Origin of the sequence: Serratia sp. CC22-02, from assembly GCF_900182895.1 — a bacterium.
Classification (GTDB): domain Bacteria; phylum Pseudomonadota; class Gammaproteobacteria; order Enterobacterales; family Enterobacteriaceae; genus Serratia; species Serratia nevei.
The window spans coordinates 1-56,942 of the sequence record NZ_FXUD01000011.1 but is presented as its reverse complement, the minus strand read 5'-3'; the positions used below and the strand labels follow the sequence as shown (position 1 = coordinate 56,942).

The following is a 56,942-nucleotide window of genomic DNA, read 5'->3' as shown; positions in this document are numbered from 1 at the left end:
GAATTTGTATTCGTGCACAGTATGGAACGCGAGCTTACGCAGACGTTTCATATCCTGCTCATGAGAACACCATTGGGTCAGGCTGGTGAACTGCATCGATGCCAGGTTTAGGCCAAACTCACGTTGCAGATCCATCATGGACTGCACGGTATGCTCGGCCGCCAGGATGTATTGCGATGGCTTCATAGTCCATTTACGCATCGCCTGGTTAATTACCGGGATCAGGTCAGGAGCATTCTCAACGTCCAGCTCGGCCTGCATTGCAATGTGAGTGCCCGCTGGTGGAGCTTCGTCAAACTTCAGCTTCACGATGCCCTTTGTATAGTCGACTGTTCCAGTCACCTGGAAGCTATTGCCTTTGGCGTCTTTTTCGTTGAAGTTGATGTTGCTATCACCATCATCGTAGTGTTTACCGAGCCGGCGGTTCACGATGATACGAACACGAGAACGACGAATTGGCATATTTCGGCCTTCGTAGTCGTAAATCGAGATGGTGAACTCTTTGGCAGTGCCGTCGACGCCACCCTTCAGCATGAAGATACGGCCCATCTGCGAGAATACGCCGGCGCTGAGGTGATCCATTTGCTCACCGCGCTCAAACGACCCCATCTTCACGCCTGCAACGTTGTAGACCTCATAGAAGTCAGACTCATCGCGAGTAGCCGGCATGAAAGTGCACATATCGCTGGTTGCGGCGCCCAGGGCGGACGGCAAGATCATTGCCATGAAAATAGCTTGGCGCATTACACCTTCTGATGTACTCATGTCACTGGAAACTGATTCCAGCATTGCCGCGCCTTCACCGCTACGTTTAGCGGTTGGGGAAGATTCCAGGATCAGGTTTTCACATGCATGTTGAGCATTTGCCAGCAGATCGGCTGGTGGATTACAGCCATTAATGCGGCGGTAATCAGCCACACTGGCCGCCCAAGCTGTAGAAATCTGGCGGACGGCCTTCGGGTCTACGCCTTCAAACATTGGATCTTTGGCTGCTGCCTGAGAAATGGCTTCCGCTTGCTCTTCAACGCTCATAGAGGCGTTGATAGGGGCATTGCTGGTAAACGCCAGCACTCGGCCAGCGCGACAATTTACGTCTCTCTGACGTTCATGAAATGCTTTGGTATCAGACACTTTTTCGTCCTATCTATTTGCACAGACAGGGGTTTGCTTCTCGACATTCGAGATATTAACGAAAGTGAGTTATTGGGGATCACGATAAAACAGTAGGGTTGTTAATGGAGGTTTGTTAGACTAATTCTATTAAACTAATACAGGATTAGTAATGCGTTATACTGTTTATGTGGAATATCGAAACGGCGCGACCAACACGCCAGCGCACTCTGGGGTCAAAGAAGTTGCGTATCGAAACTTTGTTGAATTAGTTGCTGATAAAGATCTACAGCTCACAGCAGAAGCTTGCATTATCAAGTGCTCAACAAGTGAGATACTTCGCTTTGACCTGCGCACCCCTCAACCTCTCCCTGAATTTAAAGAGATCCAATGGCCTCGTCGAGGTGCTCAGCGCCAGGTGAAGAATGGAAAAACAGTCTCAGCTTTTTTAGCGTCAAATGAAGAGGACTTCTTAAAGTCGTTAGGGGGAGGGAGTCTCACGCACGGTATTCGTAAGGCAGTAACAATGCTTAGCATTCTTGAGCAGGAGAAGTTGAGGGATCTCAAGGAAAAAGCCACCAGCGTATCAGCGTAAGCCTAGTGTTTTCTTCGATGCCCCTCTATGGGGCTTTTCGTGCCTTGTCGTGTTCAGAACGCTTGTGGAAAAGTTCTAACACCTCCTCAGCAAACTGATCGTCTACGATGTAGAAGTAGCACTCTGGTACATTCAGAACTTTTCCGAATAGGCACATCGTTTCGAATACTGGTCGATATGCACCCGTTTCATACGATGAGATACGCCCACGAGCGGTGCTTTCGTCAATGCCTGCTAAGACGCCAAGTTGCTCTTGCGTAAGACCTGCGCGGATGCGAGCAGATTTCAGCCGTTTTGTGATCATATTTTTGCCGTCATATTAATTGACGACATGTGTAACATTGCATAACATCAACGTTGTTCAGAATCACAGAACATCATAAAGACCACAAAGCAACACCAGGGAAAGGCCGATCACTTGATCGGCCATTTTTTTTTAATGGATTTTTAATTTTTGCGCTCGGTAAAGTTAAACCTTGACCGTTGTGTGTTTAGAAACGGGGAAAAAACCATGTTTTTACACTGTCAAAAAAGGGTTAATCTTTTGAATAATAACCAATTACTAAGCTTAGATATAGCAGGGCGTAAATCAAAACACTCTATCACTCAATCGGGCGCCTTGAAGCGTGAATATGGCATATCGAAGCAGCTTAGTGATCATGATGTTCTATCGGTAATTCATAGGCATTTCATTAACCCCAGATCAGGGGATAGCGTGTTGACACTCTCAGTTCTGCTTACTACTGAGCACCCAAGTATAAGACGCGCTGATTTTAGGAAAACTGTAGAGGTGATCACGAGGGTGGTTAATCAACTGAATTTGCAGGCAGCAAATTAATTGGACGAAAAACCCGCAAGTAGTGGTAACCGGTCATCTTAATGCGTGACATAGAAGTGAAAGTTATCCACATATCAACTGGCTAGATCCAATAATTTAACCTTTAGATCCATAAATGACCTAAAAGATCCCGGAACCCTTTAGACCAGGTATGACGCGGCCTGCGGGCCTGTTTGTGTGTTTATAAACTGGAATAATGTGTTTATAAACTGGATATCTGTGTTTGTAAATGGGATAAATGTGTTTGCAAACTGGATTAAGTGTGTTTATAAACTGGGAAAAGGATCTTTTTTTCCACATTACTCAGACCATCACAAGAAACTATTTATGACTATGAAAAACAACGTGTTAAGTCTTATTGATGTGCTGGCCTCGAAGGGTGAAAAAAAACTTACCCCCAATTCTAATAGTACCGTTCAACCTGTTGCGCTGATGCGTCTTGGTCTTTTTGTACCAAGCTTGAAGCGCAAGGGGAAGAACGTTGAGAGTGTCACCATAGATGCGTCTGAGGAGCTATCCAAGCTCGAAATAGCCCAAGCCGAGGGCTATTCGAACATTACGATAAGTGGCCCTAGGCTGTCTATGGAGACAGATTTCAAGGTTTGGGTGGCTGTAATTTTATCGTTCTCAAAGTATGGCCGAGACTCCAATACGATCGAACTGCCTTTTTCCGAGTTTGCGAGCTTTGCTGGCTATCCTGACAAGGAAAAAACACGTGTTTTGCGTGAACGCATCTCTGGCTCCCTCACTCGAATTCGTAGCACTACGTTGAGTTTGTCCTCAAAGAACAAGGACAAACATAGCGTTACTGGCTTGCTCCAGAAGGGTAATTGGGATGTAAAAGCAGATGTAATTAAGCTGACTGCTGACGAGTCACTCTGGGAGTTGTATCAGGTTGATAACCAAGTGCTGCTCCAGATGTTCGTACTCCGCAAGCTGGCGAACAAAGGGACTGCGCAAGCGCTTTACACTTTCATTGAAAGCCTTCCGCGTAAGCCCATACCGTTGTCCTTCGAGCGTATTAAGCAACGCCTGGTGCTTACATCCCCGCAGAACCAACAAAACCGAATCATCAAGAAAGCCGTCGAGGAACTGATCGAAACAGGATACCTCGATGCGACCATTCAAAAGCGCGATAAAGACTGGCACGTATTGATCCACGGGCGGAATCCTAAATGCCACCTACCGGCCGGCGCCAGCCTCATCGAGGGATTGGACGACGATTAGATTTGTGTTTATAAACTGGATTCCCGCTTGTGGGAGTGTGTTTATAAACTGGATGCTGCGACATCCATCGCGTTATATCGCCTGATCTGGCTCTTCAGCTCGTGATTTTTCCCGTTTGTAAACACACCGGGTGCATTTCTTGGCCGTGATTCGTTGGTTCCATCCAGTTTATAAACACTCCTGGCGTACTGGCGCTATAGTCTGCCAGTTTATATACACACAGTGCTTGCCCTGCTGATCCTCATCCAGTTTATAAACACTTCCCAGCCCCACCTTATTCATACATGGTATGATTTGACGTTCAACAACCACCATAAGTCAATCACATGCGATTATCAGCAATTCAAAAAGATACCTTGTTTATCCTGCATGCGTTCCGTTTAAAAGGGCGTTCAGCAGGCATACGTCAAACTGCATTGTTCAACATTGTTAGAGCCAATCGCTCCGTTGAACTTTTCCCTAACAACTACAGCCTGTCCTGCCGAACGCTGGCAAAGAATGGCCTGATCCTCCTTGAGAGGGATGAGAGTTTAAGGTTGTATCTCACGTTGACGGAGAGTGGCGCCAAGACCGCAGAGAGTATCTATGAGGAGAGGGCGGTATACGGATAATAGCCGTATGAATTGACAATTACATAGACCGTAGGTAATCTTACATCGTAGTACGGCTATCATCCGTACTAGGTTTGATGATGAATCTTAATTTAGAAGATACATATACTGAAAAAAACGTAATCAGGAGTTAATAATGGCAAATCATAATTTTAGTAATTTCAATAATTTAAGACGAAGGCCTTTTACTGGAAAAAGGTAACGTCGCCTGTCAGAAGGAGAGTTTAGAGGAATATAGAGAGGTTCAATATGGCAACCACAACTGTCTCGCAGATGCCTGTGGATGTAGCTAAAGGTTTAAAGAACGCAAGAGTCGAGTTGAAGACTTCTGTGAGTTTAAAAGATGTACTTCGTGAAGCGGCGGCTGTCGCTGGTTTGGATTTGACGTCGTTCATACTGAATGCCGCCCTGGAAAGAGCTGAAAGCGTGTTGGATAACCAACGGCGCCGTGAGCTATCTGAAGGGGCTTGGCATCAGTTGAATCAACTTATGTCTGAACCTGCCGCACCAACGCTTGCCCTGAAAGCCTTGATGAGGAGGAAGAAACACAATGGGGAACCAGACCACAAATGATGTAAGTAACGCGGACGTATTGGCCTGTACGTATCAGGCGGATATCACATACCCCGGTCAGAAGAAGTTTGATTGTGGGAAAGATGCAGTGAATACCTTTGTTCGCGGTTCACTCAAAAAAAACGTTGCCGATGGGAATTGTGCTGCAAAGTCGCTGATCGATAAGAACACTGGTGAGTTGATCGGGATATGCAGTTTTACAGCGTTTAGCCTGGAAAAAACGGCATTGAGCGGGGTAGTTACCGGCTCTCTTCCTCGTGAGGTTGGTGTTGTTCGACTAGTAATGCTTGGTGTAGCCACTAAGTATCAAAAGCAAGGCTACGGTTTGGATCTGCTGTGTGAGTTCTTTGAGCAGATTAAAATCATCCACAAGGCATTGCCTGTAAAAGGCGTCTATCTAGACGCTGACCCAGAAGCGATTGGTTTTTACGCTCGTTATGGGTTCGTCCAGCTGAACTTGCCGCCGAACAGTTTGGGTGCTGTGCCGATGTTCTTGGGCATTCAGCATATACTGGCGGCTTGATTCGCTAAAATTAGAAGCCCCGTCAATCTATGACGGGGCTTTGCTCAGCATTATTCACTTCATTGGTTGCTTGTTTTCAACAGCGGCAGCCTTGTGTGACCGTGTCACGTGTGCCTGTTTACTCTTCCAGCTGTAACACCCCATGCTCTTCTGATTCCGAATATGCGATCAGACCGTTGTATTCAGGAATCTGCTCACCATTCTCCGCTTCCCACGCCGGAATTGTGCTGGTTGTAATTGTGTAGGCCGGCTGGCCGTCTTCGGCAGCGAATCGGGCCAGTTCTTTAATTTGTTCTTGTGTCAGTACAACGCTCATTTTTTTCTCTCTTCATCAAGCTGGCGGATAGCCAGGAGTTGGTTGTTAGCTTTGTCGATCGCCGCAAGAAGCGGATCAATCCACAAAACTGCTTGGCAATATGTCAGTTCGCCGGCGGCAGAGGTACGAGCACTGGCTGTGTCAGTAATGGCGGGATTGGCTGGCATTGCGCTGGAACGTAAACTGTTCGTGTAGTCGAACAACCCACGAGCAATAGAGTCAGGCACGCGCAAATTACATGTTGGTAGGTCTTTAAGGATCGTTCTGTATTCAATCTCTTTCTCCCGAGAGGTCGAGTCGGCATTGATGCCATATCGATTAGCTGCATAGCTGATCTCGTTTGCTCGTTGGAATTGAAAAGCCTGCGTCGCGATGACGACCGATTGCTGATCAACAGTTCTTGTCTGTTCTTCCAGCCGTGTTTGGAGGAGCCGCAGATCTTTCCGATATCCCCAGTTACTGACGGCCAGCCATGCGATGAAGCCAAAAATAGCGATCACCCTTACTGCTTTACCGGTCGGCACTGCGATGGCGTTCATCGATCCCCCCAAAGAGCGCGTTAGTAACGCTGGCGGGAGTGATCGCTTCAATGGCCCCTTGCATAGGTGAACTCGTGCCCATTGAGTCCAACGCTGCAATGCCTACAGCGTTTTTGAATGCCTTGGCCGCCAGGGCGACAGAAGCCACGCCATCGGACGTTAATTGACTAACGGCGCTAAAAGCCTCCGTAAGCCCGCTGGTGGCCTTTAGCATTTCATCGCATACAGCCACCAGCCTCTTAACTAGTTCATTGCTTAGCGTTGGCGCTGGTGGGCCTGAAGGTGGCTCGCCCCCACCAGCAGGCGGTGCAATGTTCAGGATCTTGTTAATTTCATGCATTACAGCGATCACTTGCTGTGGGTTAACTTTCGCCACTGCGTCAGCCATTGACCTTACCGTTACCGTGTCGGCCAATGCTTGCACTAAGGCTGGCGCCGTACCGACCTGTTTGCCTTCGCCTTTGAGATGACAATCCCACCCAATGCTCACGGTAAGCAGCGACGACGGTGACTGGTAGGTTGTGAATGCGGCGGTAAATTCCCGGCCCGTTGATTCGGCAGACTCTAGTGAAGTAGCTACCTCGTTAATTTGGTTGATCGGTACTGAAATACTTGTGGGGTATGCGATGCCAGGAAGTAGCGAAGCTAAAAGCGAGGTGTGTTTAGCCTTCGCCTGTTCGCTGGCTGCTAACGCTTGGGTTACTGAAGTGGCCGGCGTGAAGCCAGTCTTATTTAGTTCTCGGAACGCATTGACTTGGCGAGGATTATCTAACATCACGCAACCTCCACCAGCGGGTCACCGGATGCGACGATAGAACCGCAGGAAACAGGGTCATCTTTGCAGACGATCCCTTTGCCGTTGACGGTTATCCAGGGCCGAGTTGATATCGCCGTACCGCTGTGCACGCTGTTCCCGTCGGAGTGTTCGCTAAAGGCACTACCGTTAACCATGACTGCAACGCCATTGATTGTGACGAGTGGATCTCCCTCTACGCATGGGCGAGGCGGAAAACCTTCATGCCCAGAGCAAATAGCCCCTTTGATAGAGATGCTTGCCATTAGGCGAAGATTCCTTTTAGCCGAGCCTGAAAATCCTCTTCACTTTCTTCCGGCTTACGTAGCGAATTGACGTTGAAATGTGGCTTTACTAACGGGGATTCTAACGTCGAGTGATGAATTACTTGGTATTGTCCGCTGGTGGATAGTTCATAGCACTGGGGCTTTTCCCCATCCATTACCAACGGCTCATCGCATACGAGAATGGTTTCAGGGGTGCACGCTGAGGCTGACAGTTGCCAATTCTGATTTGGCGCGAATAGCTCCAATCCCTCGATGATGATATCGATCGGTAATTCCGCTCTAAGTGCCGCAAATTCAGGCGTGAAGGCGCTGTGCTCAACGAATTCAACAAACGTGCGTGCTTCATGGCGTTGATAAATGCGGTTACCAGTGATGACCAATGGCTGGTCACGGGGGAGCGTTTGGTTAACCGCTGATATTACGAAAGGGGCGTACTTCGCTGCATTTTGACTAACGACGAGTGTTGGACGACGCTTGTCGATCAGGTTTGCCACTGCAATGTTAGTTACGTTGTTCGTTAAGCCACACACTGGCCCGGACAAAAGCATTAATCGCTTATCTTTGCCCTGAGCAAAGAAGGCCTCAAGCGTTTCTTGTTGCTGAACGGTAAGTTTCACCATGAGATGCGGATTTGAAAAAATACCGGTACTGATAGCCATCGTTGCTTCCTCTTAGCTAAAGCGTGAAATGCGCTTGTTTAGGATCGCCAGGTAATCGCTCATGACCTCTGCTTGCAAATTCAGCAGCGTCTTGTCGTATTGCGCCAGAGACTTAAATGCTGGCCCTGTGATGAAACCCTTCAGGTTTTGCAGCTTTTCAGCAAGCTGGTTACGTTCGTCGGTAACACGTAGCTGGTATGGCTCTTGAGGTGGTATTGGGGTCACGTAGGCCTCTGCTAGTGGATGAATGGAGTGCTAACCGTACCTGAACTGAGTTTTCAATCTTTAGTGGAAGATTGGGTGATGTTTGGGCTAATGAATGGGCGGGCCTTTATGCTAGGTAAATTAGGCACGTACAATGGTATCGCCGGCGGCATATGGCCGCCTTAATTGATGGGAAAAGGGAATTGGTTTGAAACTAAAACGGTTGCTGGTATCGGCATCGATCGCTTTGTTTACGCTTCCGGCTTTTGCTCACGAAAAAGCAATGTCGTACAAATGCGATCAGCTAAATATTCTGGTTTTCAAGCAGGTTGACGCAGAAGGCCGCAGGGTTGTAACTCTGAACGGGACAAGACAGGATAACGTTAAAACGTCGTTATCCACCCGTTCAGGAAAGAAGGTAAGCACTGTTTCGTTTACACAGCGCGCGGCGGCTGGTGGGTCTTATGGATTGTATAATCTGTATATCATTAGGGCTGAAGGTATTTACTTAACAGATGATTGGCTGGACGCTGATGATCGACCGAAGCGGAAAGCCAAGGTCTACCAGTGCGATTATAAGGGGGAGGTTGATACAGGGATGCCGGGCGGTCTTACAGCCGGATAAGAACGCCGGAATGCCGACAAAATTGGTGCCCGTGCGGGGGGCTTATCGCACCTTAAATTTGGGCAAATCTGACCAGCGCGTTGTGTAGGCTGGCGATAACCATTGCCTCTTCATTTGGAAGCCTGTATTGATGCCTTGGCCTGCTAGAAATAACGTGCCTCGAGCATCTTTGTTCAGCCTATCCATAACGGCCATCAATTTTTCGCTGTTTGGCCGTGGGGGTGCCTCGTCAAATAACGCGAGTTGTGCCTCCCGGCCGCTAAAATCCGCCAGCATGATACCCGCTTTGGCGTAACGTATCCCAGGGCGCCAGATTCGGAGTAAAGCGCGCTGAGCAGCCTCTACGATATCGCGAGTATCTTGCGTTGGTGTTATGCGCGTTTCGCAAAATTGATTACTGTACTGTGCATCATGCGAGAACGGGCTGGTGCGAATAAACACAGAGATTGCCTTGCAATACTGCTTCTCCTGCCTCAGCTTGCTGGCCGCTATTGAAGCGTGACCGCAGATAGCCTGCTGCATATCCACCAGCTCGGTCACCCGCCGGCTGAAAGATCTGGAGCTGATGATTTGTTGTTTGGTCGGGGGATGTTCCTCTAGCGATAAGCATGGTTCGCCACGCAACTCCCGAACGGTTCGCTCTAACACAACGCCAAAGTTTTTCCGAATGAACTTTGTATCGGCGAGGGCCAGATCAAGCGCCGTTTTGTAGCCCATCACGGTTAATTTTTTTGTTAGTTGTCGGCCGACGCCCCACACCTCACTAACTGGCAGCAAAGACAATAATTTATAACGGCGCGCGGCATCATCCAAAACAACCACGCCGCCGGTTTTACTCCATGTTTTTGCAGCGTAATTTGCGATTTTAGCTAGCGTTTTTGAGGGGCCAAACCCCACACCTATCGTTAGTCCTGTAGCCCTATACACGGTGTCGCGCAGCTGGTGGCCGAACTCATCATAACTCATGGCCTTACCCATCCCTGCGCACTCAATGAATAGCTCATCAATACTGTATTGCTCCACGCGCGCGGAGAGGGATTCTACTGTTGCGACAAAACGCGCGGACATGTCCGCGTAAAGCGAATAATTTGAAGAAAACACAACAACTTCATGTTGTTTTATGAGGTGCTGAACTTTAAAAATCGGCTCCCCCATCTTCAAGCCTGCCTGTTTCGCGAGACGGTTTCTGGCGACGATATTTCCATCATTATTTGAGGTCACCACAACCGCTCGATTGTCGAGGTCAGGTCTGAAGATCTGCTCACATGAAGCGTACATAGAGTTTACGTCAGCGAGAGCGAACATCATCTCACTGCCTGGTGCAGCCAAAATGTGACAACCCCCCACACCTCGAAGGTGTCAGGATCTGGATAAATTGGGCTGTACGCAGCATTCATTGGCATAAGGCAAAGGCGAGGGCGCGTATGGAGCATCTTCACTGTAAATTCACTGTCGACTTTGGCAATGATGATAGAACCATGCTTTGCGCGCAGATCTCGATCAACGATTAGCAAATCGCCATCATGTATACCAGCTTCGATCATCGAGTCACCTTCAGCCCAGCCAAAGAACGTTGAGTGTTTTTTGGCGATGCAATACTCGTTGAGATCCAGGGTCGCGTCTTCGTACCCTTGCGCTGGCGATGGGAAGCCAGCAGGTATGCGTTCAGCGAAAAGCGGCGTTTGTAATTGTGGTGCGCTGGTGTCTGGGCGCAGGAGATAGCGGGGCGGGTCTATTAGTTTCATGATTGCTTCCGTGGTGCTGTATGCATATACAGTATATATTGCCGAAAGCAGATTATACAAATGCTGCGGATAGAGACAAAAAAGGCCTTCAGTAATGAAGGCCTTAGCTGATGCTTAGCGGAGTTGAGAAGGCTTGCAGCTGTAGATCTTTGCCAGTTTGCCTAGAGTTGCGGCCTGTGGGCGTTTAGAGCCTTCCAGCTGTGAGACTGAAGCCTGGGAAACGCCCAGTTTCGCCGCAACATCGGCTTGGGATAAGTTGCGATAGATGCGCCATGCGGCCAGCAGGCTCACGTTTTCTTTCACCTTGATGCTGACGACAGCATGAGGGATAACTACGGAATCGTCATCTGCATCTGTTGAAGGAGAGTATGGGACGTCTTCATACGCATCATCATCACTGTCGGCCGCAGCAAGCAGGCGATTGTAGTCGTCGATCGGTACAACGGCGTAAGCAACGTTATTGTTACCATCTTTGATAAATTGAACGGACATAACGCAAATTCCTCGACAAGTAGGTTATTCCATAGATATAAATTAATAAATCATACTTCATACTTGTTGTGTGTGAAGTTTTACGGTGTTGAGGGGGGTATCCCCCCCTCTCACTTAGCTGTATGTGGTACTTGTCCGGCGCTTCACAGTCATTATCTTTATGACCGTTGGCACCCCGTCGATAACTTGAAACAACACCCGGTAATCACCAACCCGCATCCTGTATTCGTTGTCACCGTCTTTCATCTTCTTTATGTCGAGGTTTACGCTGGGAAAACCTGCTAACTGATCGACCTTATCGAAGATTTTCCGTCTATACCGCACATCGATGCTATCCAACTGCTTCTCAGCGCGGCGTGACCAAACAATTTCCATACGCCTTTCCCGTTTCTAAAGAGCATCGCATTGCGATATGTGACTAATATAAGGTTTTATATAAGGTAATGCAAGCGTTATCTTATTGTTGTCTTATATAAAGCTTATATCCAGACAGGGTGGATTGGTTGCCCTAAGAATGAAGATAGCGACAGAACACCCATAAATGTGGGTGTTCTGTGGATGAAAGGGTTATTGCTGCGGCCGCCGACCAATCTCATGCCAAAAATATGATGAACTGCTAATAGTGCCCTGACAGTGTTGGCACCGGTACTTTTTCCTTTCCGACTCATTGGTTGCCGGCTCTTCACGGAACTCATGGTATAGGCATGAGTTGAGGCGATCCTGGTTAGCTTTCACCTCAGTGGCGATTTTTCGCATCTCAGAGCCAGATAGGCCAACTGCTTTACCAATAATGTCCAGTCCGTTCATGATTCTTCTCCATACGGCTTTGTTGGGGGCATTTGAGTGACATAGGTTGCCAAAACGAAACCGGGGGCGAGCGTGAGGCCCATAATCGATATGCAGGTAAGATAGAAAGTAATATCACTGAACATGCCAGATCCTTTGTCAAAATGCAGCGAGAATGTCGTTAGCGTTATGCCTCGTGCCCCCCTTACAGCTCAGAGTACGAGGCGCATCCAGCTGGTGGATGGTCATGCCATGTTTGACGTAAAGCTCTACGACATTCGGTGCCCGACTGTTAGTAATAATTACGTCAGCCCCGCGCTGATAGGCTGCTGAGAGGTGATCCATCAGGGCCTCTTGGTCAGAGAATCTGAAACCGCCCGAGGAGTAAGTTGTGAATCCCTCCTTGCCGGGGAGAGGTTCATAAGGTGGATCGCAAAAGACCACATCGCCGGCGCCGGCCTCGGCTATTGTTTCTTGGAAGTGCTGGTGCGTGAATATGCAGCGCGCGGCAACGGAGTGGCATTCCTTGATCTCGTTAACCGGCAGATATGGAGCTTTGTACTTGCCATAACTCGTATTGATTGCACCTGCGAGGTTGTAACGCATCAGGCCATTAAAACAATGGCGATTAATGAATACAAAGCAAGCTGCGCGGGCCACCAGCGGCATGTTGTGCTTTTCCAAATTGAACTGCTTGCGAACTCCAGCATAACCGTCAGCGGTGTTTTTGGTGTCGAATAGCTCCACGAGCGCCGCAATTAACGCATCTGGAGAAGACTGGATTACTTGATAGGTTACGATTAGGTCATTGTTTATGTCGCCGCAAAGATATTCAGGGAACTTGAAGTTCATAAACAACGATCCACCACCAACGAACGGTTCTATCAGGCGTTTCCCGGCGGGCAGGTGTTGGGCGATGGTTGTCAATACTGAACCCTTGCCACCAGCCCATTTAAACACGGAGCGTATAGGCTTCTCGCGAAGTTTAGCGCGCGCAGGCGAGATAACGTCTGGGGTGCTGGCTACTTCCATTCTGATTCGCCCCCAAACGCCACCAGGGTGTCGTTAATGACCTCTGAGACTGTCTCAGCCATAAGCAGGAAGTCAGCGCGTTTGCGAACGTCGGAGCCGTTCTCGTCTTCTTCCTGCATGTCATCGTTTGTTTCAAGGAATAGATCGGAGAACTTCAGACGCTTAAATGAGCAGTCATCGGTCATCATAAAGTCAACGTGGAACTTAGTGGCGTGGAACATACTAAGATTGGTTACAAGCTTCCCACTCGAAACGGTGGACTCGATGGTGTCACTACCCAATGGCTCATTTCGAAAAGAAGTAGTACCGCCTTCAGAGAGGATGCTAACCATTCGGGCATCGCATTCTACGTGCATGTGAAGTGGGGCCGGTGCTTCGCCAGCTTTCATCCATTCGGTCATTACCAGCTCGATCGGTTCTTTTGTTGTGACCGGAACAACTGGCAAAGAGCCTAGAGTTTTCCGCAATAGTGCGAGTACGTCTTCAGCACGTTTGGCGTTAGTGGTGTCAACGATGATTCGACCTTTGTCCTGGTCGATCCAAAGCTGGGTTTCTGTCGTCCGGGTGAAGGCTCGGGGAAGTAGATTTTGGAGCACTTCATCTTTGATAGTCGCGCGTTCTGCGTGCTTCAGTCGGCGGTGTTGTTCATTCTCAAGCTGTTTAACCCTGTCATTTACCTCTGATTTGAGGAAGTCTGGAGGGATGACCTTTTTCTCGGTCTGCATGGTGATCAGGATGTGGTTTTTCACCTGAAGAACGAATTGTTCTTTGCCATCGAGAGCCTTCCATCCGCTACGACTCATGTCATGTGAGCCACAAGGTTTGAATGCAAAAGCTTTCAGCTGCTCATTGAGATTTTCTGGAGCGATCTCGCCAGAACGATGAAGGTACACCACCGCATTTTTGAACAGGGTAAACAAACGGTTCTCCTTGGTGTTTTGTAAAACTAATAATTAATTAGTTTAACAGGTTTGAGGTGTATTCACGTCAACTTTTATGTGAGCGCTGCTGGAGAGGAGCCGGGAAAATTTAGATAGCCATATCGGGAGGTAAGGAAACTGCCACTATTTGCTGTGGCATATCCGATCGCTATTTAGGGGGGGCGTCTTTGTAGATGTAGATTTGTGCTCGTTTGTAACTGACCTCAGCCTGTAGTCATAATGTCGTCAATTCTTTGATTGAGCGTTTTCGGCAAGAAATTTGATTTTATTAAGGAAACCGACAGTTGTTTCACCCCATAGTTCGGGCGCAACATCATTACCCCAGCGGGACATGAATTCATCATCAAGTGTGTCAGGGTATGCAGCTTCAAATTCAGCCACATCTGCTATCAGCGTCTTGATCTGTGTTGGTGGGTTGTCCCGAAGATAGAAGCCCATGACTCCTGCAAGTGTCGTTGCTCCAGTTATTTCGTAGCTATCCTGACCGAAGTAAATTTGTATCAGATGTTCTAGAGCGGAAAAATTACCCATAATTTTCATGGTATTATCTCAGGTGGTGGGATAGGCAGTGAGAATGTAATATGGTTTACCGTGGAAGACTTCAAAGCGTATTACTACCCTGAGGTTGGATAATTTGGTCGTAGTCTGCTCGCCACGCAGTAAGCCATATCCAATGACTCGTCCGGCTGAATAGTTCGCGACGAGTGGTGACGCAGGGCGCGTTGAACTTCCTGCCCAAACTTTTATCCATTCCTGGTTATGTTTCACCGCTTCAGAGATAGCCTCTTCGGCAATACGCATGTTTGTGAATGACGTTGCTGCCCGCATTGTAGGGTTTTTAGCAAGTCGTTGAGCCAATTCATCCTGCGACTTGGCTACATGCTGTGCAATCGTATGACCACCAGGCTTAATGCCGGTCATCGATTCATGCTCAATCAATCTCACTCTCCCCACTCTAACTGAAGCAACACGAGCAGCCCCTATCGCGACAGCAAACACTAGGGGAACCGCTATATCCACGGTTAGGCCTACGTTGTAGGCTGTCTCTTCATCGGCTCCCAGCGAGCGGGCCAGTGAAACAGCAGATTGGTATGTGTCAGTTGTTGTGGGTTGGCCTGTGATAATCTGATTAGAAGCGGCCTTTATGCTATCAAGACTGTGCGTACCGACAATGACGCAACCGACTTTGGTTAAAAATGTTGGATCAGGCGCATAACACATCACGCCAGCGCCCATTAGTTCGACAACACCACCAGCCAAGCCCAATCCACCAAACAGGCGATTACTGAGAGTTTCACCCTCAGTGACGCTCTTGTTTGACATTACCGCCGCCAGTTGCACGGGAGAGAAAGCAACCTTTAATCCTTCTTCTATAGCCATAACAATTCCATTCGCTAGGTCGATTTTATGATTCTATAGTGTACATAAATAACACAACAATAATTCTCTGGTAAGCAGGAAATCGAATGGCATCGCTCGTGGCAGCTCTACCTAAAGCGAAGAACTTATCCCCAATTTCTGTGGATAACCGCCGGTAGCCGGCGGCTATTCTAGGTTATGCTTTGTCAAAGGAGAATTGTGCACCTGTGAAGCTCATTTTACCACCAGCAGTAAAAGCCATATTGCCAGCTGCTTTCACGTCCAGATCACTACCGGCAACCACAGTGGCCTTGCCTCCTGTATGGATGAACGTATCACCGGCACTGATCACGTAGATCTGACCGGCCTCATTCATGCCTATGGTCGTACCATCTCCAGTGCGTGTAATGGCATAACCGCCACCAGCCGAGCGCACTTCAAGTAGTCCGTTGCGCTTCAGCACACTGTCAGTGGTAGGATTCAGCTTTGGTGCTGGTGGTGCCCCTTCGACCTCTGGTGGCGTATATTGCCCACCTTGACCCGATGCTTCAGGTGGCACATTGGGGACACCACCAGGCCAATCTTGAGCGGCGCCTACGATAATCGGCCGGCGACTGTCACCGTCATACGGAAACTCAACCCATACTTGATCGCCGGCAATGGTCGGAACGAAACCACCCCCTATGGGCAACAGGTATTCAGCCCACGGCAGTGTCGCGTCTGGCATTTCATCCCATTCATGCATCAGGCGGATCTGCGCCTTCATCATGCCGCCCTGGTGCACGGTATTGACGACTTTAGCGCGGCGTTTACCAACGATTTTGTTAGGCACTTTTCACCACCCCTAGGATCATCCTACACACGTAGGAGCGACGATCTTCATAATGTGTCACCCCCATGATAACCATGCTGCTTTCAACTGATTCATCGAGTGAGCTATCAGTGTCATAGCGCTGAATAAGCACGGTAATCTGTTGGCCTACAGCTAAGCTTGCATTGCCTTCACATTCAACATCGAGCTTTGGGATAATTGTCAGAGACAAATTCATCAATACTTCGCGGTTCGCGTCTGAGAGCATCTTGATCGGGTACTCTTTTTTCCCAATCGAGATATACCCCTCAGTTTCGTTGTATGCCGAGAATCGATACCGAACTTTGTCCAGATAGGCCTCCTCCTGGGTAAGATGCCGTGCTTTGGTGAAAAGATTCTGCGCAGAAGGGTTGTTGGTTTCGTACTTGGCTATTGGCTTCAGCTTTTGAAGCGCCGTTAATGTCCTAACGTGAAGAGAACCGCGAGCTATCCAGGCGCGGGCACCGTGGTCACGGGCTATTTTATTGATCAGTGCCGCTGGCTTATCACCTGGCCCAAGGTGGTACGTAGTGACCCGGTTGAAAGGGTCGCTGACCAAACCCAATTTCCCACCAGTACCAGATAGAGCACTCAGCATATCTTTAGGGTTTTGGTCGACAAAGAACCTGGGTAATGCCGTTTTCTGGTGGAGTTGGTGCAGAGCTTTCGGAACCGCCACTATGCGTACCGTGTCGTTTGCATAGGGGCATGAGACGATCGTCATGTCATCGCTCCAGCTTGTACCCCCATCGCTATCACCCATGACCGCCACCAGCCGAGATCCCTCTCTCATATTTCTTTCATTCATCAGCTGATTGTTAACATCACGAACATGCAATTCGAGAGCTGGCGCCTGAATGTTCATGTGCTCTATATACGCCGAAGTTGTGACCATTTCTCGCGGCACTTCCACGCCATCAATGACGACGGATTGGAGGAAAAACTGATTAAGCTGGCCGGCCATTAATTCTCCTTAACGGCGGTAAAGACTTCAGTACGAGTGCGGTGAGGGACAACGGCGAGTGCGTGCAATACGTCGACAGAGGCTGTCAATGTTGTCTGCACTGCAAAAATTCTGTCATCACCAATCGGCGCCGAAATATCAGTAAAAGAAACGTCACGGCTATCAGTCAAAGTCACATCCTGGACTACATCAGCCAACGCAATTACAGTTGGGGCCGCTAATGACCGGTGCCCAGCGAAGCGCAGCTGTACGCCTATAGCGTTAATCAACAGGGATAACGTTTCCTTCTCAGCCGCAAGTATTGTAACTGTGTACGTTAGCGAGGCGTTTGTGGTGTTGACCGCTGCGTAAGGCCGGCCATCCTTATCCTCAATGATGTTAAATCTTCCGAATGAGTTGGAGAGATCTCGCTTGTTCTCTATAGGCATAAAAGCCGTATCGAACGAGCGTGAGACATTGATTACAGGCAGGGCTTGCTTATTCACCGCCGGCTTGCTTGGGGCCGCTTTCCAGTTGTCGGCCCTTCGTAGTGCTCGCAGGAATTCGACAATATCGTCAAATTTACCGAGAACCACCCGATCAGCTGGTGGGCTTTTTATGAACCGTTGAAAAGCCGCGTTTTCACGTGTAGGTGTGTTTATTTTGGCACCGTCAAACATACGGCTGATTAGGGTTGATATAGCCTCATCAGCAGCTTGGAAGCCTGACACCTCATATTCGCCGGTTGGTTCCAAATCCAGCTCGTGAAAGCGAGAGATCAGCTCTTCCATCATTGGGCCACCTCCGGCGAACCATCAAAGCTGCGAGCGGGGATGCAGTAATACAAAGACCCCACAGCGGCTGTTCCATAGGTGAAGATACGATGGACATACCACCAGCAACGTACTGTAGACCCTTCGGAGAGAGACTCATTCCACTCGAGAATAGATCCCACTGGCACAAAAGCGCGGGCCGCAGGGTGGGGATTGCCGTTTTCATCCTCACCGGAATCGATCATTTCCATTTGCGGTGCTATTCGGAGGAGTAGCACATCATCGACACCACCATCTTGCTCGCCATCGTTATCAACTGCATTCAAACCGGCACGTTCGTCAGGGCAATCCAAAACGGACACTGCCACTGGATCGGCATAGCTGAGGGTTTTTTGGTTGTTGTTGAGTTCAGTAAAACTTGGCTCACACGGTTGCCCCTCATCGTCAACCTCAACAGCTTCCGCATCACTTGGGATGAACAAAAGAGCATCAAAGGCATATGGATCAGCTGCGATAGCTCGTTGCCAGTCACGGCGAACCATATCGTTAAACGAGGTGTGGCCTGAATAGCGACTTTTTAAAGCCTGAGCCGGGCGGATAGAAATGCTATGGGGTATAGTTGTGGCGGGAGTCGAATTAGCTCCTCCAGGAGCCTCTGCGCCCTCATTGCCTTCTATGGGTAATGAGATATTACTCATGTCGGTAAAAGCCTGCTGTGGCGGTTCTGCTGCGCGAGCAGGGGCGTCGAAAGCCGGACTTACCTCAATTGGTAGGTTTTCTGGTAATTCTTCATCATTTTCGGGTTCAAAAAACTCATTAAAACGACTCATGGCTTATTTCCCCAGTGTGGTCTTGATATGGTGTTCAAAGGCTTTTGCTGCGTCCTCAGGTGACTTACCAGCCATAACCTGAGCGTCGATAAAGATCTGTCGCTGCATCTTCAGTAGGTCAGTCACTTGACGCTTGTAATCCTCCAGTTGCTCAGCACGCTGTCTGGCTTTTGCTTCAGCTGATTTTCTGCGAGCACGTTCTTGGGCTGTTACTTGTCGTGCGCGCGCCAACTTGGCCCTGGCGTTAGTGAGCGTGGCTTTGTCCTTCTCGGTTAATTTGCTTTGCAACGCATTGATGCGTTTTTGGTAACGTTGGTACTCGGTGCGGATAGCGGATTGATTAGTTTTCCCCTTCCTGTTGCGGTTGAGGTGCTTAATTTCGCTTTCGCTAAAGTATTCGTGGGTTTTCTTACGATCGTCACCAAAGTGATGGCCTTTTGAAGCCCGGAGCAGTGACTCGATAATCCGGGCCAGCCAGCCAGCGCCCTGCATGCGAGTGAAGGCGTGAATTATGTGCTTACAAGCCACGCCGCGCAGATTCGGGTTTTTTATCTTGGGAAAGACATACTCTTTAGGTGGGGCAATTGTGAAGTTGCCAGCAGTAGCGATGTAGCGATACCAATACATGTAACGGCCGCAGTCGCAGTTGACGGAAGTTCGGCCTACCACCAGCTTCCTGACTAAGCGCATCAATGCCGCACGATCGTTTGTAACGTTTTCGAGCGCATCCTCCCACTCCTCAAATCTGAGTTGTACCAGGTGGCTGGAGTCTAATGACCGGTTGGATGCTGTAACGCGGATCTGGGCGACATTGTGCTTCAGGCCAATGAATGAGGCTGATGAAATGCCAGAACCGTCGTCTACATTATTGTTGGCCCTTTTAACGTCGATCGACTGCGAATGGGCGACCAACTGCGCGTATGTAATCCCTGGCTGAGTATTGGTGAACTTCTTCTTAGTGGCATCGCGGCTGGCCTCAAACCCCTTTAGGTCATCGAGGCTAAAAAAAGTACCGTCTCTCTTCTTGCCAAGAGCAATTACGTCTTCAAGATGCTTGTTTTTCAGCAATGATGGCGTGAGATGTTTGCTTCCACTTTTCCGCCGGCGTGCCTGCGCCCGTTCTCGTTGGATCTGGTCGAAAAGGCGGGTGAATTGCTTCGGCGATAAGCCGTCCGTGATGTATCGACCATTGCTGTCTTTGTTGAACTCGGTCACTGCAACCTCTTTTCACTAGTAATACTTATTAACTCACAGGTATGAATTATGAAATATTAATTATTAATTATGCGATGTGGGGAGTTCGCCTCTGTCGACGTAATGGCGAATTCGATCTCGTAGCCAGGCAATCGACGGAACAGCAAGCGTGGTTCCGACCGGGAGAGGATCATATTCGGCTTCCGTGCCGGCCAGCAGTCTGACGCACCAACGAAGTTCATGAGTGCCCCAAATCCGGTGGGCTGAAAGGTCTGGCCGATATTCCTCATCGGGTTTAATGTCGTAGCGCTGTAAATCGATATCTTGACTGGTGGATTTGCGGATAACTTCGTTGTGAAGATACGCCCGGATAATAGGGTCTTCGATGCATCGATCATCTAAACGGTTATAAGCGCTCATAAGAATACTGTGCCTTCATCGTCTGCCTTATCGCCGGCAAGGCTCGCTGTCGGCTCATGACTTTCAATCGCTGCTGTGGTGATCCACGCGGGGATTTGAGTGGCATCCTTTCTGTCAGGATAAAGTGCGCTCATCATGCGCTTGAAGTAGCCGGCACTTCCGACTGGTTGATAGAACGTTCCATAACAACAGAGGATCGTTAGGATATGTTCGGGGCGAAGCTCTGCCCATGCGATGTTATAAACCGGCTCTCCGTTTGAGTTGTACGAAACATCGATGATGGAAGGGGGGATATCGAAACGGCTTCCTCCGTCTTTGGGGGTAATGATGGCGTTAGTGCGCTTAAGCTCGTTATAGCGATCCAGGGCGACAGAAATGACGGGATGCCCATTAGTATGCTTATCGCTGAGACGGACTCTATTAGCTCCTGTAGCCTTAGATACATCGCCAGAAACCTCATCAACAAGGGATACCATGCCCTTATTAACGTAGCCTAATAGAGCAGGGACAAGTTGGCTGTTGATATCACTAAGGTTTGGCGGATACTTGATAGCACTCCCCATTACCAGCACATTATCCTTGTAAATTGCCCGGAGCATCTGAGCGTTTGGGCCGGAGAGGGTGGTGACACAGATCGGTAAAACCATAATTCACCTTTAGCAGAAAGAAAAAAACCGCCCGTAGGCGGCTCATTTCTGCATGGGCATTCGGCTGTCGCGCTGAAATTGTGGTTTCGTGTCGAAAAGCAAAACCCCAAAACCGAACCGCCCGTAGCGACTACCATATTAGTTTTACGCAACACTGATGTAAAGCTTTTATAGTATCAGCTGCCCTGATTCAATTTTGTTCACTAAGGACATTGCCAATTCCAGGAGAAACTCTTGTGTGTTATTCCGTCGTTCAAAGTCGGATTTACCACCAACACTTCCACAAGCATGCACCGGAATTAGCCAGGGGTAACGCAGGCGAAAATCACGTGGCGCCGCATGCTGGTGGTGCCAAACACATAGAGGGAGTACCCGCATATGGGCGCCAGGCTTCACGCGGCCGTCAATGTGATGAAGACTAATCTCGTAAGATTTCTGTCCATGAAGTAAGCAGGCGATGCAAGGCAACTTTCCCATTCTATCCATAAACCGACGTTCTTCGGCGGTAGGATTTCGACCGTAATTTTTCAATTTATATTAAATAATTAGTTTATTAGATGGACGATAACCAGCGCAAGCCATCGCCCACCGTTGGTGCTTACTCGGTTAAAGCCGGGCTAGGCAGATCATTCGATTCGGCTGTATCAACACCAGCAGAAGCAGGGACATCAGCTGACGCGAGAGCCTCTTCAATTCTTGATGCTGCACTCTCAGGGCTGATACCAATAACGGCATACTCATCAAGTTCAGGAACATGAACAACGTCGTCACCCATATCAGTATTAGCTAACATCCATGCATAGATCTGGTCACTCATCCATTGAAGGGTTGGCATTTCCCCTTCAACATCAGAACGGAGAAGGTATGCTTTCCGGCCGATACCGGCGATTCGTAATGCAGCGAAACAGACAGCTGACAGCAATGAGGTGGACACTTCTGAAACAGGTTCCATAGAGCCAACCTTCAAACCTGTATTTGCCATGTCATTGGCGCCATAGGTTGTATTTAGTTCCACCCGCCACTGACCAACCAGGTTGCCATTTTCAAAGATGATCGGCGTAACAACCAGGCCAAGAGAGCGAATTAAGCTCTGGCAAAATGCGTGGTTTTCAAAGGGATTTAGCTCAGGCATGTGTTCAAAAGCAGAGTAGTCTGGTTCAGCACCATCAATTTGCTTACGAATCCAGGCGCGCGAGCCGTCTTCAGCGACGAAAACGTTAGCAGGGCCTTGGCTGGCAACATGATCATGCTTCAGTCCCGCGATTAGCGCTAATGCGTTGCTGGCTTCGATTGGATCGATGCCGTTGTTGGTTAAAGTCAGAGATAAATGCTCGCTCAATCGGTATTTCATTGATATTCCTTATATAAATTGATTCTTGAGGAGGTTGGGCGCTGGTGGCGATCAGTGAAAGCGAGGGATATTGCCTCAATAGCACCTCCAAACTTCGCGTCACAATCAGCCATACCTCGAGCTGCAACGTCTTCAGTCGCTTGCTCGACGAATGAAATAGCGCGGCCGATGTTTGGCATAGCGTAATCCACAGCTATGTCTCGAATGGCGGGGTGATTAAGAATCTCCACGCCTAAGACTACAACGGGATTTCCTGCTTTTATGCCGGCAGCTAGCGATACCCGCCTACCGTTAAGAGCAAAAATCTTGCTAGCCTGGATTTGGGACACAAAACATCACCTGTTAATCTAATGAATAATTAGTTTAACACAACTCGACGTAAATCAGATCCATCGGGGAGGTCACTTGTTATTCAATCGGCGTTGGCTCGTTAAGCAATACAGTGGGGCGTGCTAAGCGTTGTTCGTGATATGGTAATGCAATCCTTAGCCCTTTGTTTTAGCGCCGTATTCCATCAGATCCAGCATAGCGCCTTTTTGGGCTTCTATGTGGCGAATATACCCCATTAAGGTTTCTGTTTTCGTCCATGTTCCTTCCTGCATGATCTGAGGAACGCTGTAGCCGGCTGCGGCCATATCTTGCGCCGCACCAACTCGTGCACTATGCCCAGTCCAGCAGGCATATCTATCTTTGTTCGCATTAACATCGGCTTTGCCAAGCGATGCCCAAGCGTCAGAAAAAATCTTCTCAATCGCTGGCGCACTCAACGGTGTGGATGTGTTAACGATCGCTTTGTTGGTTCTGTGCGTTCGGCAAAATAGATAGGCATCGGGATGATCTGACAGACCCGCAGTCTTTATCCAGGCTGTTAGCCTTTCACTTGATAGTGCGCTGAGTGACTTGGTCACCGCTCCCGCCTTGAGGATGGTCTTCGTGTACGAGACATTTAGAATGATCCTGCCGTCGGGCGCCCTTTCAATGTCCCGAATACGAAGGCGGCCAATCTCACTCATACGCAGCAACGTGCTATATGCAACATGGAGAAATGCTAGGTTTCTGACGATCGCAACGCGGTCTGAGTCTACCCAAGCTGCATCTATCTCGAGCAGGTCATCACGGCGAAATGGGACTGCTTGACCTGTCCGCTCACCAGAAATTAGAGCTGAGCGGCGGGTTAGCTTCATGGCGCGTGCAATGGCCGGCGATGTGGTTGGGGAGACTACCTGTGCATGCCGGTGTAGCATCGAAATCAGTGAGACGTGGACTTCGATAGTGCCAACAGACAGGCCGTTATCTTCTAAATGTGAAATATAGTCCCTCAGATCCGCACTTTTCATAGGAAAAAAAGTCCGGCCTTCTTTCGCAGCCCAGGCAGCGACTATACGCATGACGCTTATTAACTGCGACCACGTATTCGTGGAAAATGCCCCTTTATCACGGACAAACTCGCGTAGCCGCTGTGAAATATCATCCTGGGCACCCACAGCCACCAACGAATTCAGATCTGTCACATTGTTCATAATTCTATAGCCCTTCGATTTACAGTTGGTTGCGCTACGTGAAAAATATTAAGTGAGCAAGGGGTTTCCTCGTCAGATTTTTTGTAGCGTCGTCAAAATATAGCTGCTTCAATTTCGCTCTGATATGCAAGTCTTTTAGGGCGCATGCATTCCGTCGCGCTCGGAACGTCTCTAATCCTGCCAGTGATTGGGACGTCACTTTTCGTCGATTCATGTCACGCTGATTGGAGTGTGCAAAATTCCGCCGCCGCAATGGTGGGTGAAGAAAAGCGCCTAGGTCAGTGACACTGAAAAATTTTTCTAATCCGACGTCAAGACGATCGCCCTACGACCGATCCCCGCAAAGCATCTAACTTTATATAAGTCCTATTATATAAAGTTAATGCGAGGGAGTACAGATCCGACTCAAATTTGCCGGATAAGGCATCTTTTGGGGGGTAAGCTCAATTTGAGTTATGGGTCGCTTATAACTCAGTCTAATTGTCAAAAACGCCAAATGATGACAAGGTTTTTAATGCGTAAAATTTCCGTTTTGATTCGTTATAATTTGTAATGGACAGCGATCTAAAACCAGATAAAATAGCGCCGATGTGAAAAACTAACTGACTATTATTGTAAAGGGAGTTTCGTGAGTTCTTTAACCTCGCCAGACGATGCGCAAATATTGCAGTCGGCTAAGCACAACTTTATTAGCAGTAGGTCTTCTTCTTTCATCGCGGAAATGATGTGCATATTGAGTGCTGAGTTTCCGAGCACTTGTGTGCAGGAGGCACATCGTAGGATCAAAGCCCTTACCAACATTCATAATGCGCATCCGAATAGTTTTAGTGATTAATTTTTAAAATTTATTTGGCATCTATGACCCCTTGCAGGGGTCGCTACGCCCACCAGTAACACCAACCCATCCGACCACTCCCGTAGCGTTTCCCGGCCCTCTATGGGGGTGTGTAGGTGCGGAATTCTCTTAAATCGTCACCTATCTCAACGATCCGACAAAAAACATTCTCAATTCACGTTGAAACGTATTAAAATAAAACGTGTGTCTGTTTATCTAATAGATAATTAGAATTTTTAGATGTATCCAGAATGGATTGTGCAGCGTTAATTAACGTATGGGAATGAATAATAGAATGAATACTGCCCTGTTCGATACCGCGTTTAAAGCCTTTACGGAAGTACGGAGGGAGTGGATTCAGATTTTACAGCGCTATGCGGTGTACATTAACGACACCGGTGATGGTGTGCAACGGCCTGTGGCGGTGATCAACGATCCCGAGATAATGGCGCAGCTGCGTCATTTGCAGCTTGAATGGGAGCGCTTTTACCTCCTGGCTGAATCTCGCCGCCTTAAGAAGCTGTCGCCGCTCCCGGTTTCGTTGTATTCGCCGGTGCCGGTCATCGCAGGTAGCGGTGATCTGGCGGCTGTCATTGTCACCCAGGCGGCCAATACCATGAAGTGGCATCGAGACAAGGTGATCATGTCGCTGGAGAAAAAGCTGGCTCAGCATGTCAAAATGCGCCGGCTGGTGGAGTCAGGCGCCTTGCCGCAGAACGAACTGCCGCTAATTACTGCAAATATCGCTGTATTCGAGGCCGATCTAAAACGATTCAATGCCATGCCTGAAGGCACAATGCTGGTGCGCCGGCAAAGTGGGTACACTGACGTCATCGTGAAGATGAAGAATGAGGCCTCACAAGATGAAGTGTCCACCTTAAGCTCCATATTCGATGGCTTCGTGGAAACCGAGGTTATACGCGTTGGCGCCTATGGCTGCGTAATTGATGGCTCCAAGCTGAAGTATGAGCCAGTCATTGACGATAAAACCACCTTGGAGACTCGTCGCAACGTATACGCTAGTATTACGCCAGTGCCCTGTGCGCTGATGAGTTCCAATGCTTCTCTATACCTGCTTGAAGACGTTAACCGTGCCAAAGCCGAGGCTAAGCAAGCCGTCTTGGAAGAACGGCGCAAGGCAAGCCGCCAGGTGATGAGGGCCGCACGCGGCCATGCTGATGATGGCGCCGACGAAAAGAAGCCATTGCGCGCGCGAATTTCAAGCAAAGCTGTTCCGAAAAATTGACGCCGCTTATCTGTGAGGAAGGAGGCTACGCTGCTCCTTCCTCTGCATCATCAAAGTCGTCCAGGTATTTCAGCGCATCTACTCGCACACTCTCTTTGTCAAAACCAACGTCATCATTTGCAGCTACGTAATCCACCAGCATTGAGAAGCAATATGTATCCCATAAATCAGGTGACTTAATGTTAAGCTTCTGACGCATAACAATTTTTTTCATGATGACATTTTGCCCCATTTCATTGATATCGACCGGGATCTTGCTGGCTTGCTCCGCTGTCTTGGGGTTAGAGTCAAGGCGCATACGGCCAGACTTTATTGCGTCCCGCGCCATTATGTTTGCAAAGGCACGCTGGTTTGCGAATCGCTGCTTATCATCACGTGAGTGCATAGGTTTACCCCAGTTGATGCGGACAACCGCAACACCGAGGGACTCCAGCTCCCGCACTGTCGCATCCCCAATACCGTCAGCATCAACGGCAATGGTTATGTTCGGATACTTCTCTTGAGTACACTCCTGGAAGATGTAATGAGCAAACTTCACAGGGTGGCAGTCGCCGGCCATTTCCATGACCAAGAAGGGCACTACGCGCCTGGTATGGCGTCGGCCGGACACACGGAAAATGCTCAAAACCGATTTATCACGGCCATTACCAACGTCACAGCAAGCAACCCAACCCCAGCCTTTATGAAGTCTAACTTTGCGTCGTGCAGCCCTCTCACACTCATCTCGGCCAAGCAGGAAGCCATGAGCGTTCTTAGGGAACAGACCGAGCACCTTGATCTGATACTCGGGGTTATCTCGGCCGCCATATTCCAGTAGTTTGCTGCGTATGAATTTTTCATTTACCCACGGTGACTCCTCAGAGTTGAGTGTAATTGCGGTGAAGTCACCTCGCGGGTTGTCTTTAGAGCGCGCTAGCTTGTGATGTGAGTCATAAAAATATCCACTTGGCCTTGTTGGCTGAGAGATCAGCAAGAGGCGGTTGTCGTCTTCCGTTAGGGCGCCAGTTATAATCCCGAAGGCCTTATCGTTAACACCGGAAGCCTCATCGATGATGTAAAACAGATGCTTGGCGTGTTCGCCGGCTAGTGCCTCTTCGTTACCCCTTCTGAAGCCCTTGGGTATGACCGTCCAACTTCCCTTGTTAGCGATCTCATAGAACGACGTATCAGTGATCACAAAGTAGTTTTGCAACCAGGGTTGCCGGCGTACACACTCGTTCCAGTTTTGTTTTATGTACTTGAAAATGCCGGTCATAACCTGCTGGATTTTGTTCGCAACAATAATGACGCGGGCTCCTGGGTAGAACATCAGGTAGCAGAGGATCATAATGGAGGTCATATCAGACTTGCCGGTACCGTGGCCGGACGCAACAGTTGTGCGGCTGCCCGTGTCCTGGGCGGCGTTGATAATCTCTTCTTGTTGCCAGCTTGGTATCTTCCCGAAGAGTTCTACCGCCGCCAGGCTCCAGTCATAGCGATAGCGGATTACCATATCCCGCCAGCGGGGATCGGTGATGACCGAACGTATCCTTTTACGCGCCATCTCTTGCCCCTCCCGGCCCATACAACTCTTCGTCGGTTAGTTCGTTATCAAACTCCTCGTCAGACTCAAATTCGCTGCTGACAAATTCGCCTTCACGACCCTCGCCATCGGCATTGATATCCCCGTATTTACCCTCATCAACGATTTGAGCAACAATCGCACGACGCTCCGCGATAAATTGCTCTTTACCGTCCCTCATTGCCTTGTGTTTTCTTGCCTCCGCATCGATCTGCTCATCGTCAACTGTGCTCGTCTCATCGTCCGGTTCTGGCGGTCTGGTGGCCTCTATTCTGGCCTGCTGCATGAGGTGAGGAGGAACTACGCCCCCATTCGATTCGATGAATTCCGCTGTCTCCTGGTAGTTCCAGCCATGTTCTCTCTGCTGCTCATAAGCCAACGAGATCAGGTTCAGCGTTTCCATTTTTATGCTGTGGGCCTCCTCATCTCTTCGCGACTTCAGCATCACTGAACGCAGTGCACTCATTGACTTTGCGGTTTCACCGATTCCAACACTGGCATTGAGAAGCATCTGTAGGGCCTTGTGTTCGGGGTGCGTTCCTCCTTCGTCTTTTTTGTAGCCTTCTACCTCTTCTTCTAAACGATCCAGGCTGCGGTTCCGAGCGCGCTCCATTAATTTGAGGTGGGAGTAGACGATCGCTATTGAACGTGCTTCCAGAGTATTGAGGAAGTTGGGATCTCTCATTTCCTCCAAGGTTTCTTCTACGTCTTGCGGACGGGGAGATGCATAACGCCCATGAATAATGCAGTCCTCGTTCATGTGCCCAAAGCGCCTTCCTCCCCGCGCTCTAGGCACATGAAACAGGGCCGTATCGTCCACCCCATTCGCCGCAGGGAAAGTGATCATTTTGTCGCTTCCATGATCACGTGTAGTACGCGATCGTTTGTGGTCTGCTGACTCAGCGCTAAAGCTCGCCCTTCCAGATGTGGCGCGGGTTTTACGCCCCTTGGGCGGAGGTGTGATCACGTGATCATTTGAGCTACCAGAGAGATGATCACGTGTTTGATCACTCCTTGTGACCTTCTTAGGAGGCGATTTTTTGCTTTGCTTCTTTGGCGTAGGCGTAGCCTTGTCGGCAACCTTTTTTTTAAGCTCTCTACGGGCTGTATTCGCGTTTAATCCGTGAGCTTCAGCATATTCCTTGACTGTGATCCCTCGCTCATTTTGGAGCGCGGCAAATCTTTCTCTGTGCTCATCCCAGGTCATTCGAAGCTACTCAGTGGCCTATTTTCAGTACGTGCCACGCGGTATATCAAAAGTGAGTAATGAAGCTGTGGTTTTTCGATAAATCATGTTTTTGAATTCATTTATTAACCATTCGAATGCAAATTTCATCTAATTGCTTGAATGGTAGATCGCAGTGAGATAATCTCGAACCGTGTATTACCTAACAGTGAAAAAGGCGAAAAAAAATGAGCAAAAACAATCCGGTCTATGTGGCACTTGACTGTGGTTCAGGCAATGTGGCTAGCGTTATGGAAAGCAATGGCGCCGTGCAGATTCGCGTTACCCCGTCATTTGTCGCGAGGGTTTTGGGACGGGCGAAGGAAAGCGATTCGAAAACCAATTGGGTGACAACTGGTGCCAGCGGCGAACTGGAAACCTATGCTGTGATGAATAAGGCGATTGGTGCCATCGATACCCGGACGCCAGATTATCAGCTAAGTGCAGCTTGCCGCGTCCTTGTGGTGAATGCCCTAGCCCAACTCAAACTTGGCGGTCGTAAAGTGGTAATAGCTGATACCTTGCCAGCCGATCAGTATTACGATGACAACAACGCGATTAACCGCCAGCAAATCGAACTGAAGAGACAATCGCTGATGACGGCGGTAACCAATGCAAGCAATGGAATCGCAACGCCTGATATCGTATGCGTTGAGATTATGCCTGAAGCCGTGACTGCATATAACGCAGCACTGTACACCCAGGATGGACAGGATAACCCGTACCTGGTTGGCGCTAAGGACGTGGCGATTATCGATATCGGCCGTTATACGTGCGATATAGCTCACCTGGACTGTGACAATCACACTCTGTTCTCACGTGGCACTACTCCTCGCGGCGTACACATCATGCTGGAGGCAGTAAAAATGCAGATGATTGACCAGGCGGGAGAGATTGGAATACCGGTTGAAAAAATTCGCCTCATGACCTTGGACGACATTGACTCAATCGTGCGTAAAGGGTACTACGGCTCGAGCATCGAAGCCTTGAAAGATAAGCGGATTTACCTGGATCATATCATCTCAGCGGCTGCGGCAAGCTTCGCGAGCGAAATCAACTATGCTCTGAAGACGATCGTGAAATCTCTTGGCAGTATCGACGCCCTGATCATTGTGGGTGGTGGCGCCTACTACATTGGTGGTTTGCTTCGCGAAATGCCTAACTTTGTTGCAGACTGGCATGATAACGTTGTTATTCCCCACCAGCCAGAAACTGCGGTAGCTCGCGGTGCGTACCTCGCCCTGCTGGCGCGCCATGACGTTGAAGAACAAACATCCGAAATTGAGGCTTAACAATGGCTGAAACCAAACGCCGGCTGCTTCAGCTGAATCTTGATAAAGTTGCTGCCCATAGCTATTTCGGCAAGCGCTTTGTCGACAAGCACCAAAAAACTGAGGCCTTAGCGTCCCGCCAGGCGCTGCTGTTCAACTCGATAAGCATTGGCAATATGATTATTGAAAGTGGCTTGGATAGCGCCTTTAAAGCGTTGGACAATGCATCTTTTGCCAACGCCAATAAGGCCGACCGTGCTGAAATGATACTTCGGGCACTTGAACTTTTTAGCGGGGTTAAAGCCACCAGCTCTAAAACCTCAGCGCCAACTCCTGAGCCGGTAGAGCAAAAACACGCTGAAGGCACACCACCAGCGCAACAAACTAACGACACCCCACCTCAACGACCTGAAGCGCCGGCGGCTGATTTAGACAATGCCGATGGCGCCGAAACATCAAGTATGGCGTTACCGTTGAAGCGAGATAAGGCCAGAACGTTTAGCTAACAAGCTGTGAAACAACTCTCTACCAAAAGCCATCGCACTCAGCATGGCTTTTTCTTTTGCGTCTCCCCGGAGCGTTTCTTTAATGATCGTTGTTGATAAATCGGTTCGCCGGCCGTTTCGAAACTTGAAATAGTGGCTACTGATAGCCTTCAAATGGAACGTGCGCGGGCGGATCTCGTCATACAGCACGCAATCTGCCTGATTTGACCGAGAGAACCCCTTCAATCGTATGTAAATGTCGTTTTTTTCTATGAGTAGAGCCGGGTAGGCTTTTTGGAGAAGAATGGTTAGCTCAGGGGCTGAAACTGGCCTATTTAGTCTCAGCATGAAATCTGCGACTTCGGCACTATTAATGCGTGGGCGATTTTCCTGCATAGCGTCCATGACCTCGATGTGTTGCGTAAAACTAATTGACAAATCTCGGCGATGATAACGGCTCATTAGCGACCTTTCAATCGCGCTGTTGAGCCGGATAACTCACAAATGCTAAGGAGGCAGGTTTTTGTCTCGTTAACGCATAACTAATCGACTAATTATTTTATCAGTTCACTGAGCGGCTCTTCATTTTTCAGTTAATTATTCTGTTTTAAGCCTCTTCTTGAACCGCCACCCCAAACCAGATGAAACTATAATTCCCTTTATCTAACATAGATTTGTGTTGTTCCGTAGGCAACTAATTAACCGCTTAAAAAAGCCGCATCTGGCCGGCGCCAACTATAGGCCCCTCCACCAGCAAAAGCGCTCTTCGTATTTTTGCCCTGTGTGCTCTTCTCGCAGCATCAGCATCCTCTTTAGTGGCAAAGATCGCCGGAGGGTTGATGACGCGGCGTACTGCCCCAGTGGACGCGTCAGTATGCCGCTCAACGCAAACAGGGCAATAATCTGTAGAGTCCCAGAATCCTGTTCGCCCCATCCTGAAGTGAATAACCCCTTTACGCGTTGCGCATGAATTACAGATTTCAGTGTCACACGTCAGTCGCTGGTGGATATCAATGCACAGGCGAGGCTCTCGGCTAAACTCCATCATTCCCATATACCCTATCTCTCCATCACACAGCAGCTCTGCTTGCTTACCGCAAAATACGCAAGGTTGCCCTTTACTCATTTCTTTCCCTGTCCCTTACCCCGTCTCTTGGCTGAACGGTACTCCGCAGTGCCGTAAATGAACCCCAGTGCACCGAACACAAACGTTATCTTGCCGGCCAGCGCCGTCCCCCACTCAGCCCCCCATGCAATCCCGACGATACCCCCCCAAGTTATGAATGCAGCACCAACTAGAAGGGAGCGCAATATTGCAATAATGGTGCTACTCATCATTCTTCTTTCTGGCGCCTCTATATTTCGGTTCAGGTTCGTTTGCCGGCGCGCGGATTACATGCCTCAATATTTCAAGCCAGTTTTTTCGAGTATTCGCAACCCATCGACCATGATCATCATCGAAGAATCCGGGTTCCACAGGTTTAGCCACCCCCTCCATCAACTTGCACGGAACAGCTACAGCATCATCACCATTGTTGTAATACCCCAAGTTGCCTAAGATATCGCCCTCCGTATAGCGCCCAGCCGTCTCAACTCTTCCCCTGTACCCTGAATTACCACCTCCCCAGAGCATGATGTATGGGGTATGCCTCTGGGTATGGGTGACGCTTAATACAAAACATTCTCTATCTGAGTTCTTGCTCATTCCATACACCATTTTCATATTTCATAATTATTACTTGATGCAATATAACTTCCAGTACTAGTCCCATTGCAGAACCGATGCGAAGTACGAACCCCGACAAGGCGTATCGCGAGGATGGTGCCAATTTCCGTAACCGTCTGCGCCACCAATTGGGGAGATCTTGTAATGCGTCTGGTAGTAGTTTGCCATCTGCCAGTCAACGCTATCTTCCTGCCCTATTTCGCCCTGCTCAACTGCCGCCGCAATAATCTGCTCTGCTGTATAATTTCCTCTCATGACCAAGAATTGAGCGTCATCGCTGCGCATAAATTCACACTCGCCGTCCTTACGTTTTTTATGTTTAGTCATTACGCTGCCTTATCCCTTACCTGCCCCATATACCGGATTATTTCCGTTCCCACCCACTCACCTACATGCTTGCTAACACCATTTCCAACCTGCCGATAGCCAGCTGTATCTGACACGGGAAATGTGAACCAATCGGGAACCCCCTGGAGCCGCGCATACTCGCGCAGCGAATATGGCCTAACTCCCATTGGGAAACGTCCATCAACAACCAGCCGAGTGGACTTATCCTTGGCGTAATGAGCCACGCACGTCGGGGCAATATCTCTCCTAGCCGGATCGCTAACAATCGGGCGGTCACGATATGCACCGCTCATTCGTGCTTTAATCGCTGCCGGGAGGGTCACGCGAGGGTTTTCCTCAAGGATTGCAGACAGAGGAACGGGTTTAGTATTTTCTGGCGGGCGCATGTCAAACGGCCGACGAGTACCAACGATGATCAGCCGATTCCGACGCTGAGGGAGCCAAAGCTCTGATTTAACAGGGCAGAAAACCTGTATATAGTAATCTGGCATCCGTGTCATAGCTTCCATGACGACAGGGAACGCGCGCATACCGGGAACATTTTCAACGATGTAAAATTCTGGGCGAGCAAGTGAAAAATGCCGTAACGCGTGCAGAAACAGGTCATCGCCTGTTCGGGTGCCGTGGATATCTCCAATCGTCGAGTATTTTGTACATGGATACGTGAAGACCATTCCGTGACAGCTGTCCTGTTCAAAAACTAGCTCTTTTGAGATATCGCATTGCTTAATATGATCCCCAAGGTTGGCGCGGTAGGTCTTACATGCGTCTGCATCTAGTTCAAACGCCTGGTTAATTCGAATGCCGGCATCCATGAGGCCAATATCCATTAATCCAGCACCGCAGAAATATGAATTAACCGTAACGTCACTATGCTTCATGAATCCCCCCAGCTTCGGCCCCGTAGTTGCCATACCACCAGCCATCGGCCGCTTTCGTCAGAAACATCTGCTTTGAGTCAATCCCCCCCCTTAAAATCTGCTCCCGTGCCTCCTTTGGAACCCCAAATGTCATGCCAACTTTGCCACTTAGGTTACGGTTAAAGTCGACTCCGGTTTTCAGTCGGATCTGCTTTGCTTCTGCGTCTAACTCAAACTCAATCGTCGGTTGCTTTGGGCCTTCAAATACAGCGATCGTAATATGGCCGACCCCATTACTTCTTACGGTGACGGCGGGTAGTTTGTTCGGGCGAGCGCGCCCTGTCATTTCATTGATTGATACAAAAGCCACTGGATCTCCATCCAGGAAATACCTGGTTGTTGTTGTGCAACATTCCTACGGGCGTGCCGGCCCGAAAACTCGACCAGGCTTTTAGCCTGGTGAGTTGAGGAATTTATTTTCGTTTGGGTTAACCGTGCGACTGACTAATCGTAATCCTTTGATTCTGGGCGTTTTCTATACTCTTTATCCGATGAGAATCCAACCCAGAATAGTGCACCAACACCCAGCAATATGAATGGAAGTGCTTGATAAAGAGATTCCAAAGTAAACATCGTCAAACCCTTGGCACGGTAATTTTCTTCCAAATGGCCGACACGTATTTGACCTGGTGGATAGCATCATCGAGAGCGTTATGCATCTCACCCACAAACGGCATTTCTTTCTTCGGATTGAACCCGATCTCTAGCCCCGCCTTAACAGTTGTTCGAACATCACAATCATTCCAGAAGCACCAGAACGGTTCGATTCCACACCGTTGATAAGCAGAACGGAGGATAGTGTTATCAAACGTTGCTCCATTTCCCCACACCTGTACCCGGCCTAAGTCACTACAGTGGGTCTTGATGAATCCCCCCAACCTTTTCAAGACGTCAACGTTTTTACCCCGTGGTTTTGCCGTAATTGCCGCTCGAGCAGCCTCACTTTGCGCCAACCACCAATAGATAGTGTCAGCATCGGGCTTTGCGCCAAGTTCAAGCTCGCTTGCCAGGTCGACGATCGCATAGAAGCTTGGCCCAACCTCGCCTGTTTTGAGATCGAAAAACACTGCGGCGATCGCGAGAATCGGCGCAAGTGGGCCTTTACCGAGGGACTCAATATCAACCATTACGTTGTGCATGTTTAACCTTGCTCATTGATTTTTGGGGGGATTAGCTTGGAACCGGCCGCACTGTAGGGCATTTGAAACAGCTCTATTTAGCTCCTCTATTCCGGCGCTACATTCCCACGGCCGGAGTGGTGTCTCTTCAATCCATCCGATCAGCTGATCGTGGAAGAAGATTTCCATCCTTCCTATCGTGCATTTCATTGAGATGCCGGCCTTTTGCTGAGGCCAGGCGCTGACATGTGGTTTAATGATGAAGGCCAGGTGATCATCACGCTGGCGCTTCAGTTCGGCCATAACATCCACTACTTATCGACTCCGGCCGCATGCCCAGCGTTGATAACAGCTAAACGTAGCGTTTTGATCGAAACGCATCGTTTACGAGACACCAGCGACATCAGGCGATCCACCAGCTCTAGGCACTTAAGGCGACGTTGTAGACGAACGGACTCGGAGGGAGCTAAATCACCGACGATTGCCCGCGATTTCATGCTGTCCAATTCACGCACCAGCTCACAGTTTCGAGCCATTAAAGAACGCCGGTCATCGATTAACGCGTCAATAGTCGCTCTATGCTCCTCTGCGGCCTGCTGCCGGCCTGACGCCTCTGCCTTGGCGGTGAGATTAAGCAGTGTCGTGAAAGAGCCACAAGCCATGCTTAGCGGCTTCCGAGTATCAACGCCGGCCGGGATAGTAACCTCCATGCCCAGCCATTCAGCCAAAGAGCGGATCTGTGAAAATGAAACCTGTTCCAATGCTGTTTTCATCTATGTCTCTCAGCAGATATTTGAAATGTTACTTCTTACCTTTGCGATGTTTTTTGCTTCGGCCAATAGCCGGCGCATCAGCCCTGCCTTTAGATTGGCCTGACAGCCCCACCAGCCGGGTGATCGTTTCTTCGATTGTGCGCGAAGCCTCTGGCATCATTGGCTTCTCAATCTCGATAGAACCGTGTTCGGACTCCCAGGCAGCCTTATAGACGTATGGGATTGCCCGGAGTTTGCGCGCTGTCGCCTCGCCCACCCCTTTCAACTTCTCTAGATCGCTGGTAAATGCGTTTCCGAGATGCGCCAGTGTGCATATTTCTAGATCGGCCAGCTTCACCAGGTCAGCCGGCTTCAATTCAGGCACGTCAGCAAGTTTCAATCGGTCAGCAAATTCGAAGAATGAAGCTAAGTGCGGATTTGTCACTGCTACCAGTTCGTGATGTGCTCGTGTCAGCTCGTCATAAAGCTCTTGAGGGATCTCATTCTTGAAAATTGCAAGGTTTTGGTACTGGACAATGCCCCACTCACTTATGCGTGCGACTAAATCAACCCCATAGGTGCTACGAAGGTTTATGTGGAAATTTAGGTTGTTAACGAATGCCGGCTGGTCAGCGTCACGAGGAGCGTTCGGGTATTGCAGCGGGTACATGAAGAAATGCATATAGAACTTCAGGCTCGGATTCGTTGCGCTTTGCCAGAACCGATCGCCACAAAAGCCATTTATAATGTCCCGTTCACGGCGTGAGTAGTCGCGAAAATGTAGTAGCGAAATATGATCCAGCTGCATTTTGTTGTACGACAGAGAGGTTTTGTCATGGGCTATCATTTCCTGGCCCACACGCTTCCGCAGCTGCGTTACTTTTGCGCGGGATTCGCTTAGCTCAGTCTCAGTGGCCTTTAACTTTACGGTAAGACGTCTCAAACCTTCGGCATGGTCTGCTTTCATGGCTTCAAGGCGCTGAGTTAGCCGATCCACCTCCTGCTCTAGAGTTTTCTTTTCTTCAGCAGTAATGCCGGCGGATTTACCCAATTCAGCACGCAGCGTGTTCAGCTCATCTGCCTTGATTGACAGCTGAAGGCGCAGGGTTGTAATTGCGTCATCACGAGATTCAACGGCATCGACTAACTCGTTGTAACCGTCAGCTTCATTGGATGCGAATAAGGTGATATTGCGAGCAAGATCCTCTAAATCCGCCTCCATGCGCTCCATGCCAGCCCTAAAGACGGAGTTCCCTGCCACTCGGCTACAGAATGTCGCCTCCGAAGCCAGCATGTTTATCTGTGCGGTCAACACCGCAGCATCTGGTACAAAGTCTGTTTTTAGTTCAGCCAATAATAATGCGTCGGTCATTAGATCTCTTGCTCCCACTGCTTCTCAGTCATTTTTCCGCGATACATCACTTGCACAAGGTTTGCCCCTGGCTCCAGCCCTAGTTGATTCTTCAATACTTCAATTCGGCGGTGCCCAAGACGTCTGCTAGTGAAGCGCACATCAATCCGTTCCCGTTTCTGGTCAGTTCGCTCAAACACAAGGCCAAACCAGTGATACCTACGCTTAAACATTCAAACACCGTTAGTTTACGTAAATCTAATTCAATATTTGATATACTACAAAACACCGGATCGATTTGCATTAAATTTATTAGTTTTACGAAACAACGATTGTGTAGATTCGGGGCGGGTTGTTAAGACTCTGGCGGCGGGCGAAGGTTAGCAGTTGACCAGATACCAACCTTATCTATTGATTTTACCTGATTTTAAATGCACAAAAACTTGAGAGTGCAAATGCAACGATAGCATTTAATGCCACAGCAAAAGTGTCAGACGATAGCCCAAACATGTGAAGAGGCAGCATGTTAACTGTGAAAAATCCGGCGAAAACCCCTGTAGCCACTATTCGGCGCCGGGTAAAGAAATCCTTAATCAAGAAGCCTCCGGATCGGATCGACCATAATTTTTTTATCCATCGCGTATGCGTAGTTGTATTCCGCCACAGATACCGGAGATCGCTCGAAATCGCGAGGGAACCGTACTACTGAGCTAGCCACCAGCATTGCCAGGCGCATCATAGAAACTGCTTCAATCGGCTGGTGAATCATAATTGCTGGAGGTTCGATATGATCATACCCTTGCTCTTCAAACGTTGCTTTCACGTTACAAAGCCTTGCTCTCAATAGGCCGGCATCAACGTCATGCGGCGTCGACAGATATACCCTCTTCAAATCCTCCATGCTTCATCACGCTCCCGTAAAGGCAATGAGGCGCCGGGTTCGAGGTGCCAATATGACATGATCACCTCTATAGCTTCATTATGCCCGACACACAGAGCACAGTAATAGCCTTCCTTGGTCAGCCTATTCAACCAATCCTTTTGCTCCAGTGAAGCGCTGTTCTTCCCATGCTTCAACTCAACACGTAAACCATGATACATCCCACGTGGCGCATCTAGAGACATATCCGGGTATCCCTTTTTTTGGCCTTCCGCCTTCAATTTCCCCGCAGTAGCTTTACTTCTTTGACCGCCATTTGGAGTCGAATGCAGCAGCTGGTAGATCCCCTGGTGGTGAACCTCAAAATAGTGAAAGACCCGCACTTGTTCAAAATGCTCTTGCTGTCCTTTCAAGAGGTCAGGGTTTTTATCGAGAAGAGATAGCGCGATAGCATGCGCAGACCTCTTCACAGCCGCTTTGACTGCCTCTCCCAGCACGTTGGTTTTGCTTTTAATTGATGCAGTTTGGCTGCGCATGCGACTACCCATCTTTTTCTGCCTGTCTGCCAGCCATTCTTCACTGAACCTAAGCATTTTTCCCCCTGCGTGACCGGCGAATGGTCTTTGCCTGGTTCAACCGTTCCATTGGATCAAAGCTGGATATTTCCTCTTCCTGCGGTGCTTTTAATTTCCTAGGGTTAGCCTGCCGATAGGTGCTACTTGCCTCTATCTTCCGTTCTGCTCTAGCCATTCACGTACCTACTAATTTTATCTTTATTGTTAGATAGTTAACCAACGCTCAGACCGCTAGTCTTGGTGTCTTCTTATGCTCGTATCCAGTGCCAGACCTGTTTCCTTCAAAATCTCTGAATTCACCCTATCCACGTTTTCGCGCAACCATAAATCTGCTTCCATCTGCCCTCGAAACGTATCCGGTGCACCAGGGATCTTTTTCCCAGGTGGAACCATGTAGCGATCGGGCCGGTTTCTATCTACTGGGAAATAGGCTACCTCGTAATGCGGGGCAGCTGTTGCTCTCCACCCGCCACTTGGATAGTAACCAGGGGTAACTCGGGTAACATAAAACAGCCCTGCACTTCGTCTAAACTCCATTCTTTCCACCAAAAAAGCGTAAAACTAATTAGATATTAGATTAACACTTTTTAAAGCAAAAAAAAGGCACCAGAAGGCACCTTTATGATTTCACACGTATGAATTATGAGTTATGAATTATGAAACTTCTTGCAAATACTTCTCAACAGCTTCGCGCATTATTGCGCTTACGCTTTTCGGGTTTTTGCCCGCTCTTTTATTTGCCAGGGCTAAATCCTCAACCTTACGCTGCAACGACATGGGCAATGAGATTGCTGTACGCGTCATTTGCTCCGGCTGTACTGATGCAGGTTCCGTGTCAGCGCCATGTTGCCCATATGGCCTATCTGCCAGCCTTGCAGCAAGGGCTTCTACATCTGCATCTGTTGGCGCTGGTCGGCGCTCCTGCTTCAGACGATCGCTAGGTTTTTTTACGGCCATTAGAATACCTCGTCTATCAAAGACCAAATCTCAACTTTTGCCTTCTCATTGTCTGTCTCCAATACCGATTTACCTTCCGACATTACATCACGATAAACCTTTCTGAAGCAGCTTTTCGCATTGAGGGGCTGGAGCTGGTCAAATTCGGCGACGTACTCTAGGAACTCGCTACGCTCATTGCCGGCAAGAACGGGATTTGTTGAAGCAATGCTTTGATAGCAATAGGCTTTTAAATCAGGATTCAGGTCACGAACTTGGATCAACTGTTCTTGCAGCTCTAACATGGTATCCAGGTCAAGCTGCGAGCACTGATGTGGGGCAATTAACTGGTGAGCAACCGTGCAGGCAGTGATCAACTCACGACTATTACGGCCGGCCACATCAACAATTACGTGCTGATATTTCTCATCCAGACTACGTAAAGTGGCAGCCAGGTTACCAGTCTTTTGGATCAGAGTGATGTATGGCGTAAGGCTTGCAGTTTCCCGCTCCGCGTTCCAGCGTGACGCCGATAACTGCGGATCGCCATCCACCAGCACCACCTCCTCCCCTCGTAACGCTAAACCAACGGCAAGATTAACCGCTGTGGTTGTTTTTGAGCACCCACCCTTATTTGCGCCGACGACAGTGATCATACTAATCCTCGATATGACTTAGTAAATTATAGGTATGAGTTATTACTTATGATTTCATACGTATGAGATATGAACACCCCGTAAAACTCGGATTGATTGATTATTACCCTCACCTAAAAAAATGTAAAGTATTAAATTTTAAATATGATTTATGAAGTATGAATTATTACCAGGGTAAAAAAGGGCGCAGCGCGCCCCCTCAATCATCACTTACTTAGGCTCACTCACGCTTGAGATCACAACCGACCATTGCTCGATAGAACCCCGGCCCCGTCGGTATCTTGTTCTTCGCCTTGTAGCGCTTACTAGCCAAACGTTGCTCAGCAGATGGCTCCACCGGCACAAGGCGCCACTGCCCATCGGTTGTAAACCCATTCCCATCCAGCAGGATTTGATTGTCGTTTTTAGGGGCCGGCACTGCTGGCGGGGTGGTGTAGAGCTTCGTGCCATCTGGCAGTGCTTTGTCAATTGTCGATGTATCGTTACCGGCTCGGCTGGAAAGTACCTCTGCCACTGGCTGCGCCTCCTGGCTAATCCGCCCCTTCCAGCCTTCCCACATCGCAGCGGCAATCATCCTTCTTCTCGTCGAAGAACCAGTTTACGAACTCCATGCTCATCTCGTTTTGCTCAGCAAACTGCTGGCGCTCAGTCGTTTGTGTCATTTCCCTTCCAATCGCTCAGGTTTTTCAGTTCTAAATATGTATCGGCAAACGCAGCAGCTGTGCGCATTCCCGCCCGCACATCATCAGATAGCGAGTTTTCGCTATCGTTGGCACGCGCGAGCATTTCTGCTGAAAATGCCTTAAGAGCATGCATCTCAATGCTGCCAACGGTTCGACGGTTCCATGCCACCGCAGCTTCGCTTTCACTGCCAAAATGCTGTCGACCGCTGAACATCTGGGCACCACATCGGCAGCTGACGTGTATTGCAGAGCCGGAGTAACTCGAATCGACCACCCGAGCGGCTCCCCCGCAAAACGGGCATGAATTCAATTAGTTTAGTGTCCATTCAACTCCCTCAAGGCCAAAATGCACGCGTCCCATATAACCTGCGGATCAGCGCCTATATCTACGAAACCTTCACATTCGTTGTAGATAACATCGTAAACGGATTTAGGCACTTTCGCAGGTATCTGCGATATGCGTATTTTAATATCCGACTGACCGCACTCTTTGGGGTCTGACCTTAAAGTCCACCGCCCAGTGGTATCGTACCAACGGCGTGTAACGCGCCCTTTGCCATCAACACCGGCCCGCAGAGTAGCTTGCCGGCCTTCGACGCCGATAACGAGGTAAACAGTACCGCGCGGGGATTCCCACACTTCACCTACTTGGAACACTTCACCCCGGTTACCGCCAATTTACTTAACTCGGCCATTTTGATTTTTCCCATGATATCTCACTAAAAACCCCGGCAAGCCGGGGTGGAATGGTCAACGAATTGCAAAAACGTATACAGCATTAAGGACTGTCATTACGCCGATGGTGCCGAGAGCCATGCCAGTGATCTGAAGCAGAATTGGAACGGTAGTTGAAGAGGGTTTAGCCGCTGTGCGGCGCGCTGGATGGGAGTTAACAAAGTCCACCAGCGTAGACACTTGATTCTTAGACATGATAATATTCTCGTTGTTAGGTAACACGGGGTTGGAAATTTTCGCCGATTGACAACCCCTCATTAAAACCCGCTTTTTGCGGGTTTTTTTGTGACTGTTTTCTGGCACAAGGCAACTATACTATTTTTTGTTAGTTTAACGCAACAAAAATCATGTTTTTGCAATCATAAATATCAGTAAAATTATTTATGGCATTGTTTAAATGAAAAAAAAGAGAGCCTAAGCCCTCCTTCCTTTCCCGTAGTGGGCATGCTCTATATGCTGAATATTATCGGGCAGCGCTCTATTCCAGCCCTCCCGTGAGTAATGCCGCACTCCTTTAGCGGGTTCCCCCGTACTCAAATCCGATACAGTGCCCCAGCAATCAGGATCGGCTTTGTTTGTGAGTCGCATCATTCGACTCATCTGGCGGTGATCGATTGTAAGCTCGTACCCCATGTTTTCGGCCATCGATACAAGTTCTAACCATGTGTACCATCGCCTTTCTCTCACGTAAGCCCTCCTCTAAATGCTAAATGCGACAAGCTTTTCCATCTGGTCATCATCACAATAATAAATATATGGTTCCGTATCATTCGCATCTGCGTGCACTGCAAGCTCATGCTGTGCTGCATAGATCAGCCCAAGCTCGATTCTATTCGCACTATACAAGTGCGCTGCGACTACGGTAAGACCAGGACGTGAGAGGCCGTAAATAGCTTCTACATCCTGCGCCACCTGCTCCCCGAACATGTCCGGCCCAACCTCATTGATCAGCAGCGTTTTAATCGCCGGCCACCAAGGCCCGAATGCCCGATACAGGGCCGGAGTTGCACCCAGACGCGACGCAAGCCCTGTTAGGTATGCCGAGGTATACTCAAGCTCGCTACGGCCGCTGAGGGCATGCTCATTCATTATTTCTTCGATGTAGCTTTCTGATGGCTGCATAGTGTCGATCAATGTTGTCATTTTCTGTTTGATACGCCCCCCGGCGGGGGCGGCTCCAGTAGTTAGCGATATTCAGCAATCACAGCCATAACGTCATTTAGTTCATATGTGGCAGGGATAATCCACCAGCTACCCATGAACTCCATTCCGGCTTTTTTACCATTCAGATATTTAGCGCCAAAGTCAGCCTTTAGTTTATCTTTGGCCTGGTACAGCGCCCCCCCAATCCCATCTGAGTCCTGAAGGCCATACGCGCTATCTGGAGGGAAGTTGAAACGATTAGCCCCTTTCCCGCCGGCTAACGGCTGGGTGTTCTTGCGCACAGTGATATTGTCCATCCTGCTGGAAGCTGCCGCTAGAGCCTCTGAAGCCTTTTCACGTTCCGCCTTCTCGGCAGCCACACGGTCAGCCTCCATTTTCGCTTCGTCTTCTGTGATCAGGCCAGCGCGTAACTTGAGGCCAGCCAAGAACTCAGCATTGTCGCTGTTAGCGGCTCCAAACGCTGAATCAATCTTACTCGTGGTGTCTCTGATCATCACACTGTCATAAAACGCGGCTTCGGTGATACTCGCCTTGTCGATCAGGCCCATAATGACAGCGTGGGCATAAAACTCATCCAAGTTGTAGGCTTCGTAGTTGATGGTTCCGAGGCTGGATGATTTATACATAGGGGATAGCAAGAGTGCCGTAGGTCTAAACTCGGATGCCTTCTCAAAAACGACACTGACCGGCAGTGACAGATTATCACCGTATCTCAACCATGTTTCGTGAGCGACACGTTTCGCCTGCTGAACTACGTTGTCGTGGTGCTCTGAAATTTTTTGCTTAATCACAGCAGAAAGCTCATGCTGGAAGTCCGCGGTGTTACGGTACTCACTAGGGATGTAAGTGGCGTTGAATGGCGGAATTACATTGTGTATATACGGTATGGCATCGTATTTCCCAGTCAGTAGATATTCGCTGTACTGAGAGAGCCGGCTACCGTCAAATCGTCTATTTTTAGAATCGACTTTTTCGAGCGCGCGCGTGACATATGCGGCTACAACCTCATTAATCCTCGCTGGGCTTGCAACCTCTCCGTATTTTTGAACTTCACTGCGCCACTCTCTGCCAAATAGCCCAATGAGGAACGGTTCGATACTTCGCACATTTCGATCCGAGCGACACCACTTAGCCATTGCGGTCTTGAGTGTGTCATCCTGAGTATCCGGGTAAACAACTCTGGATGCATTTTGGCTTAGCCATTGCTTACCATCGCTCATAATTACCGGGTTAGGGCTATAAGAGCGCGTCACGCGAAGATCGTAGGTATCTAGTTGTCCCTCATCATTACGGTAAACCACACTAGAATCACTTAGTACCAACCACCCCTTAGCAAGGTACTGGACAAAATCGCCCTTCGTCATCTGTTCTTCAACCGAGTGCGTGTAGCGCCCTGGCGCAGCCCAAGCACGCAGCGTTACCTCGGCTTCGGGTACGTCACTGTCTTCCCCCAGTTCTGCCAGCACAACGGTCTTGCCGACCTCCAACGAGCCTCCACTGTTATCTTCAAAGAAAATAACATCGGCGATGCCGGTTCCGGTGTCGATATCAATTGCTCTAAGGCGAATATAGCTACGGCCACCAGGCTTTAAACGATAGATACCGCCGCGCTTAATCATCCGCCCTGACGCCATCTGAACGTAGCGATCACCATGTGTCAGAATATCGGCATCAACGTTAAGCAAGCCAGCCTTAATCGCGCGCTCTATTTCTGGTGACAGCTGTTTGATTCGGTCGGCCGCTTTCTGCATTCGGGAGGTAATGCGTTCTAGGCGAGTGACTTCACGAGTCGCCTTCTGTAAGGCATTCTGAGTGGTATTCACCCAATCTCGCGCATGTCGCTCCACCTCAGCATACTGAGATGTCATTCCCTTTTGCACATCTTCTCGTGCCGCTGCGAGTTTGCGTTCAGCCTCGGCCTGACGTGAACGTGCGCCGGAAAGTTGTGAAGCGATCTCTGCCGGACTTTCTTTTTCAGCATGACTCATCTTGAGGAATTCGGCCAAGTTGGCCTCAGCCCGCTGGCGAGCCTTCTCTCTTGCGATAGTCTCTGCTTTAGCTCGAGCTTCAGCAATCATCCTGGCATGCTCTTCTGGATTAGCGGCAAGCAGGAGTCGCATTTCTTCCTGGCTATTTGCATCCGCATTAACCATTCGAGCCTTGTCTGATGTGAGTATTTCGGTGATCCAGTCCTTTTTGCGTTTGAGCGTATCCAGGCGGAACTCATCAAATGAACCCTTGCCACAATAGTAATGGACTCGAACAGAACTGGCTTTTGAACCCACACGAGCACCGCGACCATTACGCTGGTCAATGCTTGCTGGCGTCCAAGGCAAAGTTAGGTGGTGAACGTCGCTAGTGCCGCGATGCAGGTTAATCCCTACCTCGGCTTTTTTGTTACAGATCAGGAATGGTGTGCGGCCTTCGTTATAGTTCGCTGCAATCTGCTCCAACCCGCCAAGTGATATTTCGGTTTTTTTGGCGATATAATCGTCGTATTCCTCTTTGGCTTGGTAGTAGGCCTCTAACCTTTCCTGGCTCGCGTCCTCTTTCGGTTCTTTTGGTTCTACGACAGCCTTCGGCGCCCTCCCTGTTTTTCCAGCTTCAGAGACGGTTGTCGCGTTGAGGATTCCGATCGTCCCTAGCTCTATGCCCAGGGCGTCAGCTATAATCCGCGCTAGCTTTCCATGCTGTGTTTTCTCATCGGTGAAGATGATCTGCTTCCCGGTCTTTACCCCTTCTTTCAGGTTCTCTATCAGGGCGCTATATTTCGGCGGTACTGGGTGCGTTACATCCGATAACAACAAACCTACTTTGCCCAGGCGTTTTAGGACTTCGTTTTCAGCGGCCTCTGACACTATCAGCTGAACGTAGTCGCTGGTGGTTGTCACTTTCGGTTCTACCTTAATCCGAACAGACTTACTGCTGTCATCGTCTTCATCGAACTTGCGGCCGACAAACTCAGGGAGCAGGCCCACCAGCTCAGCCACTGCTTCGGATTTCCCTGCTGGGAAGCGGAACGTCATTTGACGGTAAAACAAGTCGGGGTCGATACACACGCGATCCATATCGCGAATGATGGAGAAAATGGAGTCCTTCTCCTCATCTTCGTCCGGTGTCTCTCCTTTGGAAAGCGCATCGGCCCGCTGGCGTAATTCTTCGTATATCTCAGCTTGTTTAGCGGTCATCGGCACAGGAATGTTCCGTTCATCCAGCTCCGGGATTTTTACCGTATCTGATACATCTTTGGCTGTTTTCAGTGTTGTCCAACGATGGAAAATGCCGCGCAATCCATCCAGATTTTTAAAGCCAACAAGCCCCTGCTTACGTTCTATTTCACCTGAGATCTTCTGAACAGTAACTTCTTCAGTCAGCCCGAATGTTTTCACGAAGTCATCCGGCGTCAGGATTCCCATACGCCGCCATTCGTCGTTACTCACAACATGCGAGAGCATATTGAATGCGTCGATCGGTGAGTTGACCAGTGGTGTCGCCGTCAAAAATACCGGGCCACGTCCATTGTTATTACTTGTGGTGTAGGCAGTCTTAAGCGCCATGTCGCGGGCAGTTTTCGCGACGGCACCAGTCGGCAAATACGCAAGTTGCGCGGCTTCTCGACCAGCGGCATAACTGTTGCGGTAGTTATGCCCCTCATCAACGATGATGCTGTCAAAATGCATATCTTCGTAGTACGGAAAATCCTCTTTTTTGTCCGTACCGGTATCGCTGGCACGAGCCAAAATTTTATTACGCTTTGCAGCGTCGCGGTGCTTGCCCCCGATCAGATCAACTCGCCCCATTTGCGCCTCGGCGAACAAGACGTCGCGCGCATGCTCATCAACTGTCTCCTGGCGGAGTGGAATAGCCGCAAACTGCTCTTTGGTCAGTAGCACAGAACGATAATTCGACATGGGGATCATGTTCATTCGCTCTTTTACAGTCGCCGCCGACGCTAGTTTTACAGCATTCCGATATACCTGAAGCCCTGTTTTTTCGTTAATTACCGGCTCGCCATTGTCATCGAGCACAGGTACTTTCTGGATTCCTCCATCTCCCCCCCGTATCTCATCCAGGCCAACGAACAGCATGTTCTCGAGCGCCGTTTTACTGTAGAACTCCTGCGCTTCGTGATACCAGTTCTCAAGCACGGCTTTTGGTACGACATAAGCGGTTCGCTTACTTCGGCCATTCTCATAGTTGTACGCTTCCAGCGCCAATCCTACCGTTGACTTTCCGAGGCCCGTACCAAATGCGGTGATCCCACGCCCATCTTCAGAGAGCCGGCGAACCTCCGCGTTTTGATAACGAAACGGTATTCGATCGCCTGAAATGCCGCTTAGATTTAACGATTCCTTGCTATGGCTGAATGGTATAAAAGCATTAAATGAATCGTTGTACTGTTGTACCAGCGCCGGCAGGGAGTCGTGACGGCGAATCCACTGGTTAAAGTCTTCCTCCAGTCCCCGGATTTGATCCAGATATAACGCGGCATTAACGCCTCGAGGTTTCACACCATTGAGGTAGTTCTCGAACTGGTCTAGGAAACCGTCACTGTTACGGACTCGCTTATAGACCCACTCATCTTTTCCAGTCTCCTTGTTTTTCGTTCGAACGGATTTATAGCGATAGCCGGTAAACACCCCATCACTGCCTGAGTAGCCATCTTCTGAGACAAGATCCCCGTTTTCGATTTCGAGCGATTTGACATACTTAACCTCGCTATATCCGCGCTCGTGCAGAAACTCCTGGATCACACTCCGGTCAAACCAACGGCTGTTGAGAGAGAAATCTATATCATCCGCGTTCGTCCATTTCCGCCGCGTCTTAATCTCGGCCAATTGGCGATGATAGTTGTCCTTAATCGCGCCATCTGGCGTGCCGTCCAATGCGCCAAGCAAATGGCTATTCAACAAGCCTATATCACCGCTGGTGGCCCTATCCATCGGCATAATCGTGCCATCAGGTTGAACAGCGATCCCCTCTTTTGTTGCCAGCAGGTTTAACAGCGCCGTGTCACTGGCAGGCAGATCACCGCTGAAGGCGTCGCGGAAGGAACTCAACTCGACCGGATCAAGGTCAATCTGGTTGAACAAATGGCGCAATACCTGTTCATGATCCGTGGCATCGTAGGTCTTCAAATTGCCAGTATCCAGATCGCCTCTAAGTAGTGCTGATAACCCCCCTTCTTTAGAAACGCTTGCCTTAAAGGTAAGCCAGCCGGCCGCCCCATCCCCGGCAACATTAGCAGAGCGCCCTTGGTGCGGGTTTCCGTGGGCTGTGACTTCGTTTTCCACCAGGCGTTGCACATCGGCCAGTTCACGGTCAAGCGCCTCAGACTGCCAGCCGGTAGCCATTTTTTCTTGCAACGTCTTTATACGGGCGCCAATCAGTGACCCGCGCAATACACGTTCCCGCAGGGCTTGTTTTTGTCGCATGGCAAAAGCAATGACGGTGTGATACTCCAAAGGGATCGCATCAGGGAAGTTTTTCCAAACGGCTTCCAACTGCGCCTGCTTAAGTGACAACAGCCCATCGGCATCTTTAAGCCGTGTAACCAGGTCGCGATAACTCTCTCCACCAAATTTCTGGTGGTCGATCTTGCCATCGTTGGCCGAATCGTCCACCAGCCATTGACCACCGACAAACTCGTACCAAACACCGGAGAATAGCCGTTTATCCCCCTCCGCCACTGTAGCTGTGATAGGTTCTTTGAGCGCAAGAAGTTCCCAATCTATGCGGCTTTCAAATTTCTTCGCCAGCGCGATTTTAATGGCCGTACCGTCAACCATCCCGTCAGCTTTAACCACCAGGCGAGAAAACTTATCCTTGCCAACCTTCGACATTTCTCCGTGGATGTACCGCCGTCCATCAAGATCAAACCATTTCCCCTTGATGAACGTATCCCAAAGCACGTTGGTGTCGTGCAGGACGCTGTCTTTCTCCTGCATGATGCGCTCGGTCATTTCCTGCGAATGCTTGCGTAGCACCCACACGTCGACAACCGTAGCCGTACCACTGTTTTCGAATGTGCCAGAGGGCAGACGATGCGCCCCTAAAAACTCTGCTTTCCGAGACACCTTTTCTCTGAGCTTCGCTTCAGATGCGTTATGCGTAAGGCCGTTCGGCACAATTAGGCAGATCAGTCCGCCATAGCGCACCTTATCGATCGGCCGTAACACAAAATAGCCGGCTAGTGATTCATCTTTGTAGACCGTATCAAGTTCGGCAAATTTTCCTCGGCTCTGACCGAACGGCACATTGCCCACACAGTGGTCGAACGAATGATCAGGCGTACTGCTTGCTAAGGACTCAAACGCTCCAATATTCACGTTATCTTCAGGATGAAGTAGGCGATTAATTCGACCTGATGTGTCACTAATCTCGGCGGACTGCATAATCACGCCGGCAGGCTTCGTTTCTTGAAATACTCCAGTGCCGGCGGACGGCTCAAGTCCAATGCCACCAGCGACGCCATACGCGGCCAACAAGTCCCAAATACCTTCAGCTACCGGCTGAGGAGTGTAATATTCATACTCACTGCCTCCGATTCCGCCTTCACCTGTATAGCCGGCTAGTGTTTTCCGCTGTTCGTCGGTTAGCTCGGCGCCCTCCTCAAGGCTGTTTAAAAGTGCCAGTGCCGCTTCATTTGCTTCTTTGCGTTCGCGGCCAATACTAACGCCCTGGCGTTTCTCAACACCAAATACAACGGGCTTACGGCGCAAACCCAACGCGCGAATAATGCGGACAATCTGTCTAATGGTGGTAACAGGCTGTATCGCGGGGATAATTTCGCCGCGATTGTTTTCTGTGCTCAAACTGGCTCTCCAAAAACTCACATAGGTTAGGGTGGCGCCACTGACCCTAAACCTTGTGAGTTTTTATCCGTGAAGAAGCCTTCAAAGATGAACCCCGTTAATCTACTGCGCCGACTGATGGGGGGTTATGATGCCGGGGATAATATAACCAATGTGCTAGCCAGCAGCGGTGGCCGTAATATTGTTTCGCGCTCACTCCTCCCAACAGTTATTGATGATCGAAACACGGGGCTTTCTTCGGCCGGCGATACCGTGCCGGCTGGTTCAATTCTTCCCGCCGATCGCCTGTCCCGCTATACCATTTTTGACCAGATGGCTCGTTCCCCGACATTATCTGCGGCACTAAATATCCACGTATCCCATGCGTTGGCCCAGGACAAGAAAAGCGGAATGTGCTTCAACTTGGCGCCTGTTGATACAGCTGATAAAGAAACCTCCGGCCGCTGCAATGAGATCATGAACGATCTAGGCGACATGCTTAACTCAGGCCTTCCATCCTGGGCGCTAAATATGGCGATTTACGGTGTCAGTTATATCCGGCCGTATGCGAAGGAAAGCAAAGGGATCACAAGCTTAGAATCCAGCTATTACACGTTGCCTCACTTCACTACAGAGTATGAACGCGGCGGGGCGCTGGCTGGTTTCTCAGGGGATTATTTTATAGACCCGGTATCAAATCAGAGGGTGCTAGCTAAGCCGTGGGAAATGGTTGCGATGAAAGTACCATACTGGACGCCTGACATTAATAACCGACCTATGAACACCGGAACAGTGGGGTATTCCCTGCTCAGCGACCCAGCCCAGCGACCACTGATAGAAACTCAGAACTATGGTACTTCGTTCCTCGAGTACAGCTATGAATCTTTCGTTAACTTATGCGACGCCCTACGCGCGCTTAAAGCAACCAGGAACAACGCGGCGAAAATAGACCGACTTATTGCTCTCGCTACAAACCAGCTTGATCCCGTTAACGCGGCCGCGCACGCACGCAACGTCGGGCAGTCTCTGAAGCGAAGTTCAGAAGAGATTATGCGGGCCTCGCGTAACAGTAACGTAATGCCGACCGTATACAACCATATAGTTCCCGTCATGGGGGACGGCAAAGGCGGTATCACGATCGACACACAGTTCATTCCTGCTGACATCACTGGGATTGAAGATGTCATGTTCCACCTGCGGCAATTGTGTTCGACGGTTGGCGTTGATGCCACCATGCTAGGTTGGGCAGATCAGATGGCCGGCGGTCTTGGGGATGGAGGTTGGCAACAGACAGCAATCCAATCAGCCCAGAGGAGCTACTGGATTCGCCAGGCGGCGGTTGCCTTCATCTACCGCACAGTTGATATCCATTGCGCCTACAAATACGGGAAAGTCTATCAGCACAACAATCGCCCATTCCGTGTTGAATTCAACTCTGTTAACACCGCTCTCCAGGCAGAAGCGAATCGCGAGCAAGAAAGTCGAGCTAACTATGTGTCAGTTGTTGTTAGCATTCTGGACGCGGTTCAAAACAATGCGCGCCTGGCAGGTTCGCCAGCACTTATGAACATGCTGTTTTCTGAGATGCTTCAGATGAACGATGACACTATTGCGAAAGTTTATCGAGAGCTATCCACTGCAAAGCCGGATGACAGCATGATGGAGAGTGCCGGCTGGAACAATGTCGGCATGGAGGATCTTTCACGAGAGGATTTGCTGAGTATTTTTAAAGGCGTGATGGCGTCATAGTGTAGCTTTGATGGCCGTGAAAGCGGCCTAACGTCAAAATTTAGCCACAAAAAAACCCGCCGTAGCGGGTTTTTAGGAAAAAATGAATTAGCCTTCAGAGACTGCTGCACGAGTACGTACAGTGCCAGAACGCGTAGCCTGATCAAAGGATGCCTTAAGCTGGCGCATAGCTTCAAGCTTGCGTTCTGCCGCAGTCATTTGTTTCAGATTAGAAATATCGCGTTTTGAATGCATAACCTTTCCCCTCTTCACCAAGATCGGTGGTTGCTTCACATAGTATGTGATCTAAATCTGTTTGTAAAATCCTGTCGTAGAACCGTTTCAACTTTTGGCTTTCAGCAACTGCAAAGTAAGCTTTAGCTTTGTAAGTATTACAGTGCAAAGCAATGATTGTTTCCAGTGCATCCGCTAAGTCATTTACAAACGCACGGCCATTGCCACACTGCTCCTTCGATGGTGGTTTGTAGAAATCACCGCTATCGAAGTTTTCGACACGATCAAACTTCACGTCATAGCTGTTTGTGGGCAGTTTAAATCCCACTTCTTCACTACGGAAATCATGATAGACAGCATCATCAACATCAATCGTTGAAAATAAAACTAAAAATTGATTTCCTTGTATCGAAAAATCAAAGCGATGACAAAGAATGTCCCCATGAGGAAACTCAAGGAATTGCTGTGAGAGGTAAACAGGCATCTTTACGTTTTTTTTGTTTTAGATGGATGCATAATAAACCAAAAGTCGGTTGTACGGCTAGACTTGCCCTTCTCAATACCATTTTTCATACTTATGAAGTATGAAAACGTTATTCATACATACCATACTTAAGGCCTGCACTCTTCCAAAGCAGGATCATCACTATCAACACCATTGGCGATAGCCATTTCCCTATAGCTATCAAACAGTTCTAATCCGCCATCTTCAACTTCCGGGATTTCACCTCGGATGTACGCCATTCGCACCGCGATATTATGCTCTGCACCACGCAGCAAGAAGCCAGCACACTTAGCACTGTTTTCTACCCCACTATCATGGCACGCAAAAACATGGGTGGATTGGTCATAACTGGTACGGGCAGAATGCTTAAATGCCTCAGCCGGAAATTCACCTACCGCGTCCGTTCTCCAAGGACACTTAGGACATGGCTTGCGCCGGCAGGATTTTCCGGCCCCTTTTAAACTCACTACCTGGTGGTCATCGCCGGCCGGTCGTGTTTCAATAATTTCAGGCTTTCCAGTCATCTCATCCCTCAGAGCATCCAAATATTTACCGTTTGTTTGTGCTAATCTAATTAACTATTAGTTAAAAGAGAAAGCTCACTCTTAACTCACTTCGGATAACGTTTTTCCCCACGAACTTCACCACTCATAACCAAGGGGGAAACCATGCCCACTCAAGCACTGCGAACTGTTACTGACCGATTTTCCCTTGTCGATAACATTCGAAAACACACTGCACACAATGGCCGCAACTATCTAATGAGCGCTGTCCGAGCGACCATTAGCTCGCCTGAAGTCCAAGAACGAATTCGTCTTGGTGAGATGTATGGTTATTACAGTCATACTAACCGGGCCTTATACCACAAAGAAACAGGTAACCTAGACCTGCCAGAAGTCTGCTATGTGACCATTGACGGCAAACCGGTCATGCTGAAGAACATTCCATCCAACCGAACACTGGCGATCAGCATCGATGATGACGGTGTTGTGGAGCATACCCAGGAAATTCTAGACACTGAACCAGGCCATATTGTTAACGGCATGGAGCGATCAATGGCAGGCGGATGGAGCTGGGCAACAGGAGGCACTGACAGTGCAATTTCTCGCGTCACAAGCTTCCACGGCTTTGACTATGTGACGACGCCAAACTACATAAGCCTCAATCGAAAAGCAGCAATGATGGAAAGTGTGTCTGACCTGCACGCCTGGCGCCTAGAGGAGTTGATCAAGTCAGGTTACTCGGAACAAGGCGCAAGGGATATCTTGGCACACTTCAGCCACATGCAGTCGCACGAGCTGATGGTCGAATCGGCACAACGAAGCGTTGATTTACAAAACGACTTGCTAATCATGCAAGGTCGAATGATGGAGCTGGAGGGGATAATCCAACAAAATGGCGTTGTATTGGATGAAGCAGAGCGTTTACGTAAGCAACGTGCGGCCATGTTAGAAACAGCGGTGAGATCATTGCCCGTTTTCCTGAATGAGGCTCAAAAGAAGGCGCTCGTTCGCTTAGACTCAGATGATGACCTTGAAATCGTGAGTTCTATGTTTGAGTCCATTGCCACAGGAAATCTGAACTCTCTGCCTATCGGCGCCAGCATTCAACGGGAGTCCGCCCCAACAGCAACATCTAAAATTGGCGAAGTACCGCCGATTTTGCCAAACGGCTTTAAATCCTTCCTCTAAGCACTAGATCCCTGATCACTCGATCAGGGGTTTCTCATGCCCCCCTGTGTTTTCATACAGCAAAAGGACAATAACCGGTCAAAAGATTGCGTAAAACTAATTAAGGGTTTGTGTTTTACGGCGATCACCTCTTATCATCCAAACCACGGATCGAAAAAGGATCGTTTGAGCGATCTTTTTCAGCATGGCGGAAACGATACCTGTGTTTTTAACAGGCGAAAAAAAACGCCAGCATCAAACTGACGTCCTTTTTCTAAATCAGGCTGATAGGTTTTGACGAACTTACCAGCTAACTATTTCTTTGTCCTGGCGGTTAAAGAAACAGGTAATCAAGGCAACTAAGCAATGACACCGGATGTAATTTTATCCCAGCAGATCGCTGGTAGCAACTCCGCACGCCTAAAAAACACTCAGGAAGATGCAAAAAAACCAGCAATGGCGCGGAATCCCTTCGTTCGTGGCGAAAATGTGACCGGCTTGGCGCTGGAGTTTTTTATACGCCACCTAAACACGGCGCTGCTTCCTCGTGCTGCCTGTGATTTCCTATCAAAGGTCTGCAATGTCGCCGCAGCGTCTGACGCTTATCGTCTCTTCTATAGCAAGAGCACTATGGCTGAAAAGGCCGGCGTATCGACTCGAACCGTCCAACGATACATGCGAGCAATAGAGGCCAGCGGTATAATGACTCGTACAGCTGTCTGCGATAGCATCAAGGGCCACCAGCCAAACCTCTACACCTTCACCCATGAATTTATCTCAGCCGTCCGCAACTTCTTCACCGTGCACCTTGGTGAAGGGCGTATCAAAAACATTCGTAAAATTGCCCATAGTGATTTACTAAATCTTGTTGAACTAGCCTTGTCACCGTTACGTGGGCTTACTCATAAGATATCGAAATTTAAGGATATTAATACCCCTTCTCATCCATCCCCCATAGGACAAACTGGCGCCAGTCCCAAGGGACAAAATGACCTACAAAAAGAAGTACAACCCTTGGGAAAAAAAGAAGATCAAAACCTTGTTCGCGCCTCCGGCCCAAACGATAGAATTGTTCTAACGGGAAAACCTCTTTCGATTACGGGGGCAGAAAGGCGAGCTACCATTAGCGCCGAGCTTGCTTCCACCCATTTTAGACGCCAAGCAGAAGAATCCGTTCTGGCAAGAGCAGCGTATGCCCGACGCCAACGTTCTATGTACTTGCAGGGCAAGGTACGAACAAAACAGAACCCACAATCACAATACAACCATGCAAGGCTCGTTGCTGAAGGGCGACGCTTCGATATGGAGCTTGAGCGCTCGAAAGCAGGGGCACTTAAAGACGTCGAAAAAATCGGCAACCATCTGAAAAACATCCGATCGCTGTTTCGCGAGAAACCAGTGTCGGTATAACAACTGTATAAAAACACACTTCCATTAGGATTCGTGCCGGCACGTTGCCAACAATCGAATGGGAGATAGTAATGAATAATAATCGACGCGCTTTCTTCAGCGTGATCGCGTTTTCCGAAGGCACAAGCACCCATGTTCTCACGAAAAACGATGGCTATGATGTAATTGTTACCGGGTTAGATTTAAAATCAGAAGTGTTCACCGATTATAGCGAGCATCCCTTTGCAAATGGCCGGCCAGCGAAGGTGTTTAACAAAGCAGGCGAACGCTCGTCAGCCTCGGGTCGTTACCAGCTGCTGTACCGCTGGTGGAAACCATACAAGTTGCAACTAGGCTTAATGGACTTTTCACCGGCAAGCCAGGATGCCGTTGCACTACAGCAAATCAAGGAACGGGGGGCTTTAGCGGATATTGATGCTGGCCGGATCTCAGACGCAATTCACAAATGCCGGGCTATCTGGGCCTCATTCCCTGGAGCAAACTATAAGGGCCAACGAATGCATGCACTCGATACTCTGCTGAACGCCTATGTCCGTTTTGGCGGGACACTTACTAAGTAAGCTGCATTGAGGGGGGTCGCGCCTCCTTATTAATACATTATATGATTAACATATAGCCTGTCCCGTAACAAAAACCTCCAATTCCCTTGCCTCTCTCCGCCCTTAATTATAGTATTGTTACGAATATCTAATAGATAATTAGATTTTGCATTATCGATGAAGAGCGTATCTGCACGCATTTTCGAGATATCGAAAACGAGTGAAGCCCACGGCCCTTTGCTGCGCCAGGCCTTTGAAGTGATGGAGGTTCAAAAGTACCTCCTCTCTGTTGTGCTCAAGATCAGTAAAAATGCCGGGTATAAGGAGACTCAGTAGCAATGGCTGTTGAGTTTTTAAGGGAAAGAACAACCTCAGAGGAACCAACGGAATGACCGTCGCTGACACAGTGGAAATCAATAAATCACGCAATTACTGGCTCTCCAAAGGCTTCAAGAAGACTGTCGACGGTAAGTTAACTCGACCGGATATGCTGATCGCGCGCTCTGGAAAATGCTGGAAAGCTACCGATCTAATCAAAAATACCTCATATCGGCACACAAGCCTCCTGGTGGTCTTGCAAAAAAACTTCTAGCTTCGTCACCAGGAAGAGAATTGCGGCCCATCCAGGGGCCGCACGCTCTGAATATCGCCTCAATACTCCACTAGCTCATCTGCACGTTCTAGCTCCCGCGCAATTTCCTCCTCATACTGCCTTTTAGTCTCGTCATCCATAGTCATTCCAAAGCCGATAGCATTTAAGGTGCTCAATAGTTCATATGGAGTTGCCCCGTCCGTTGTCCGAACGTACCCCATAACTGGGTTAAGGTGAGCAAATTGCACTTCGTCCACCAGCTCGGTTCTACTGATTGCACCAAGCACCTCAAAATGCGCTGGCGCCAAGATGCTGTCACTTTCGAATTGAATTACACCGGCCCGACTATCAAAACTGATATTCACGTTAAGCATTGTGCTCCCCCTTGATAAGCCCCAGCACAAAGTCCAGCATTGCGTCTCCATTCAGTATCGAATTGCCTGCATACCGAGGCTCATGAAGGCATTGGAAGGCCATAGAGAATATTTCTGTTGAACGTGTGCCGTCGATAGTTCTTGAAGCATAAAGACGGCCAATATACGGATCGCTGAAGTTTAAATTAGCGGCAATCTCCTTCCCGCCGAGATCCATAAGGCCGGCGTCCCCACCTGTAGACATAAACGCCTTTGCCTTTGCCAGGCGATCAGGGTGGCTATACTCAAAGTGATGGCCCAACTCGTGCCATAAAACGCCTAAATCGGCGCTGGCGCCAAGAACTAAAGAGCCATCATTCACGCAGGCAGCCGCTCTGGTTCGCTCCAGGTACTTAATTTCCTTTAAGGTTGAGATCCCTCCTCGGCATAAACGATAGACCTCACTCAACGCATTTAGAAATGCCCCTTCCCCATGCTTGCCATCAATCGTGCTGATAGCCTTTTTGTTGATTTTTATCCCCCGCACCCACTCGTTAGCTTCTCTCTCTGTAATGACAGATTCGCTGATCATCTCCTGCGCTAACGCTCGCGCACGGTCACAAAGGCCGACGACGGCCCGTTGGTGATTCTCTGCGGCATCCGCCATTTCATTGATGATCTCCCAAACCAATTGGCTACGCTCCTTGTGCTTCTCAGCCAATGATCTGATCTCATCAGGGGCATACCGCTCCAACCAGTTCGACACTGACTTTCGAGCACCATATGTTTGCCCAAAACTCAGTCTCGGCCCGGATAGGTCGACTGACGCGAACGCTGGAAACGCCGCTCGCAACGAATACGGCAGGG

62 protein-coding genes (1 of these 62 running past the window's edge) are annotated in these 56,942 nt (G+C 49.2%); 12 read left to right on the top strand and 50 right to left on the bottom strand.

Features of this window, described 5'->3' with window-relative positions; genetic code table 11:
- A protein-coding gene (locus QOL81_RS24050; protein WP_283440102.1) for an Ig-like domain-containing protein crosses the window boundary here: on the bottom strand, positions 1-1,131 show its 5' portion. Its footprint begins 846 nt before the window's first position; only the first 1,131 of its 1,977 coding nucleotides appear in the window; its start codon is at positions 1,129-1,131; its stop codon lies beyond the left edge, outside the window.
- A 151-nt stretch (positions 1,132-1,282) separates the two neighbouring features.
- Here QOL81_RS24050 and QOL81_RS24045 point away from each other — a divergent pair, with 151 nt between their 5' ends.
- On the top strand, positions 1,283-1,705 hold the full coding sequence (locus QOL81_RS24045; RefSeq protein WP_283440101.1) for a hypothetical protein: 423 nt from the start codon (positions 1,283-1,285) through the stop codon (positions 1,703-1,705).
- A 25-nt stretch (positions 1,706-1,730) separates the two neighbouring features.
- Here the strand turns inward: QOL81_RS24045 and QOL81_RS24040 are convergent, their stop codons facing one another.
- The gene (locus tag QOL81_RS24040; RefSeq protein WP_283440100.1) at positions 1,731-2,009 is read right to left on the bottom strand and encodes a helix-turn-helix transcriptional regulator; all 279 of its coding nucleotides are present in this window, start codon (positions 2,007-2,009) and stop codon (positions 1,731-1,733) included.
- 861 nt (positions 2,010-2,870) lie between these two features.
- Here QOL81_RS24040 and QOL81_RS24035 point away from each other — a divergent pair.
- The 3 genes from QOL81_RS24035 to QOL81_RS24025 all read left to right on the top strand — a co-directional run bounded on the left by QOL81_RS24035 (position 2,871) and on the right by QOL81_RS24025 (position 5,477).
- Entirely contained in the window at positions 2,871-3,770 is a 900-nt protein-coding gene (locus QOL81_RS24035) for a RepB family plasmid replication initiator protein (protein WP_283440099.1), read from the top strand.
- Between the two features lie 860 nt (positions 3,771-4,630).
- On the top strand, positions 4,631-4,954 hold the full coding sequence (locus QOL81_RS24030) for a type II toxin-antitoxin system TacA family antitoxin (protein WP_170929827.1): 324 nt from the start codon (positions 4,631-4,633) through the stop codon (positions 4,952-4,954).
- The gene (locus tag QOL81_RS24025; RefSeq protein ID WP_283440098.1) at positions 4,932-5,477 is read left to right on the top strand and encodes a GNAT family N-acetyltransferase; all 546 of its coding nucleotides are present in this window, start codon (positions 4,932-4,934) and stop codon (positions 5,475-5,477) included. Before QOL81_RS24030 ends, QOL81_RS24025 begins: the two co-directional genes overlap by 23 nt.
- A 118-nt stretch (positions 5,478-5,595) precedes the next feature.
- On the opposite strand, the gene QOL81_RS24020 is transcribed toward QOL81_RS24025, so the two are convergent.
- From QOL81_RS24020 to QOL81_RS24000, 5 genes are all read right to left on the bottom strand, one after another.
- Positions 5,596-5,793, bottom strand: coding sequence for a hypothetical protein (locus QOL81_RS24020; protein WP_283440097.1), 198 nt, complete (start codon positions 5,791-5,793; stop codon positions 5,596-5,598).
- Complete coding sequence (locus tag QOL81_RS24015; protein WP_283440096.1) at positions 5,790-6,332, bottom strand: hypothetical protein; 543 nt, start codon at positions 6,330-6,332, stop codon at positions 5,790-5,792. The genes QOL81_RS24020 and QOL81_RS24015 overlap by 4 nt, the downstream gene beginning before the upstream one ends.
- Positions 6,304-7,107, bottom strand: coding sequence for a hypothetical protein (locus QOL81_RS24010; protein WP_283440095.1), 804 nt, complete (start codon positions 7,105-7,107; stop codon positions 6,304-6,306). Before QOL81_RS24010 ends, QOL81_RS24015 begins: the two co-directional genes overlap by 29 nt.
- Positions 7,108-7,390: 283 nt before the next feature.
- On the bottom strand, positions 7,391-8,071 hold the full coding sequence (locus tag QOL81_RS24005) for a hypothetical protein (RefSeq protein ID WP_283440094.1): 681 nt from the start codon (positions 8,069-8,071) through the stop codon (positions 7,391-7,393).
- A 12-nt stretch (positions 8,072-8,083) separates the two neighbouring features.
- Complete coding sequence (locus QOL81_RS24000; RefSeq protein ID WP_283440093.1) at positions 8,084-8,296, bottom strand: crAss001_48 related protein; 213 nt, start codon at positions 8,294-8,296, stop codon at positions 8,084-8,086.
- Between the two features lie 187 nt (positions 8,297-8,483).
- Between QOL81_RS24000 and QOL81_RS23995 the strand changes: the two genes are divergently transcribed.
- Complete coding sequence (locus tag QOL81_RS23995; protein ID WP_283440092.1) at positions 8,484-8,900, top strand: hypothetical protein; 417 nt, start codon at positions 8,484-8,486, stop codon at positions 8,898-8,900.
- A 42-nt stretch (positions 8,901-8,942) separates the two neighbouring features.
- On the opposite strand, the gene umuC is transcribed toward QOL81_RS23995, so the two are convergent.
- From umuC to QOL81_RS23900, 19 genes are all read right to left on the bottom strand, one after another.
- On the bottom strand, positions 8,943-10,205 hold the full coding sequence (gene umuC / locus QOL81_RS23990; RefSeq protein ID WP_283440116.1) for a translesion error-prone DNA polymerase V subunit UmuC: 1,263 nt from the start codon (positions 10,203-10,205) through the stop codon (positions 8,943-8,945).
- A complete protein-coding gene (umuD, locus tag QOL81_RS23985; RefSeq protein ID WP_283440091.1) occupies positions 10,205-10,645 on the bottom strand; it encodes a translesion error-prone DNA polymerase V autoproteolytic subunit in 441 nt (146 codons plus the stop codon). Before umuD ends, umuC begins: the two co-directional genes overlap by 1 nt.
- Before the next feature lie 114 nt (positions 10,646-10,759).
- Positions 10,760-11,137 (bottom strand): helix-turn-helix domain-containing protein, encoded by a 378-nt coding sequence (locus QOL81_RS23980; protein ID WP_283440090.1) that lies wholly within the window; start codon positions 11,135-11,137, stop codon positions 10,760-10,762.
- Between the two features lie 114 nt (positions 11,138-11,251).
- Complete coding sequence (locus tag QOL81_RS23975) at positions 11,252-11,512, bottom strand: type II toxin-antitoxin system RelE family toxin (RefSeq protein WP_283440089.1); 261 nt, start codon at positions 11,510-11,512, stop codon at positions 11,252-11,254.
- 570 nt (positions 11,513-12,082) lie between these two features.
- Positions 12,083-12,955, bottom strand: a complete 873-nt coding sequence (locus tag QOL81_RS23970; RefSeq protein WP_283440088.1) for a DNA adenine methylase — start codon at positions 12,953-12,955, stop codon at positions 12,083-12,085.
- Entirely contained in the window at positions 12,946-13,875 is a 930-nt protein-coding gene (locus tag QOL81_RS23965) for a recombination-associated protein RdgC (protein WP_283440087.1), read from the bottom strand. Before QOL81_RS23965 ends, QOL81_RS23970 begins: the two co-directional genes overlap by 10 nt.
- Positions 13,876-14,121: 246 nt before the next feature.
- Complete coding sequence (locus QOL81_RS23960) at positions 14,122-14,427, bottom strand: contact-dependent growth inhibition system immunity protein (protein ID WP_349361522.1); 306 nt, start codon at positions 14,425-14,427, stop codon at positions 14,122-14,124.
- A gap of 18 nt (positions 14,428-14,445) precedes the next feature.
- Positions 14,446-15,276, bottom strand: a complete 831-nt coding sequence (locus QOL81_RS23955; protein ID WP_283440085.1) for an RNase A-like domain-containing protein — start codon at positions 15,274-15,276, stop codon at positions 14,446-14,448.
- 175 nt (positions 15,277-15,451) lie between these two features.
- Complete coding sequence (locus QOL81_RS23950) at positions 15,452-16,021, bottom strand: baseplate protein (protein ID WP_283440115.1); 570 nt, start codon at positions 16,019-16,021, stop codon at positions 15,452-15,454.
- 58 nt (positions 16,022-16,079) lie between these two features.
- A complete protein-coding gene (locus QOL81_RS23945) occupies positions 16,080-17,069 on the bottom strand; it encodes a hypothetical protein (RefSeq protein ID WP_283440084.1) in 990 nt (329 codons plus the stop codon).
- Positions 17,069-17,842 (bottom strand): hypothetical protein, encoded by a 774-nt coding sequence (locus tag QOL81_RS23940; RefSeq protein ID WP_283440083.1) that lies wholly within the window; start codon positions 17,840-17,842, stop codon positions 17,069-17,071. The genes QOL81_RS23945 and QOL81_RS23940 overlap by 1 nt, the downstream gene beginning before the upstream one ends.
- Positions 17,839-18,651: a phage tail protein gene (locus QOL81_RS23935; RefSeq protein WP_283440082.1), complete on the bottom strand. Its 813-nt coding sequence runs from the start codon at positions 18,649-18,651 to the stop codon at positions 17,839-17,841. Before QOL81_RS23935 ends, QOL81_RS23940 begins: the two co-directional genes overlap by 4 nt.
- A gap of 3 nt (positions 18,652-18,654) precedes the next feature.
- Positions 18,655-19,866 (bottom strand): phage tail protein, encoded by a 1,212-nt coding sequence (locus tag QOL81_RS23930; protein WP_283440081.1) that lies wholly within the window; start codon positions 19,864-19,866, stop codon positions 18,655-18,657.
- Between the two features lie 63 nt (positions 19,867-19,929).
- Positions 19,930-20,265 (bottom strand): baseplate protein, encoded by a 336-nt coding sequence (locus QOL81_RS23925; protein ID WP_283440080.1) that lies wholly within the window; start codon positions 20,263-20,265, stop codon positions 19,930-19,932.
- Positions 20,262-20,912 carry a hypothetical protein gene (locus QOL81_RS23920; protein WP_283440079.1) on the bottom strand — a complete coding sequence of 217 codons (651 nt, stop codon included), beginning with the start codon at positions 20,910-20,912 and terminating at the stop codon, positions 20,262-20,264. The genes QOL81_RS23925 and QOL81_RS23920 overlap by 4 nt, the downstream gene beginning before the upstream one ends.
- Positions 20,913-21,080: 168 nt before the next feature.
- A complete protein-coding gene (locus tag QOL81_RS23915; protein WP_283440078.1) occupies positions 21,081-21,443 on the bottom strand; it encodes a Ref family recombination enhancement nuclease in 363 nt (120 codons plus the stop codon).
- Between the two features lie 67 nt (positions 21,444-21,510).
- Positions 21,511-22,263: a hypothetical protein gene (locus QOL81_RS23910; RefSeq protein WP_283440077.1), complete on the bottom strand. Its 753-nt coding sequence runs from the start codon at positions 22,261-22,263 to the stop codon at positions 21,511-21,513.
- A complete protein-coding gene (locus QOL81_RS23905) occupies positions 22,260-22,592 on the bottom strand; it encodes a hypothetical protein (protein WP_283440076.1) in 333 nt (110 codons plus the stop codon). The genes QOL81_RS23910 and QOL81_RS23905 overlap by 4 nt, the downstream gene beginning before the upstream one ends.
- A gap of 156 nt (positions 22,593-22,748) precedes the next feature.
- Positions 22,749-23,783: a tyrosine-type recombinase/integrase gene (locus QOL81_RS23900; RefSeq protein ID WP_283440075.1), complete on the bottom strand. Its 1,035-nt coding sequence runs from the start codon at positions 23,781-23,783 to the stop codon at positions 22,749-22,751.
- Positions 23,784-24,913: 1,130 nt separating this feature from the next.
- On the opposite strand from QOL81_RS23900, the gene QOL81_RS23895 reads away from it, so the two are divergent.
- Positions 24,914-25,864, top strand: coding sequence for a hypothetical protein (locus tag QOL81_RS23895; RefSeq protein WP_283440074.1), 951 nt, complete (start codon positions 24,914-24,916; stop codon positions 25,862-25,864).
- Between the two features lie 25 nt (positions 25,865-25,889).
- Here QOL81_RS23895 and QOL81_RS23890 read toward each other — a convergent pair whose 3' ends face one another.
- Together QOL81_RS23890 and QOL81_RS23885 are read right to left on the bottom strand one after the other, a co-directional pair.
- On the bottom strand, positions 25,890-27,407 hold the full coding sequence (locus tag QOL81_RS23890) for a terminase (protein ID WP_283440073.1): 1,518 nt from the start codon (positions 27,405-27,407) through the stop codon (positions 25,890-25,892).
- Complete coding sequence (locus tag QOL81_RS23885) at positions 27,397-28,632, bottom strand: hypothetical protein (RefSeq protein ID WP_283440072.1); 1,236 nt, start codon at positions 28,630-28,632, stop codon at positions 27,397-27,399. Before QOL81_RS23885 ends, QOL81_RS23890 begins: the two co-directional genes overlap by 11 nt.
- Positions 28,633-28,838: 206 nt before the next feature.
- Here QOL81_RS23885 and parM point away from each other — a divergent pair, with 206 nt between their 5' ends.
- Together parM and QOL81_RS23875 are read left to right on the top strand one after the other, a co-directional pair.
- Entirely contained in the window at positions 28,839-29,942 is a 1,104-nt protein-coding gene (gene parM, locus QOL81_RS23880) for a ParM/StbA family protein (RefSeq protein ID WP_283440071.1), read from the top strand.
- Positions 29,943-29,944: 2 nt separating this feature from the next.
- Complete coding sequence (locus QOL81_RS23875; RefSeq protein WP_283440070.1) at positions 29,945-30,427, top strand: hypothetical protein; 483 nt, start codon at positions 29,945-29,947, stop codon at positions 30,425-30,427.
- Here the strand turns inward: QOL81_RS23875 and QOL81_RS23870 are convergent.
- The 18 genes from QOL81_RS23870 to QOL81_RS23785 form a co-directional block, all read right to left on the bottom strand.
- Positions 30,389-30,868 (bottom strand): hypothetical protein, encoded by a 480-nt coding sequence (locus QOL81_RS23870; RefSeq protein WP_283440069.1) that lies wholly within the window; start codon positions 30,866-30,868, stop codon positions 30,389-30,391. The two genes, QOL81_RS23875 and QOL81_RS23870, sit on opposite strands and share 39 nt — an antisense overlap.
- A gap of 865 nt (positions 30,869-31,733) precedes the next feature.
- A complete protein-coding gene (locus tag QOL81_RS23865; protein WP_283440068.1) occupies positions 31,734-32,111 on the bottom strand; it encodes a hypothetical protein in 378 nt (125 codons plus the stop codon).
- A gap of 57 nt (positions 32,112-32,168) precedes the next feature.
- A complete protein-coding gene (locus tag QOL81_RS23860; protein ID WP_283440067.1) occupies positions 32,169-32,459 on the bottom strand; it encodes a hypothetical protein in 291 nt (96 codons plus the stop codon).
- Positions 32,459-33,361 (bottom strand): DNA cytosine methyltransferase, encoded by a 903-nt coding sequence (locus QOL81_RS23855; protein WP_283440066.1) that lies wholly within the window; start codon positions 33,359-33,361, stop codon positions 32,459-32,461. Before QOL81_RS23855 ends, QOL81_RS23860 begins: the two co-directional genes overlap by 1 nt.
- Positions 33,351-33,710 (bottom strand): SH3 domain-containing protein, encoded by a 360-nt coding sequence (locus QOL81_RS23850; protein ID WP_283440065.1) that lies wholly within the window; start codon positions 33,708-33,710, stop codon positions 33,351-33,353. Before QOL81_RS23850 ends, QOL81_RS23855 begins: the two co-directional genes overlap by 11 nt.
- 265 nt (positions 33,711-33,975) lie before the next feature.
- On the bottom strand, positions 33,976-34,539 hold the full coding sequence (locus QOL81_RS23845) for a 3'-5' exonuclease (protein WP_283440064.1): 564 nt from the start codon (positions 34,537-34,539) through the stop codon (positions 33,976-33,978).
- Between the two features lie 12 nt (positions 34,540-34,551).
- Complete coding sequence (locus tag QOL81_RS23840; RefSeq protein ID WP_283440063.1) at positions 34,552-34,821, bottom strand: hypothetical protein; 270 nt, start codon at positions 34,819-34,821, stop codon at positions 34,552-34,554.
- An 8-nt stretch (positions 34,822-34,829) separates the two neighbouring features.
- Positions 34,830-35,291 (bottom strand): hypothetical protein, encoded by a 462-nt coding sequence (locus tag QOL81_RS23835; protein ID WP_283440062.1) that lies wholly within the window; start codon positions 35,289-35,291, stop codon positions 34,830-34,832.
- A 28-nt stretch (positions 35,292-35,319) separates the two neighbouring features.
- Entirely contained in the window at positions 35,320-36,642 is a 1,323-nt protein-coding gene (locus tag QOL81_RS23830; protein WP_283440061.1) for a hypothetical protein, read from the bottom strand.
- A 568-nt stretch (positions 36,643-37,210) separates the two neighbouring features.
- Positions 37,211-37,522, bottom strand: a complete 312-nt coding sequence (locus tag QOL81_RS23825) for a hypothetical protein (RefSeq protein ID WP_283440060.1) — start codon at positions 37,520-37,522, stop codon at positions 37,211-37,213.
- A complete protein-coding gene (locus tag QOL81_RS23820; protein ID WP_283440059.1) occupies positions 37,510-38,094 on the bottom strand; it encodes a PDDEXK family nuclease in 585 nt (194 codons plus the stop codon). Before QOL81_RS23820 ends, QOL81_RS23825 begins: the two co-directional genes overlap by 13 nt.
- A gap of 636 nt (positions 38,095-38,730) precedes the next feature.
- A complete protein-coding gene (locus tag QOL81_RS23815) occupies positions 38,731-39,033 on the bottom strand; it encodes a hypothetical protein (RefSeq protein ID WP_283440058.1) in 303 nt (100 codons plus the stop codon).
- Entirely contained in the window at positions 39,033-39,668 is a 636-nt protein-coding gene (locus tag QOL81_RS23810) for an AAA family ATPase (protein ID WP_283440057.1), read from the bottom strand. The genes QOL81_RS23815 and QOL81_RS23810 overlap by 1 nt, the downstream gene beginning before the upstream one ends.
- 220 nt (positions 39,669-39,888) lie before the next feature.
- Entirely contained in the window at positions 39,889-40,182 is a 294-nt protein-coding gene (locus QOL81_RS23805) for a hypothetical protein (RefSeq protein ID WP_283440056.1), read from the bottom strand.
- 16 nt (positions 40,183-40,198) lie between these two features.
- Positions 40,199-40,330 carry a hypothetical protein gene (locus QOL81_RS23800; protein WP_283440055.1) on the bottom strand — a complete coding sequence of 44 codons (132 nt, stop codon included), beginning with the start codon at positions 40,328-40,330 and terminating at the stop codon, positions 40,199-40,201.
- Positions 40,314-40,661, bottom strand: coding sequence for a Lar family restriction alleviation protein (locus tag QOL81_RS23795; protein ID WP_283440054.1), 348 nt, complete (start codon positions 40,659-40,661; stop codon positions 40,314-40,316). The genes QOL81_RS23800 and QOL81_RS23795 overlap by 17 nt, the downstream gene beginning before the upstream one ends.
- A 1,124-nt stretch (positions 40,662-41,785) precedes the next feature.
- Positions 41,786-42,229 carry an olxA gene (locus QOL81_RS23790; protein WP_283440053.1) on the bottom strand — a complete coding sequence of 148 codons (444 nt, stop codon included), beginning with the start codon at positions 42,227-42,229 and terminating at the stop codon, positions 41,786-41,788.
- A 41-nt stretch (positions 42,230-42,270) separates the two neighbouring features.
- A complete protein-coding gene (locus QOL81_RS23785; protein WP_283440052.1) occupies positions 42,271-49,065 on the bottom strand; it encodes a helicase-related protein in 6,795 nt (2,264 codons plus the stop codon).
- A gap of 87 nt (positions 49,066-49,152) precedes the next feature.
- On the opposite strand from QOL81_RS23785, the gene QOL81_RS23780 reads away from it, so the two are divergent.
- Positions 49,153-50,793: a phage portal protein gene (locus tag QOL81_RS23780; protein ID WP_283440051.1), complete on the top strand. Its 1,641-nt coding sequence runs from the start codon at positions 49,153-49,155 to the stop codon at positions 50,791-50,793.
- Positions 50,794-51,001: 208 nt separating this feature from the next.
- Here QOL81_RS23780 and QOL81_RS23775 read toward each other — a convergent pair whose 3' ends face one another.
- Both QOL81_RS23775 and QOL81_RS23770 read right to left on the bottom strand, forming a co-directional pair.
- The gene (locus QOL81_RS23775; RefSeq protein ID WP_283440050.1) at positions 51,002-51,490 is read right to left on the bottom strand and encodes a hypothetical protein; all 489 of its coding nucleotides are present in this window, start codon (positions 51,488-51,490) and stop codon (positions 51,002-51,004) included.
- A gap of 128 nt (positions 51,491-51,618) precedes the next feature.
- Positions 51,619-52,035: a DUF6283 family protein gene (locus tag QOL81_RS23770; protein ID WP_283440049.1), complete on the bottom strand. Its 417-nt coding sequence runs from the start codon at positions 52,033-52,035 to the stop codon at positions 51,619-51,621.
- A 144-nt stretch (positions 52,036-52,179) separates the two neighbouring features.
- On the opposite strand from QOL81_RS23770, the gene QOL81_RS23765 reads away from it, so the two are divergent.
- The 3 genes from QOL81_RS23765 to QOL81_RS23755 all read left to right on the top strand — a co-directional run bounded on the left by QOL81_RS23765 (position 52,180) and on the right by QOL81_RS23755 (position 55,151).
- Positions 52,180-53,202, top strand: coding sequence for a head processing protein (locus QOL81_RS23765; protein ID WP_283440048.1), 1,023 nt, complete (start codon positions 52,180-52,182; stop codon positions 53,200-53,202).
- A 345-nt stretch (positions 53,203-53,547) separates the two neighbouring features.
- Positions 53,548-54,591, top strand: a complete 1,044-nt coding sequence (locus QOL81_RS23760) for a helix-turn-helix domain-containing protein (RefSeq protein ID WP_283440047.1) — start codon at positions 53,548-53,550, stop codon at positions 54,589-54,591.
- Positions 54,592-54,662: 71 nt separating this feature from the next.
- On the top strand, positions 54,663-55,151 hold the full coding sequence (locus tag QOL81_RS23755; protein ID WP_283440046.1) for a glycoside hydrolase family 24 protein: 489 nt from the start codon (positions 54,663-54,665) through the stop codon (positions 55,149-55,151).
- A gap of 630 nt (positions 55,152-55,781) precedes the next feature.
- On the opposite strand, the gene QOL81_RS23750 is transcribed toward QOL81_RS23755, so the two are convergent.
- Both QOL81_RS23750 and QOL81_RS23745 read right to left on the bottom strand, forming a co-directional pair.
- Positions 55,782-56,096 (bottom strand): hypothetical protein, encoded by a 315-nt coding sequence (locus tag QOL81_RS23750; RefSeq protein WP_283440045.1) that lies wholly within the window; start codon positions 56,094-56,096, stop codon positions 55,782-55,784.
- A partial coding sequence (locus tag QOL81_RS23745; protein WP_283440044.1) for a hypothetical protein occupies positions 56,089-56,942 on the bottom strand: 854 nt, incomplete at its 5' end. The genes QOL81_RS23745 and QOL81_RS23750, both read right to left, overlap by 8 nt.

Excerpts from the sequence above, each read along its gene's own strand:
- QOL81_RS23875 (WP_283440070.1), top strand. The coding sequence starts at position 29,945 with ATGGCTGAAACCAAACGCCGGCTGCTTCAGCTGAATCTTGATAAAGTT.
- QOL81_RS23865 (WP_283440068.1), bottom strand. The coding sequence starts at position 32,111 with ATGAGCAAGAACTCAGATAGAGAATGTTTTGTATTAAGCGTCACCCAT.
- QOL81_RS23900 (WP_283440075.1), bottom strand. The coding sequence starts at position 23,783 with ATGAACAATGTGACAGATCTGAATTCGTTGGTGGCTGTGGGTGCCCAG.
- QOL81_RS23765 (WP_283440048.1), top strand. The coding sequence starts at position 52,180 with ATGCCCACTCAAGCACTGCGAACTGTTACTGACCGATTTTCCCTTGTC.
- QOL81_RS23960 (WP_349361522.1), bottom strand. The coding sequence starts at position 14,427 with ATGGGTAATTTTTCCGCTCTAGAACATCTGATACAAATTTACTTCGGT.
- QOL81_RS24005 (WP_283440094.1), bottom strand. The coding sequence starts at position 8,071 with ATGGCTATCAGTACCGGTATTTTTTCAAATCCGCATCTCATGGTGAAA.
- QOL81_RS23980 (WP_283440090.1), bottom strand. The coding sequence starts at position 11,137 with ATGTCCGTTCAATTTATCAAAGATGGTAACAATAACGTTGCTTACGCC.
- QOL81_RS23790 (WP_283440053.1), bottom strand. The coding sequence starts at position 42,229 with ATGACAACATTGATCGACACTATGCAGCCATCAGAAAGCTACATCGAA.
- QOL81_RS23755 (WP_283440046.1), top strand. The coding sequence starts at position 54,663 with ATGAATAATAATCGACGCGCTTTCTTCAGCGTGATCGCGTTTTCCGAA.
- QOL81_RS23835 (WP_283440062.1), bottom strand. The coding sequence starts at position 35,291 with ATGAAAACAGCATTGGAACAGGTTTCATTTTCACAGATCCGCTCTTTG.
- QOL81_RS23840 (WP_283440063.1), bottom strand. The coding sequence starts at position 34,821 with ATGGCCGAACTGAAGCGCCAGCGTGATGATCACCTGGCCTTCATCATT.
- QOL81_RS24045 (WP_283440101.1), top strand. The coding sequence starts at position 1,283 with ATGCGTTATACTGTTTATGTGGAATATCGAAACGGCGCGACCAACACG.
- QOL81_RS23975 (WP_283440089.1), bottom strand. The coding sequence starts at position 11,512 with ATGGAAATTGTTTGGTCACGCCGCGCTGAGAAGCAGTTGGATAGCATC.
- umuD (WP_283440091.1), bottom strand. The coding sequence starts at position 10,645 with ATGAAACTAATAGACCCGCCCCGCTATCTCCTGCGCCCAGACACCAGC.
- QOL81_RS24020 (WP_283440097.1), bottom strand. The coding sequence starts at position 5,793 with ATGAGCGTTGTACTGACACAAGAACAAATTAAAGAACTGGCCCGATTC.
- QOL81_RS23770 (WP_283440049.1), bottom strand. The coding sequence starts at position 52,035 with ATGACTGGAAAGCCTGAAATTATTGAAACACGACCGGCCGGCGATGAC.
- QOL81_RS23925 (WP_283440080.1), bottom strand. The coding sequence starts at position 20,265 with ATGAGCGCTTATAACCGTTTAGATGATCGATGCATCGAAGACCCTATT.
- QOL81_RS23750 (WP_283440045.1), bottom strand. The coding sequence starts at position 56,096 with ATGCTTAACGTGAATATCAGTTTTGATAGTCGGGCCGGTGTAATTCAA.
- QOL81_RS24010 (WP_283440095.1), bottom strand. The coding sequence starts at position 7,107 with ATGTTAGATAATCCTCGCCAAGTCAATGCGTTCCGAGAACTAAATAAG.
- QOL81_RS24035 (WP_283440099.1), top strand. The coding sequence starts at position 2,871 with ATGACTATGAAAAACAACGTGTTAAGTCTTATTGATGTGCTGGCCTCG.
- QOL81_RS23775 (WP_283440050.1), bottom strand. The coding sequence starts at position 51,490 with ATGCCTGTTTACCTCTCACAGCAATTCCTTGAGTTTCCTCATGGGGAC.
- QOL81_RS23940 (WP_283440083.1), bottom strand. The coding sequence starts at position 17,842 with ATGATGGAAGAGCTGATCTCTCGCTTTCACGAGCTGGATTTGGAACCA.
- QOL81_RS23780 (WP_283440051.1), top strand. The coding sequence starts at position 49,153 with ATGAACCCCGTTAATCTACTGCGCCGACTGATGGGGGGTTATGATGCC.
- QOL81_RS23895 (WP_283440074.1), top strand. The coding sequence starts at position 24,914 with ATGAATACTGCCCTGTTCGATACCGCGTTTAAAGCCTTTACGGAAGTA.
- umuC (WP_283440116.1), bottom strand. The coding sequence starts at position 10,205 with ATGTTCGCTCTCGCTGACGTAAACTCTATGTACGCTTCATGTGAGCAG.
- QOL81_RS23845 (WP_283440064.1), bottom strand. The coding sequence starts at position 34,539 with ATGCACAACGTAATGGTTGATATTGAGTCCCTCGGTAAAGGCCCACTT.
- QOL81_RS23820 (WP_283440059.1), bottom strand. The coding sequence starts at position 38,094 with ATGCTTAGGTTCAGTGAAGAATGGCTGGCAGACAGGCAGAAAAAGATG.
- QOL81_RS24030 (WP_170929827.1), top strand. The coding sequence starts at position 4,631 with ATGGCAACCACAACTGTCTCGCAGATGCCTGTGGATGTAGCTAAAGGT.
- QOL81_RS24015 (WP_283440096.1), bottom strand. The coding sequence starts at position 6,332 with ATGAACGCCATCGCAGTGCCGACCGGTAAAGCAGTAAGGGTGATCGCT.
- QOL81_RS23830 (WP_283440061.1), bottom strand. The coding sequence starts at position 36,642 with ATGACCGACGCATTATTATTGGCTGAACTAAAAACAGACTTTGTACCA.
- QOL81_RS23920 (WP_283440079.1), bottom strand. The coding sequence starts at position 20,912 with ATGGTTTTACCGATCTGTGTCACCACCCTCTCCGGCCCAAACGCTCAG.
- QOL81_RS23800 (WP_283440055.1), bottom strand. The coding sequence starts at position 40,330 with ATGACACAAACGACTGAGCGCCAGCAGTTTGCTGAGCAAAACGAGATG.
- QOL81_RS23945 (WP_283440084.1), bottom strand. The coding sequence starts at position 17,069 with ATGGCCGGCCAGCTTAATCAGTTTTTCCTCCAATCCGTCGTCATTGAT.
- QOL81_RS23885 (WP_283440072.1), bottom strand. The coding sequence starts at position 28,632 with ATGACCTGGGATGAGCACAGAGAAAGATTTGCCGCGCTCCAAAATGAG.
- parM (WP_283440071.1), top strand. The coding sequence starts at position 28,839 with ATGAGCAAAAACAATCCGGTCTATGTGGCACTTGACTGTGGTTCAGGC.
- QOL81_RS23935 (WP_283440082.1), bottom strand. The coding sequence starts at position 18,651 with ATGAGTCGTTTTAATGAGTTTTTTGAACCCGAAAATGATGAAGAATTA.
- QOL81_RS23955 (WP_283440085.1), bottom strand. The coding sequence starts at position 15,276 with ATGGCTATAGAAGAAGGATTAAAGGTTGCTTTCTCTCCCGTGCAACTG.
- QOL81_RS23825 (WP_283440060.1), bottom strand. The coding sequence starts at position 37,522 with ATGGAGGATTTGAAGAGGGTATATCTGTCGACGCCGCATGACGTTGAT.
- QOL81_RS24040 (WP_283440100.1), bottom strand. The coding sequence starts at position 2,009 with ATGATCACAAAACGGCTGAAATCTGCTCGCATCCGCGCAGGTCTTACG.
- QOL81_RS23890 (WP_283440073.1), bottom strand. The coding sequence starts at position 27,407 with ATGGCGCGTAAAAGGATACGTTCGGTCATCACCGATCCCCGCTGGCGG.
- QOL81_RS24025 (WP_283440098.1), top strand. The coding sequence starts at position 4,932 with ATGGGGAACCAGACCACAAATGATGTAAGTAACGCGGACGTATTGGCC.
- QOL81_RS23855 (WP_283440066.1), bottom strand. The coding sequence starts at position 33,361 with ATGAAGCATAGTGACGTTACGGTTAATTCATATTTCTGCGGTGCTGGA.
- QOL81_RS23760 (WP_283440047.1), top strand. The coding sequence starts at position 53,548 with ATGACACCGGATGTAATTTTATCCCAGCAGATCGCTGGTAGCAACTCC.
- QOL81_RS23860 (WP_283440067.1), bottom strand. The coding sequence starts at position 32,459 with ATGACTAAACATAAAAAACGTAAGGACGGCGAGTGTGAATTTATGCGC.
- QOL81_RS23870 (WP_283440069.1), bottom strand. The coding sequence starts at position 30,868 with ATGAGCCGTTATCATCGCCGAGATTTGTCAATTAGTTTTACGCAACAC.
- QOL81_RS23810 (WP_283440057.1), bottom strand. The coding sequence starts at position 39,668 with ATGATCACTGTCGTCGGCGCAAATAAGGGTGGGTGCTCAAAAACAACC.
- QOL81_RS23970 (WP_283440088.1), bottom strand. The coding sequence starts at position 12,955 with ATGGAAGTAGCCAGCACCCCAGACGTTATCTCGCCTGCGCGCGCTAAA.
- QOL81_RS23815 (WP_283440058.1), bottom strand. The coding sequence starts at position 39,033 with ATGGCCGTAAAAAAACCTAGCGATCGTCTGAAGCAGGAGCGCCGACCA.
- QOL81_RS23910 (WP_283440077.1), bottom strand. The coding sequence starts at position 22,263 with ATGAAATACCGATTGAGCGAGCATTTATCTCTGACTTTAACCAACAAC.
- QOL81_RS23950 (WP_283440115.1), bottom strand. The coding sequence starts at position 16,021 with ATGAAGGCGCAGATCCGCCTGATGCATGAATGGGATGAAATGCCAGAC.